The 57,671-nt window shown below is 75.3% G+C and carries 16 protein-coding genes and 4 pseudogenes (1 of these 20 running past the window's edge); 7 read left to right on the forward strand and 13 right to left on the reverse strand.

The window, feature by feature from the left end; all coding sequences use genetic code 11:
* From AF335_RS16100 to AF335_RS16150, 8 genes and pseudogenes are all read right to left on the reverse strand, one after another.
* Positions 1–5,132, reverse strand: a pseudogene (locus tag AF335_RS16100) (type I polyketide synthase) (its annotated part extends 409 nt beyond the left edge of the window); the annotation flags it as partial.
* 93 nt (positions 5,133–5,225) lie between these two features.
* Entirely contained in the window at positions 5,226–8,153 is a 2,928-nt protein-coding gene (locus AF335_RS35105; protein WP_102919074.1) for a type I polyketide synthase, read from the reverse strand.
* Between the two features lie 147 nt (positions 8,154–8,300).
* Positions 8,301–8,417 (reverse strand): annotated as a pseudogene (locus AF335_RS36800) (CurL C-terminal domain-containing protein); the annotation flags it as partial.
* A 44-nt stretch (positions 8,418–8,461) separates the two neighbouring features.
* Positions 8,462–9,874, reverse strand: a pseudogene (locus AF335_RS35625) (type I polyketide synthase); the annotation flags it as partial.
* Positions 9,875–9,950: 76 nt separating this feature from the next.
* Positions 9,951–22,106, reverse strand: coding sequence for a type I polyketide synthase (locus tag AF335_RS35630; RefSeq protein ID WP_244927042.1), 12,156 nt, complete (start codon positions 22,104–22,106; stop codon positions 9,951–9,953).
* A 106-nt stretch (positions 22,107–22,212) separates the two neighbouring features.
* A complete protein-coding gene (locus tag AF335_RS35635; RefSeq protein WP_411158103.1) occupies positions 22,213–28,095 on the reverse strand; it encodes a type I polyketide synthase in 5,883 nt (1,960 codons plus the stop codon).
* A gap of 82 nt (positions 28,096–28,177) precedes the next feature.
* A complete protein-coding gene (locus AF335_RS16145; protein WP_244927043.1) occupies positions 28,178–41,305 on the reverse strand; it encodes a type I polyketide synthase in 13,128 nt (4,375 codons plus the stop codon).
* Between the two features lie 164 nt (positions 41,306–41,469).
* Complete coding sequence (locus AF335_RS16150) at positions 41,470–42,528, reverse strand: NAD-dependent epimerase/dehydratase family protein (RefSeq protein WP_102919078.1); 1,059 nt, start codon at positions 42,526–42,528, stop codon at positions 41,470–41,472.
* A gap of 421 nt (positions 42,529–42,949) precedes the next feature.
* Between AF335_RS16150 and AF335_RS16155 the strand changes: the two genes are divergently transcribed.
* The 6 genes from AF335_RS16155 (at position 42,950) to AF335_RS16180 (ending at position 49,256) form a co-directional block, all read left to right on the forward strand.
* Positions 42,950–44,158 carry a cytochrome P450 gene (locus AF335_RS16155; protein ID WP_102919079.1) on the forward strand — a complete coding sequence of 403 codons (1,209 nt, stop codon included), beginning with the start codon at positions 42,950–42,952 and terminating at the stop codon, positions 44,156–44,158.
* Complete coding sequence (locus AF335_RS16160) at positions 44,149–44,706, forward strand: sugar 3,4-ketoisomerase (protein WP_244927044.1); 558 nt, start codon at positions 44,149–44,151, stop codon at positions 44,704–44,706. Before AF335_RS16155 ends, AF335_RS16160 begins: the two co-directional genes overlap by 10 nt.
* A complete protein-coding gene (locus tag AF335_RS16165) occupies positions 44,703–45,857 on the forward strand; it encodes a DegT/DnrJ/EryC1/StrS family aminotransferase (protein ID WP_102919080.1) in 1,155 nt (384 codons plus the stop codon). The genes AF335_RS16160 and AF335_RS16165 overlap by 4 nt, the downstream gene beginning before the upstream one ends.
* A gap of 26 nt (positions 45,858–45,883) precedes the next feature.
* Complete coding sequence (gene rfbA, locus AF335_RS16170; protein WP_102919081.1) at positions 45,884–46,762, forward strand: glucose-1-phosphate thymidylyltransferase RfbA; 879 nt, start codon at positions 45,884–45,886, stop codon at positions 46,760–46,762.
* On the forward strand, positions 46,746–47,750 hold the full coding sequence (gene rfbB / locus AF335_RS16175; protein WP_102919082.1) for a dTDP-glucose 4,6-dehydratase: 1,005 nt from the start codon (positions 46,746–46,748) through the stop codon (positions 47,748–47,750). The genes rfbA and rfbB overlap by 17 nt, the downstream gene beginning before the upstream one ends.
* A gap of 75 nt (positions 47,751–47,825) precedes the next feature.
* On the forward strand, positions 47,826–49,256 hold the full coding sequence (locus AF335_RS16180; protein ID WP_102919083.1) for an NDP-hexose 2,3-dehydratase family protein: 1,431 nt from the start codon (positions 47,826–47,828) through the stop codon (positions 49,254–49,256).
* 250 nt (positions 49,257–49,506) lie between these two features.
* On the opposite strand, the gene AF335_RS16185 is transcribed toward AF335_RS16180, so the two are convergent.
* Complete coding sequence (locus tag AF335_RS16185; RefSeq protein ID WP_170127711.1) at positions 49,507–50,637, reverse strand: acyltransferase family protein; 1,131 nt, start codon at positions 50,635–50,637, stop codon at positions 49,507–49,509.
* 411 nt (positions 50,638–51,048) lie between these two features.
* Between AF335_RS16185 and AF335_RS16190 the strand changes: the two genes are divergently transcribed.
* Positions 51,049–52,203 (forward strand): IS701 family transposase, encoded by a 1,155-nt coding sequence (locus AF335_RS16190; RefSeq protein ID WP_102919085.1) that lies wholly within the window; start codon positions 51,049–51,051, stop codon positions 52,201–52,203.
* A 44-nt stretch (positions 52,204–52,247) separates the two neighbouring features.
* On the opposite strand, the gene AF335_RS16195 is transcribed toward AF335_RS16190, so the two are convergent.
* The 4 genes and pseudogenes from AF335_RS16195 to AF335_RS16210 form a co-directional block, all read right to left on the reverse strand.
* A complete protein-coding gene (locus tag AF335_RS16195) occupies positions 52,248–54,200 on the reverse strand; it encodes a helix-turn-helix domain-containing protein (RefSeq protein WP_102919086.1) in 1,953 nt (650 codons plus the stop codon).
* A 197-nt stretch (positions 54,201–54,397) separates the two neighbouring features.
* Positions 54,398–55,480, reverse strand: a complete 1,083-nt coding sequence (locus AF335_RS16200) for a transaldolase family protein (RefSeq protein ID WP_107503483.1) — start codon at positions 55,478–55,480, stop codon at positions 54,398–54,400.
* 41 nt (positions 55,481–55,521) lie between these two features.
* Positions 55,522–56,130, reverse strand: a complete 609-nt coding sequence (locus AF335_RS16205; RefSeq protein WP_102919088.1) for a dTDP-4-dehydrorhamnose 3,5-epimerase family protein — start codon at positions 56,128–56,130, stop codon at positions 55,522–55,524.
* Positions 56,131–56,351: 221 nt separating this feature from the next.
* A pseudogene (locus tag AF335_RS16210) lies at positions 56,352–57,488 on the reverse strand (macrolide family glycosyltransferase); the annotation flags it as partial.
* Between the last annotated feature and the right edge of the window lie 183 nt (positions 57,489–57,671).

The raw sequence follows: 57,671 nt of genomic DNA on the forward strand, positions 1-57,671 counted from the left end.
ACGGCCGTCGGGCCGGTGCCCCGGGCCTCCAGGTGGGCGGCCAGGGCATGGGCGACGTTGGCGCCGGCGGAGTGGCCGGCGAGCGCGAACGGCTCGCCCGCGGCGTGTTCGAGGAGCGCGTCGGCCTGCGCGGTGAGCAGCGCGTCGAGCGTGGCGGGCAGGGGCTCGGCCGGGTCGCCGAAGCCGGGCAGCGGCAGGGCGGCGACCGTACGGGCGTCGCCCAGGCCGGCGGCGAAGCGGGCGTACTCGGCGGGGCCGGAGGTCGCCGCGGTGCCCGCGCAGCAGTACAGCACGGGGCGGGCCGGCCCGGTGGCGAGGACCACGGGGGCGAGACCCTCGGGGCGGGGGGCGTCGTGGGTGAAGGCGGGCCGGAAGCCGGCCAGGGACGCCATGAGGTCCACGGCCTCGGCGGACCGGCCCTGGGCGACGGCCGTCCGGAAGGTGGTGAGGAGGGTGCCTTCCGGCGCGGTGTGCGCGGGCCGCGCGGCGGGGCCTTCGGCCGCCAGCGCGGCGAGGTGGTCCGCGAGGGCGGCGGCGTCGGCGTGGTCGAAGACGAGGCCGGCCGGCAGGTCGAGGCCGGTGGCCTCGGCGAGCCGGGTGCGCAGCCGTACGGCGGCCAGGGAGTCGAAGCCGAGGTCGCGGAAGGGCGCCCGCTCGTCGACCCGTTCGGTGCCGGTGTGGCCGAGGACGGCGGCGACGTGGGCGCGCACCAGGTCCAGGGCGAGCCGCGGCCGGTCCTCGGGCCGGGCGTCGGCGAGGCCGGACGCCACGTGGTCGCCGCCGGGGCCGGCGGGCGCGGCCGTACGGGCCCGGGGGAGGTCGGCGAGCAGGGGGCTGGGGCGGAAGGCGGTGAACCCGGGGGCGAACCGCGCCCAGTCGAGACCGGCGACGGTCAGGGTGGTGTCGGCGTCGTCCAGGGCCTGCTGGAGGGCGGTGAGGGCGGTCTCCGGCGGCAGGGGGGCGAGCCCGTGCCGGTCCAGGTATCCGTCGGGGGCGAGCTCGACCATGCCGGTGCCGCCCCAGACGCCCCAGGCGATGGAGGTGGCGGTACGGCCCCGGGCCCGGCGGCGTTCGGCGAGGGCGTCGAGGTGGGCGTTGGCGGCCGCGTAAACGGACTGACCCCCACTGCCCCACACCGCCGCACCGGAGGAGAACAACACAAACGCGTCCAACTCAAGACCCGCCGTCAACTCGTCCAGCAGATCCGCACCCACCGCCTTCGCACCCAGCACATACGCCGCCTCCTCCGGCGTCACCTCACCCAACGGCGTCACCTGCGGCACACCCGCCGCATGAAACACCGAACGCAACGGCACACCCGACCCCTCGATACCCGCCAGCAACCCGGCCACCGAAGACCGCTCCGCCACATCGCACACCGCGAAAGTGACCTTCGCACCCAACCCGTTCAGTTCCCATTCGAGCTCGGCGGCGCCGGGCGCCTCCGCGCCCCGGCGTCCGGCCAGCACGAGGTGTTCGGCGCCGTTGCGGGCCAGCCAGCGGGCCACATGGCCGCCGATCCCGCCCGTACCGCCCGTGACCAGGACGGTGCCGCGCGGCCGCCACGCCGGGCCGCCCGCCGGCGGGCCCGCGGGCAGCATCCGCCGCCCGTACGCGCCGGAGGGGCGGATCGCGACCTGGTCCTCGCCGCTGCCGCCGGAGAGCACCCCGGCGAGCCGCTTCCAGTCCCGGTCGGCGGGGGCGGCGGGCAGGTCGACCAGGCCGCCCCAGCACGCGGACGCCTCCAGCGCCGCGACCCGGCCGAGGCCCCACACCCGGGCGCCGGGGCCATCGGGCACCTCGCCGGGCCGGACCGCGACCGCGCCGCGCGTGACCACCCACATCCGGGCGGGCACGGCGGAGTCCGCCAGCGCCTGGACCATCAGCAGCACCCCCGCCGTTCCGTCGTCGAGTCCCGGTCGCCCGGCCGGCGGGGCTTCCCCGGAGCCGGGGAGCACCAGCACACCGGCCAGGCCCGCCGGTTCGGCCGCGAGGGCCGCCAGCCGGGCCGCCAGGCCCGCCCGGTCCCACTCCCCCACGTCGAGCACCTCCCGCAGGACGTCCGCGCCGGACGCGCGCAGCGTCCGCTCCGCGGCGTCCCCGGAGTCCGTGCGGTGCCCATGTTCGACCATGAGCCAGCGTTCCGAGGGGGTGAACCTGACAACGTCTGCGGGGAGGGAACGCCAAGTGACCCGGTAGCGCAGCCCGTTCGTCCGGGCGGCGGCGCCACGGCGTTCGCGCCAGGCGGCCAGGTGCGGGAGGACGGCGCGGAGCTGCTCCTCGACGTCGGCGCCTCCGGTGCCCAGCCGGGCCGCTGCCGCCTTCGCGTCGCCGGCCCGCACCGCGGCCCACAGTTCCTCGTCGTCCGTGCCCACCGCGCCGTCCTGTGCCTCCCGGTCCGTCCGGCGGGCCGGGGCGGGCGCGGGTTCGAGCCAGTAGCGGGCGTGCTGGAAGGCATAGGTCGGCAGGTCGACGGCCCGGGCCCCGGTGCCGCGGTACAGGGCGCCCCAGTCGACGTCGGCGCCGTGCGCGAAGGCGGTGGCGGCGGCCCGCAGGACGGTCGCGGCCTCGGGCCGCCCCCGGCGCAGCGCGGGGACGGTCACGGTGCCCTCCGCGTCCGTCAGGCACTCCTCGGCCATGCCGGTCAGGGCGGTGCCGGGGCCGAGCTCGACGAAGGTCGTGACGTCGCGGGCGCGCGCGGTGCGCACGGCGTCGGCGAAGCGCACGGGTTCCCGTACGTGGCGGGTCCAGTAGGCGGGGTCGGTGAGTTCGGCGGCCGTGGCGAGGGCGCCGGTGGTGTCGGAGACGACGGGCAGCCGGGGGGCGCGGTAGTCGAGGGTCGCGGCGACGGCGTGGAAGTCGTCAAGCATCGCGTCCATGCGGGGCGAGTGGAAGGCGTGGCTCACCGTGAGCCGCTTGGTCCGGCGGCCCCTGGCGGCCAGTTCCCCGGCCGCGTCCAGGACGGCGGCCTCGTCGCCGGAGAGGACGAGCGACCCGGGTCCGTTGACGGCGGCGACGACGGCCCCGCCGCCGGTGACGGCCGCCAGCCCGGCCGCCTCCCGCTCCGTGGCGCGCACGGCGACCATGGCACCGCCCTCGGGGAGCGCCTGCATCAGCCGGCCGCGGGCCGCGACGAGCGTGGCGGCGTCCGGCAGCGAGAGCACGCCCGCGGCGTGGGCGGCGGCGAGGCCGCCCACGGAGTGCCCGAGGAGGACGTCCGGTACGAGCCCCCAGCTCTCGAAGAGCCGGAACAGGGCGGTCTCCACGGCGAACAGGGCGGGCTGGGTGTAGGCGGTGCGGTCGAGCAGGGCGGCGTCCGGGGTGCCGGGTTCCGCGAACATCACCTGGAGCAGCGGGCGTTCGAGGTGCTTGTCCAGCTCGGCCGCCGCCTCGTCGAGCGCCCGGGCGAAGGCGGGGAACGCCGCGTGGAGCTCCCGGCCCGCTCCCGGGCGCTGGGCGCCCTGGCCGGAGAACAGGAACGCGGTGCCGCCGCCGCGCCGCGCGACGCCCGTGACGAGGGTCTCGGGCGTCCGGCCGGCGGCGAGTCCGGCCAGTTCCTCCCGGGCCGTACGGGGGTCGGTGACCAGGGCGACGGCGCGGTGTCCCAGGATCTCGCGCGTCGTGGCCAGGGAGTGGCCGACGTCGGCGGGGTGCGCCGCGCCGGCCACGGCGGCCAGCCGGCCGGCCTGGCCGCGCAGCGCCGGTCCGGTGCGGGCGGTCAGCACCCAGGGCAGGGGGAACGGGAGGGCGTCCCGCCGGGCCGGGGCGGCCTCCTCGGGGGCCGGCGGCTCCTCGATGACGACGTGGGCGTTGGTGCCGCTGACGCCGAAGGCGGAGACGGCGGCGCGGCGCGGCCGGTCCTCGCGCTCCGCCCAGGGCCGGGCCTCGGTGAGGAGCGCGACCGCCCCGGAGTCCCAGTCGACCCGCGAGGTGGGGGCGTCGACGTGGAGGGTGCGGGGCAGCAGCCCGTGCCGCATCGCGAGGACCATCTTGATGATCCCGCCGACACCGGCCGCCGCCTGCGCGTGCCCGATGTTCGACTTCAGCGAGCCGAGCCACAACGGGTCACCCGCACGCTCCCGCCCGTACGTCGCCAGCAACGCACCCGCCTCGATCGGATCACCCAACGCCGTACCCGTACCGTGCGCCTCCACCGCGTCGACCTCACCCGGCGTCAGACCGGCGTCGGCCAGGGCGTCCTGGATGACCTTCCGCTGCGCCGGACCACTCGGCGCCGTCAGACCGTTGCTGGCACCGTCCTGGTTGACGGCCGTACCCCGGACGACGGCCAGCACCCGGTGACCGTTACGACGGGCGTCCGACAACCGCTCCACCAGCAGCATCCCCGCGCCCTCGGCCCAGGCGGTGCCGTCGGCGGCCTCGGCGAACGCCTTGCAGCGGCCGTCGGGCGCCAGCCCGCGCTGCCGGGAGAACTCCACGAACACCGTCGGGTCGGGCATGACCGCGACCCCGCCGGCCAGAGCGAGGTCGCACTCGCCCCGGCGCAGCGACTGGACGGCCAGGTGCAGGGCCACCAGGGAGGACGAGCAGGCGGTGCCGACGGTCAGGGCGGGGCCCTCCAGGCCCAGGGCGTAGGCGATCCGGCCCGAGAGGACCGCGTCGGCGTTGCCGGTGAGGAGGTAGCCCTCGGTGCCCTCGGGGGCGCGGGAGGTGTCCGTGACGTAGCCGGTGTGGGCGGCGCCCACGAACACCCCGGTGCGGCCGCCGCGCAGCGACCGGGGGACGATCCCGGCCCGCTCCAGGGCCTCCCAGGACGTCTCCAGGAGGAGGCGCTGCTGGGGGTCCGTCACCAGCGCCTCGTTCGGCGAGATGCCGAAGAACGCGGCGTCGAAGTCGCCCGCGCCGGTGAGGAAGCCGCCCTCGCGGCAGTACGTGGTGCCCGGGTGGCCGTCGGGCGAGTAGACGGCGGCCTCGTCCCACCCCCGGTCGGCGGGGAAGCGGGTGATCGCGTCGACGCCCTCGGCGGCCAGCTCCCACAGCTCGTCGGGGGTGGTGACGCCACCGGGGTACCGGCACGCCATGCCGACGATCGCGACCGGCTCGTGGGCGGCGGTGACGAGCTCGCGGTTGCGGCGGCGCAGCCGCTCGGCCTCCTTGACCGAGGTGCGCAGCGCGTCGAGCACTTCGTCCATGGACGGTGACATCTTCGGGTCCTCGTCTGTTCGCTGTGGTGGGGTGTGGTGAGGGCGGCCCTGGTCCGGCGGTCAGTCGCCGGCCGCGCCGGCCTTGGCCAGCCGGATGAGCTCGTCGGCGCCGAGGCCGTCGATGGCCGTGTCGCCGTCGTCGCCGGATCCGGCCGCGGGCTCCGGCCGGGTGGTGGCCGGGGCCTCGGGCGCGGGTTCGCCGTCGAGCCCGTCGAGCCCGTCGAGGAGGGCCGCGCCGAGCCGGTCCACCGTGGGGTGGTCGAAGATGACGGTCGCGGGCAGGGCGAGCCCGGTGGCCTCGGCGAGCCGGGTGCGCAGCCGTACGGCGGCGAGGGAGTCGAGGCCGAGTTCCCTGAACGCGACGTCGTGGCCGATGCGGCCGGTGCCGTCGTGGCCGAGGACCTCGGCGGCCAGGGAACGGACGAGGTCGAAGAGCACCTTGTCGCGCTCGCGCGGGGTGAGGGCCTCCGCGAGGAGGCGCCGCAGGCCGGCGGAGGCGTCGGCGGCCGGGGCGGCGGCCCGCAGGGCGCGTACCTCGGGGACGTCGGAGATCAGCGGGCTGGGGCGGAAGGCGGTGAACCCGGTGACGAAGTGCGCCCAGTCGAGGTCGGCGACGGTGACGCAGGTGTCGTCGAGGTCGAGGGCGCGGCGGAGCGCCTCGATGCCGTGTTCCGGGGGCATGGGCGAGAGCCCGCGCTCGGCGTAGAAGTCGGTGACGCCGTCGTCCGCGCCCATCCCGCCGCCGCCCCAGAGCCCCCAGGCGATGGAGGTGGCGGTACGGCCCCGGGCCCGGCGGCGCTGGGCGAGGGCGTCGAGGTGGGCGTTGGCGGCCGCGTAAACGGACTGACCCCCACTGCCCCACACCGCCGCACCGGAGGAGAACAACACAAAGGCGTCCAGTTCGAGACCGGACGTCAGCTCGTCCAGCAGATCCGCACCCACCGCCTTCGCACCCAGCACATACGCCGCCTCTTCCGGCGTCACCTCACCCAACGGCGTCACCTGCGGCACACCCGCCGCATGGAACACCGAACGCAACGGCACACCCGACCCCTCGATACCCGCCAGCAACCCGGCCACCGAAGACCGCTCCGCCACATCGCACACCGCGAAAGTGACCTTCGCCCCCAACCCGTTCAGGTCGGCCTCCAGGGCGGCCGCTCCCGGGGCGTCGGCGCCCCGGCGGCCCGCCAGGACCAGGTGTTCGGCGCCCTCGCGGGCCAGCCAGCGGGCCACGTGACCGCCGATCCCGCCCGTACCGCCGGTGACGAGGACGGTGCCGCGCGGCCGCCAGGCGCGGCGTGCCGCCACCGTCCCGTCGGGGGCGGGCAGCATGCGGCAGCCGTACGCGCCGGACGCCCGCAGGGCGATCTGGTCCTCGCCCGTCGTCCCGGACAGGACGCCGGCCAGCCGCGCCCAGTCCCGGTCGGCGGGGTCGGCGGGCAGGTCGACCAGGCCGCCCCACCGGGTGGGCTCCTCCAGGGCGGCGACCCGGCCGAGGCCCCACAGGCGGGCGGCCGTCGGGGAGGGGGACTCGCCCGGTCCGGCGGCGACGGCGCCCCGGGTGGCGACCCACACGCGCGCCTCGGGGGCGGCGTCCGTGACGGCCTGGACCAGCAGGAGGGCGGCCGCGGTCCCCTCGTCGAGCGCCCGGTCCCCGGCGGCGTCGGCGGGCAGCAGCAGTACGCCGGTGAGCCCGGCCGCGTCGGCGGACAGGCCGCCGAGGCGGGTGGCGAGCCCGGCCCGGTCCTCGCGGGCCGGGTCCAGCGTCCACCGCAGGACCGTCGCCCCGGCCGAGCCGAGGGCGGTCGCGGCGGCGTCGGCCGCGCCCGGCTCGGTGGCGGGGGTGGCCAGGAGCAGCCAGCGACCGGTGGGCGGGGTGGTGCCGGTGGTGTCGAGCGCGGTCCACGTCACGCGGTGGCGCCAGGCCGCGGCGGGCGTGACCGCCGTGGGCGCGGCGCGGCGGGCGACGGTGGTCGGCAGCCAGAAGCGGTCGCGGCGGAAGGCGTACGTGGGCAGGGGCACCCGGCGGGCGCCGGTACCGGCGAACAGGGCGGTCCAGTCGACGCGGACGCCGTGCGCGAAGGCGGCGCCCACGGAGGCGCGGAACCGGGCGAGGTCGCCGGAGTCCCGGTAGAGGGTGTTCAGGGAGACGGCGCGGACGCCCTCGTCGTCGGCGACCTCGTCGACCGCCGCGCCGAGCAGCGGGTGCGGGCCCATCTCGACGAACGTGCGGTGGCCCTGGCGCAGGAGGGTCCGCAGGGTGGCGGCGAACTCGACGGGTTCGCGCATGTTCCGGTACCAGTAGGCGGCGTCCAGTTCCTCGGGGGCGTGTTCCCGGGCGGTGACCGTCGAGAAGAACGGCAGCCGCGCGGCGGTGGGCCGGACGCCGGCGAGGGTGGCCAGGAGTTCCGTGCGGAACTCCGCCACCTGGGGCGAGTGCCCGGCGAAGTCGACGCCGGCCAGCGGCCAGCGCAGCACCCCGTCGGCCGAGAGCCGCACGCCGAACTCCTCCAGGGCGGCGGCGTCCCCCGCGACGGTGACGGAGGAGGGGCCGTTGACGGCGGCGACGGAGATCCGGTCCGCCCAGGGGCCGATCAGCTCACGGACCTTCGCCGCGGGGGCCATGACCGAGAGCATGCCGCCGTTGCCGGCCAGCCGGCCCCAGAGCCTGCTGCGTTCGGCGATCACCCGGGCGGCGTCGGCCAGGGACAGGGCGCCGGCCGCGTAGGCGGCGGCGACCTCGCCCTGGGAGTGCCCGACGACTGCGGCGGGCCGTACTCCGTGCGCCTCCCAGAGGGCGGCGAGGGACACCATCATGGTGAACAGGACGGGCTGGACGACGTCCGCGCGGTCGATCGGCGGGGCGTCCGGGGCGCCCCTGAGGACGTCGAGGACGTCCCAGTCGAGGTAGGGCGCGAGGGCGGCGGCGCACTCCTCGGCCTTGGCCCGGAAGGCGGGGGCGTCGGCGAGGAGCCGTGCGCCCATGCCGGGCCACTGGGAGCCCTGGCCGGGGAAGACGAAGACGGGCGCGCGGTCGCTGCCGGCCTCGCCGAGGGTGACGTCCTTGTCCGCGCGGCCTTCGGCGACGGCCTCCAGCCGGGCGACGAGCGCCTCCCGGTCGTCGGCGAGGACCGAGGCCCGGTGCGTGAGCGCGGCGCGGGTGGTGGCCGCGGACCAGGCGGCGTCGGCGGGGGCGAGGTCCGGGTCGGCGGCGAGGTGCGCGGCGAGCCGGCGGGCCTGTTCGCGCAGGGGTTCCGTGCCGTCGGCGGAGAGCGGGAGGACGGTCGCGGCGGGCCCGGCGGCCGGGGGCGCGGGGCGTCGGCGGGGGCGGGCGGCGCCTGTTCCAGGATGACGTGGGCGTTGGTGCCGCTGACGCCGAAGGAGGAGACGGCGGCGCGGCGCGGCCGGTCGTCCCGGGCGGGCCACGGGCGGGCCTCGGTGAGGAGCGCGACGGCGCCGGAGTCCCAGTCGATGTGGGGGCTGGGCCGGTCGACGTGGAGGGTGCGGGGCAGCAGTCCGTGCCGCAGGGCCTGCACCATCTTGATGACACCGGCGACACCGGCCGCGGCCTGGGCGTGCCCGATGTTCGACTTCAGCGAGCCGAGCCACAACGGGTCACCCGCACGCTCCCGCCCGTACGTCGCCAGCAACGCGCCCGCCTCGATCGGATCACCCAGCGGCGTACCCGTACCGTGCGCCTCCACCGCGTCGACCTCACCCGGCGTCAGACCGGCGTCCGCCAGAGCCTCCCGGATCACCTTCCGCTGCGCCGGACCACTCGGCGCCGTCAGACCATTGCTCGCACCGTCCTGATTCACCGCGCTGCCCCGCACCACCGCCAGGACGCGGTGTCCGTTGCGGCGGGCGTCGGACAGCCGCTCGACGAGGAGCATGCCGGCGCCCTCGGCGGGTCCGAAGCCGTCGGCGGCCTCGGCGAAGGGCTTGCAGCGGCCGTCGGGCGCCAGCCCGCGCTGCCGGGAGAACTGGACGAAGAGGGCGGGGTCGGCGAGGACCGTCGCACCGCCGGCCAGGGCGAGGTCGCACTCGCCCCGGCGCAGCGACTGGGCGGCCAGGTGCAGGGTGACCAGGGAGGACGAGCAGGCCGTGTCGACGGTCAGGGCGGGGCCCTCCAGACCGAGGGCGTAGGCGACGCGGCCGGCCGTGAAGCTGACGATGCCGGCCAGGAGCTGGGCCTCCAGTTGCGCGTCGAGGTCCGCGTCGGGGTGCCCGGCGGCCTTCTGGTAGCCGCTGTCCCAGGCGCCGGCGAAGACGCCGGTGCGGCTGCCGCGCAGGGAGCGCGGGTCGACGCCGGCGCGTTCCAGGGCCTCCCAGGACGTCTCCAGGAGGAGGCGCTGCTGCGGGTCCATGGCCAGCGCCTCGTTGGGGGAGATCCCGAAGAGGCCGGGGTCGAACTCGTCGGCGCCGCGGACGAATCCGCCCTCGCGGCAGTACGTGGTGCCGGCCCGGTCCGGGTCGGGCGAGTACATCGACTCCAGGTCCCAGCCACGGTCGGCCGGGGCGGGCGCCACGGCGTCGGTCTCCGTGCGCAGCAGCTCCCACAGGTCCTCCGGGCCCCGGACCCCGCCGGGCAGCCGGCAGGCCATGCCGACGATCGCGACGGGCTCGTGGGCCCGGTCCTCGACGGCGCGCAGCTGCTCGGTGGCCTTGTGCAGCTCGGCCGTCACGCGCTTGAGGTAGGCGCGCAGTTTCTCTTCATCCGCCACAGTGGTTCTTCCCTTCGGGGGCGGCGCGTTCCGGGGCGACCCGGTTCCGGCCGGAGGTTCAGGAGGTGCCGTAGCGCTCGTCGATGAACGCGAAGATCTCGTCGTCGTCCGCGCCCTGGAGGGCGTCGGCGATGTCCTCGGCGGGCCCGCCGGCCGCGTCGCCGGGACCGCCGGGGTCCCCGGGGACCGCCGCCGTGTCGTGGAGGCCGCGCCAGCGGTCGGCCAGGGCGTCCAGGCGCCGGGCGACGCCCGCCCAGCCCTGGTCGCCGTCCGGGGCCGGCCCGGTGGTCACGAGGACGCCCGGGGTGAGGGCGGCGAGGGCCGCCTCGATCCGGTCGAGCTCGGCGAGCAGCGGTGCCGTGGCGCCGGGCCGGTCCGCCGCCAGCAGGCCGTCGAGGTGGGCGGCCATGTCGGCCGGGGTGGGGTGGTCGAAGACCAGGGTCGCGGGGAGCCTGAGCCCGGTGGCGGCGCCCAGGCGGTTGCGCATCTCCACGGCGGTCAGCGAGTCGAAGCCGGCGTCCTTGAAGGGCCGGTCGGAGCGGATCCCGTCGGTGGAGTCGTGGCCCAGGACGGCGGCGACGTGCTCGCGGACGAGGTCGAGGAGCCGGTCGTGGCGCTCCTCCGGGGAGAGCGTGGCGAGGCGTGCGGCGAGCTCCTCGCCGGTGCCCGGGCCCTCGTCGGCGCGGCTGCCCGGCCGCCGGTCCGCCGGGGCGGCGCCGACCAGTTCGGACAGCAGGGGCGGGACGGTGCCGGCGGCGCGCAGCGCGGCCGGGTCGAGCCGCATGGGGACCTGGACGGCCTCGTCGACGGCCAGGGCGGCGTCGAGGAGGGCGGTGCCCTGGCCCGCGGTCATGGGCGGGAAGCCGCTGCGGGCGAAGCGGCGGCGCAGGTTCTCCTGGTCGAGGCTGCCGGCCATCCGGCTGGCGTCGGACCACAGGCCCCAGGCGAGGGAGACGGCCGGGAGGCCGGCGGCGCGGCGGCGGGCGGCCAGGGCGTCGAGCGCGGCGTTGGCCGCCGCGTAGTTGCCCTGGGCGGGGCTGCCGAGGAGGCCGGAGCTGGAGGAGAAGAGGACGAAGGCGGACAGGTCGAGGTCGCGGGTGAGCGCGTCCAGGTGCGCGGCGGCGTCGACCTTGGGGGCGAGGACGCGGCGCGTCCGGTCGGGAGTGAGGGCGGGCAGGACGCCGTCGTCGAGGACGCCCGCGCTGTGCACGACCGCGGTCAGCGGGTGCGCGGCGGGGACGCCGTCGAGGAGGCGGCGGAGCGCGCCGGGGTCGGCGACGTCGCACGCGGCGACGGTGACGGCGGCGCCCAGCGCGGTGAGCTCCTCGACGAGTTCGGGGGCGCCGGCGCCGTCCGGGCCGCCCCGGGAGGCGAGCAGGAGGCGGCGTACGCCGTGCCGGGCGACGAGGTGCCGGGCGACGCGGGCGCCGAGGGTGCCGGTGCCGCCGGTGACGAGGACGGTGCCGTACGGGCCGAAGGCGGGCGGCATGGTCAGGACGAGCTTGCCGACGTGCCGGGCCTGGCTGATCGTCCGCAGGGCCTCGGGGGCGCGGCGGACGTCGTGCGGGGTGACCGGGAGGGGGTGCAGGGCGCCCCGGGCGAAGAGGTCCATCAGTTCGGTGAGCATCCGGCCGAGCGCCTCGGGCCCGGCCTCGTTGAGGTCGAACGCCCGGTAGCGGACGCCGGGGTGGTCCTGTGCGACGCGTGCCGGGTCGCGCGGGTCGGTCTTGCCGAGCTCCAGGAACCGGCCGCCGGGGGCGAGCAGTCCGAGGGAGGCGTCGATGAACTCCTTGGTGAGCGAGTTGAGGACGACGTCGGCGCCGGCCGCGCCGTTCGCACCGGCGAAGGCGGTGGCGAAGTCCAGGGTGCGGGAGGAGGCGAGGCGGTCGCCGGGGACGCCCAGGGCGCGCAGCGTGTCCCACTTGCCGGGGCTCGCGGTCGCGAGCACCTCGGCGCCGAGGTGGCGGGCTATCTGGAGGGCGGCCATGCCGACGCCGCCTGCGGCGGCGTGCACCAGGACGGTCTCCCCGGCGCGCAGTCCGGCCAGTTCTACCAGGCCGTAGTAGGCGCTGAGGAACACCGCGGGCACGGACGCGGCCGTGGCGAAGGTCCAGCCGTCCGGTATCGGGGCGAGCAGCCTGTGGTCGGCCACGCACACCGGGCCGAAGCCGCCGTCCCACATGCCGAGGACGCGGTCGCCGGGGGCGAACCCGGTGACGCCGGGGCCGGTCTCGGTGACGACGCCGGCGCCCTCGGTGCCCATCTCGGCCTCGCCGGGGTACATGCCGAGGGCGATGAGGGCGTCGCGGAAGTTCACCCCGGTGGCGCGCACGGCGACGCGCACCTGGCCGGGCTCCAGCGGGGCGTCCGCGTCGGGGGCGGGGACGAGCGCGAGGCCCTCCAGGGTGGCGTCCGCGCCGCGCCGGAGCCGCCAGGCGCCGGGCCCGTCGGGCGGGGTGAGGGATCCGGCCCGGGTCCCGCCGGGTGCGCCAGGTGCGCCGGGGCGGGTCAGGCGGGGGACGTGGACGGTGCCGGCGCGGACGGCGGTCTGGGGTTCGCCGGCCGCGAGGGCGGCGGGCAGGGCCCGTGCCGAGGCCGGGTCGTCGTCCAGGTCGACGAGGAGGAACCGGCCGGGCTCCTCGGCCTGCGCGGAGCGCAGCAGGCCCCACACGGCGGCGGCGGCCGGGTCGGTGACGTCGCCGTCGCCGCGTACGGCCACGGCGCCGCGGGTGGCGACGACGAGCCGGGTGCGCTCGGGCACCGAGGCGGTGCGGAGCCAGCGCTGTACGGCTTCCAGGGCCGTGCGGACGGCGGTGTGCACGCTGTCGGCGAGGGCCTGGGCGTCCCGGCCGGGGTCCCCGGTGGCACCGCCGGTCCCGGCGGGCACGCCGAACACGACGGCGTCCGGGACGGGCCCGTCGGCGAGGGCCTGGGCGTCCCAGGCCGCGACCCCGGAGGACTCCCCGGCCCCGGCGGGCACACCGGACACCACGGCGTCCGAGGCGGACCCGTCGGTGAGCGCCCGCGAGTCCCACGTGGCGACCCCGGCGGACTCCCCCACCCCGGCAGGCACACCGGACACCACAACGTCCGGGACAGGCCCATCGGCGAGGGCCTGGGCGTCCCAGACCGCGACCCCGGCAGACTCCCCCACCCCGGCAGGCACACCGGACACCACAACGTCCAAGGCGGGCCCATCGGCGAGGGCCTGGGCGTCCCCGACCGTGACCCCGGCGGGCTCCCCGACCCCGGCGGGAACACCGGACACCACGACGTCCGGGACAGGCCCGTCGGCGAGGGCCTGGGCGTCACCCATCGCGACCCCGGCAGACTCCCCGGTCCCAGCGGGCACACCGGACACCACAGCATCCGAGGCGGGCCCGTCAGCGAACGCCCGCGCGTCCCATGCCGCGACCCCGGCAGACTCCCCCACCCCGGCGGGCGCCCCGGACACCACGGCATCCGAGGCAGGCCCGTCGGTGGGTTCGGGCGCGGGCTCGCCGGGCGTGGTGAGCAGGCCGGGCAGGTGGGCGTCGGCGGTGTCGGCGAGGCCCAGGGCGTCCGGCCCGGCGAGGATCCAGCGGGCCGGTGGGGTGGCGGCGCCGGGCAGGGCGCGCCAGGCGACGTGGAACAGCGAGTCGGCGCTCACCGGGCGGCCGTCCAGGAGCTGTTCGGCCTCGACGGTCCGCATGAGGATGGAGCCGATCTCGGCGACCATCCGTCCGTCGGCGTCGGCGCACTCGACCCGTACGGCGTCCTCGGCGACGGGCGAGATCCGGACGTGGAACCGGTCCGCACCGGTGCGGTGCAGCCGTACGTCCCGCAGCGCGAACGGCATCCGGACGCGGCCGTCCTCGGGGAAGAACCCGCCGAGGCTCATGGCCTGGAGGGCGGCGTCCAGCAGGGCCGGGTGCAGTCCGAAGCGGGCGGCGTCGGTGCGGGCCCGCTCGGGCAGGGCGACCTCGGCGTGGAGGTCGGTGCCGGCGCGGTGCGCGGAGACGAGGCCGCGGAAGTACGGGCCGTAGCCGTAGCCGAGTTCGGCGAACCGGTCGTAGAAGTCCCCGGTGTCCAGCGGTTCGGCCCCGGGCGGCGGGGCCACCGCGGAACCGTCGGCGCCACCCGTGCCACCCGCGCCGTCCGCACTGTCCGCACCGTCTTCGCCGGTGAGCAGGCCCTCGGCGTGCAGGGTCCAGGCGGTGGCGTCCTCGGCGCGGCCGTGCACGGTGAAGCGGCGGGCGCCGTCCGCGCCGGAGCCGCCGACGGTCAGCCGCAGCCGGCGGCCGCCGGTGCCGGGCACCACCAGGGGCGCGGCGAGGGTGAGTTCCTCCAGCCGGGCGGTGCCCGCCTGCCGGCCGGCCCACAGGGCGAGGTCGGCGAAGGCGGCGCCGGGCAGCAGCACCGTACCCATCAGCGCGTGGTCGGCCAGCCAGGGCGCGGCGTCGACGCCGACGCGGGCGGTGTAGACGTGCTCGCCGGAGCCGGGCAGCTCCACTCCCCCGCCGAGCAGGGGGTGGTCGGCGGCGTCCAGGCCGAGGGAGGCGGGGTCGCCGCCCCGGGCCGCGGGGCTGTACCAGTAGCGCTCCCGCTGGAAGGGGTAGGTGGGCAGGGCGACCCGGCGGGAGCCGGGGCCGAAGACCGCCTCGGCGTCGATCTCCACGCCGTGCGTGTACGCGCGGCAGACGGCGACGCCCAGCCAGCGCGGGCCGCCCTGGCCCCGGCGCAGGGTGCCCAGGACCGGGGCGGAGGCACCGGCGTCGGTGATGGTCTCCTGGAGCGAGACGGCCAGCATGGGGTGCGGGCTCGTCTCCAGGAACGCGTCGTGGCCGTCCTCCAGGAGGGCGCGGGTGGCCTGCTCGAACTCCACCGGTTCGCGCATGTTGCGGTACCAGTAGTCGGCGTCCAGCTTCGCGGTGTCGAGCAGCCCGCCGGTGACGGTCGAGTAGAAGGGGATCCCGGAGGACCGGGGCGCGACCGGGGCCAGGACCTCCAGCAGGTGGTCCTGGAGGGCGTCGACGTGCGGCGAGTGACCGGCGGTGTCGACGCCGGGGATCGGGCGGGCGTGCACGCCCTCGGCGGTCAGCTCGGCGACGAGCTCGGCCAGGGCGTCGGGGTCGCCCGCGACGGCGCACGTCTCGGGGCTGTTGACGGCGGCGACGGCGAGCCGGTCGCCCCACGCCGCGAGCCTGACGCGCAGGGCGGCGGCGCCCAGCGACACGGCGGCCATGCCGCCCTTGCCGGCCAGCCGCAGCCACGCCCGGCTGCGCAGGGCGACGATCCGCGCCGCGTCGTCCAGGGAGAGCCCGCCCGCGACGTACGCGGCGGCGATCTCGCCCTGGGAGTGCCCGACGACGGCGGCCGGTTCGACGCCCAGGGAGCGCCAGGTCGCGGCGAGCGAGACCATCATGGTGAACAGCACGGGCTGGACGACGTCGACGCGTTCGAGCGAGGGGGCGCCGGGCTCCCTGTTCAGGACGTCCAGGACGGACCAGCCGAGGTACGGCCGGAGGGCGGCGTCGCAGGCGCGGACGCTGTCCCGGAACGCCGGGGAGCGGTCGGCCAGTCCGTCGGCCATCTCGGCCCACTGCGAGCCCTGGCCGGGGAAGACGAACACGACCTGGTCGGCGGTGCCACCGGCGCTGCCCTTCATCACGAGCGGGTGCGGGCGCCCCTCCACGAGGTCGTCGAGCGCGGCGATCAGTTCGGTGAAGTTCTCGCCGACCACGGCGGCCCGCTGCTCGAACCGGCTGCGGGTGGTGATGAGGGTGTAGCCGACGTCCGCCGGGTGCAGTTCGGGGTGGGCCAGCAGGTCCGCGCGCAGCCGGCGCGCCTGGTCGCACAGCGCCGCCTCGTTGTGCGCGGACATCATCAGCGGCACGGTCACCCCGTGCCACCACTCCTCGGACCACACGTCGCCGGCGGTGTCCGGGCCGGGCGAGAGCAGTGCGGGCGCGGTGGGCGCGGGCGGTTCCTCGACGACGACGTGGGCGTTGGTGCCGCTGATGCCGAAGGAGGAGACGCCCGCCCGGCGCGGCCGGTCCGCGCTCCCGGGCCACGGCCGGGCCTCCGTCAGCAGCTCGACCGCGCCCGCGGCCCAGTCGACCTTGGACGAGGGGGCGTCGACGTGCAGCGTCTTCGGCAGGAGGCCGTGCCGCATGGCGAGGACCATCTTGATGACGCCGGCGACTCCGGCGGCGGCCTGGGTGTGGCCGATGTTCGACTTCACGGACCCGAGCCACAGCGGGTCGCCGTCGCGGTCCCGGCCGTAGGTGGCGAGGAGCGCGCCGGCCTCGATGGGGTCGCCGAGGGAGGTGCCGGTGCCGTGCGCCTCGACGGCGTCGACCTCGTCCGGGGTCAGCCCGGCGTCGGCCAGTGCCTCCCGGATGACCTTCTGCTGGGCGGGGCCGCTGGGCGCGGTCAGGCCGTTGCTGGCGCCGTCCTGGTTGACGGCGGTGCCCCGGACGACGGCCAGTACGGGGTGGCCCTTCTCCTGGGCCTCGGACAGCCGCTCGACGAGGAGCACGCCGGCGCCCTCGGCCAGGCCGACGCCGTCGGCGGCCTCCGCGAACGCCTTGGACCGGCCGTCCGGCGAGACGGCCCGCTGCCGGGCGAACTCGACGAGCATCTCCGGTGTCGACATCACCGTGGCACCGCTGACCAGCGCCATGTCGCACTCGCCGCGGCGCAGCGACTGCACGGCCAGGTGCAGGGCGGCGAGCGAGGCCGAGCACGCCGTGTCGACGGTGACCGCGGGCCCTTCGAGGCCGAAGACGTACGAGAGGCGGCCGGACATCACGCTGGCCGAGTTGCCGGTGGCGATGTAGCCGTCGAAGCTGTCGTCGCCGTTCTGGAGCAGCGGCACGTAGTGCTGCCCGTTGGTGCCGACGAACACGCCGGTGCGGCTGCCCCGCAGCTCCACCGGGTCGATGCCGGCCCGTTCGAAGGACTCCCAGGCCGTCTCCAGGACCAGCCGCTGCTGGGGGTCCATGGCCAGGGCCTCGCGCGGGCTGATCCCGAAGAAGCCGGGGTCGAACTCGGCTGCGTCGTGCAGGAATCCGCCGCCGCGCACGTAGGTGTGGTGGCCCGGGGAGCCGGGGTCGGGGTCGTAGAGGGTGTCGTTGTCCCAGCCCCGGTCGGTGGGGAAGGGCGTGATGGCGTCGGTCTCGCCGGTCAGCAGGTCCCAGAGGTCCTCCGGGGACCGGACGCCGCCGGGCAGCCGGCAGGCCATGCCGATGATGGCGACGGGCTCGTCGGCACGGGCCGGGACGGCGGGCCCGGTGGCGGCGGTGTCGCCGCGGCCCAGGAGCTCCTCGCCGAGGTGGCGGGCGAGCGCGGCCGGGTTGGAGTGGTCGAAGACCAGGGAGGCGGGCAGGGTCAGCCCGGTCGCGGCGGCGAGCCGGTCCCGGAGCTCGACGGCCGTCAGCGAGTCGAAGCCGAGGTCGCGGAAGGCCCGCGCGCTGTTCACGGCCTCGCCGGAGGTCTGGCCGAGGACGGCGGCGGCGTGGGTGCGGACCAGTCGCAGCAGGGTGACGTGCCGCTTGCGGCCCGACTGCGCGGCCAGTTCGCGGACGAGCCCGGAGGTCGACGGGTCGGCGCCGGCCGCGGCGCGCTCGGCGGCCCGCAGCCGCCGTACGTCGGGGATGTCGTCGAAGAGGACGGCCGGGCGCACGGAGGTGTAGGAGGCGGCGAAGCGGTCCCAGTCGACGTCGGCGACGGCGCCGGTGGCGCTGCCGCGCTCCAGCGCGCGGCGCAGCGCCCGCACGGCGGCACCGGGGTCGAGGGGGGCCAGGCCGCGCCGGCTCATGAACTCGGGGTCGGCGCCCGGGGCGGGCACCGCACCCGCCCAGGGGCTCCAGGCCACCGAGAGGGCGGGCAGCCCCTGGGCGCGGGCGCGTTCGGCCAGCGCGTCGAGGTGCGCGGTGGCGGCGGCGTAGCAGCCCTGCGAGGCGCCGCCCCAGACACCGGAGACGGAGGAGAAGAGGACGAGGGCCTGGAGGGGGGTGCCGGGGTGACCGTCGGGGATGGGGTCTTCGGGGGCGGTGGTGGCGCCGGTGGCCGCAACCAGGCCGGATGCACCGGAAGTCACGGAGGCATCCGCGGCCACACCGACACCGCCCACACCGGGAAACTCGGCGGCACCCTCAACCGCGGCGGAGCCGGAGACACCGGCGGAGGTGACGCCGGAAGTCGCAACCAGGCCGGACGCACCGGGAGTCACAGAGACACCCGTGGCCGTACCGACACCACTCGCACCGGAGGTCTCGGCGGCACCGGCAGCTCCGGCGGCCCCCGCCACCCCGGCCGCCTCACCGAGCAGGTCGATCAGATGGCCCGCCGTGGTCGTCTTGGCCGATACCGCGGCGGCGATGTCCGCCGGTGTCGTGGCGGTGAGGGGCGCCAGGGGTACGAGGGGCGGGGCGTGCATCACGACGGTGGGCGCGTACGTGTCGAGGAGTCCGGCGAGGGCGGCCCGGTCGGTGACGTCGCACCGGACGGGGACGACGGCGTCCGTACCGGAGAGCCCGGCCGCCGCGAGGGCGTCCGCGCCGGTCTCCGGTCCGGCGAGCACCACGCGTTCGGCGCCGTCCTCCAGCAGGGAGCGTACGAGCGGTCCGGGCACGGTCGTGAGGTCGCCCGCGACGAGGACGGTGCCCCGGGCGCGCCAGGCGGGCCGGGCCGGTCCGGCCGGGGTGCGGAGGACGCGGCGGCCGAAGACGCCGGAGGTCCTGATGGCGATCTGGTCCTCGGTGCCGGGTTCGGCGAGGACCCCGGCGAGCCGGTCGTAGACCCGGGCGTCGGGGCGCTCCGGCAGGTCGACGAGGCCGCCCCAGCGCTCGGGCAGTTCCAGGGCGGCCACCCGGCCGAGGCCCCAGAGCTGGGCGCCCGCGGTGGACGGCACCTCGTCGGGCGCGGTGGCGACCGCGCCCCGGGTGACGGTCCACAGCGGTGCGGTGCCGCCGAGCGCGGCCAGCGCCTGGACCAGGGCGAGGGTCGCGGCGACGCCGGTGGACACGGCGGGGTGGCCGGGGTGGGCGTCCGCGCACAGGCCGAGCAGGGACACGGCGCCGGTCACGGCGGTGTCGCCGTTGACGGCGGGTTCGAGCAGGGCGCGCAGGTCGTCGTGGGTGACGCGGGCGGCGTCGACGGTGACGCGGCGGACGGTGCCGCCGAAGGAGGCGACGGCCTCCTCCACGGCGTCGGCGACCGCCGTGTGGGCGTCTCCGGCCGGTACGACGAGGAGGCGGAGCCCCGGGCGCCAGCCTCCGGTGGCGGGGCGCAGCCCCTGCCAGGAGACGTGGTAGCCGAGGCGGTCGCCGGTGGGGGCGGTCTCCTCGGGGGTCCCGGCCGTGGTCGTCCCCGGGTCCGCGAGGGGACCGGCGGCGGACTCCGGGGCGGGTGCCGGGCCGGTGCCCGAGGCCGGTCCGACCCAGTAGCGTTCGCGCTGGAAGGCGTACGTCGGCAGGTCCACCGGGCGTCCGCCGGGGTGGAGCGCGGACCAGTCCACGGGCACGCCCGCGACCTGGGCCTCCGCCGCCGAGGTGAGGAAGCGCCGCAGCCCGCCCTCGCCGCGGCGCAGGGAGCCGACGGCCGGTACGGCGGGAACGCTCCCGCCGTCGGTCCCGTCCTCGGTCGCCGGGCTCTCCACGGTCTGGCGGATCCCGACGGTGAGCACGGGGTGCGGCGAGCACTCCACGAAGGCGTCGATCCCGTCGGCGAGCATGGCGCGCACCGCGGGCTCGAACCGTACGGTGCGCCGCAGGTTGCGGTACCAGTACGCGGCGTCGAGCGTGGTCGTGTCGACGGGTGCCGCGTCGACGGTGGAGTAGAACGGGATCCGGGCGTCGCGCGGTCGGACGGGGGCGAGTTCGGCGAGGACCTCGTCGTGGATCCGCTCGACGTAGTGGGAGTGCGAGGCGTAGTCGACGTCGATGCGGCGGACCCGGGCCCCTTCGGCCTCCAGGGCGCGCAGGAGCGTGTCCAGGGCCTCGGGCTCCCCGCAGACGACGGTCGACTGCGGGCCGTTGACGGCGGCGATCTCGACGCCGTCGAGCCCGGCGGTGCCTGCGGCCAGCCGCGCCTCGACCTCGGCGGCGGGGAGCGCGACGGAGGCCATGCCGCCCCGGCCCGCCAGCTCCCGGGCGATGATCCGGGAGCGCAGGGCCACCACGCGGGCGGCGTCGTCCAGGGAGAGCGCCCCGGCGACGCAGGCCGCGGCGATCTCCCCCTGGGAGTGGCCGACGACGGCGGCCGGTTCGACGCCGAGGGAGCGCCAGAGCGAGGTGAGGGCCACCATGACGGCGAAGGTCGCGGGCTGTACGACGTCGACGCGGTCGAGGCCGGGCGCGCCGGGGGCGCCCCGCAGGACGTCGGTGAGCGACCAGTCCACGTACGGGGCGAGCGCGTCCGCGCAGCGCTCCAGCTCCGCCGCGAACGCGGGGACGGTGTCGAGGAGTTCGGCGCCCATGCCGGCCCACTGCGAGCCCTGGCCGGGGTAGACGAAGGCGACCCGGCGGACGTCCGCCGCGGTGCCGGTGACGGCGTCCGGGGTGATCTCCCCGGCGGCCAGGGCGGCGAGGGCGTCCACGGGCGCTCCGTGGGCCCGGTCGCCGAGCAGCACGGCCCGGTGGGCGAGCGCGGCGCGGCCGGCGGCCAGGGAGTGGCCGATGTCGGCGGGTCGGGCGTCCGGCGTGCGCCGGAGGTGGGCGCGGAGGCGGGCGGCCTGTGCCCGGAGGGCGAGGGCGGTGGCGGCGGACAGGGGCCACGCCACGACGGAAGGCGCCCCGGAGAAGGGTACGTCGGCGGCGGGCGCCGCCGGGGCCTCCTCGGCGGGCGGCTCCTCCAGGACGACGTGGGCGTTCGTCCCGCTGACGCCGAAGGCCGAGACCGCGGCCCGGCGCGGCCGGTCCGCCCGCTCCGCCCACGTCCGGTCCTCGGTCAGCAGGCGTACGGCGCCGGAGTCCCAGTCGACCTTGGCGGACGGGGCGTCGACGTGCAGGGTGCGGGGCAGCAGGCCGTGCCGCATGGCCTGCACCATCTTGATGACGCCCGCGGCGCCGGCGGCGGCCTGGGTGTGGCCGATGTTCGACTTCAGCGAGCCGAGCCACAGCGGGTCGGCGTCACGGTCCCGGCCGTACGTGGCCAGCAGCGCGCCCGCCTCGATCGGATCGCCCAGCGGCGTACCGGTGCCGTGCGCCTCGACCGCGTCGACCTCACCCGGCGTCAGACCGGCATCGGCCAAGGCGTCCTGGATGACCTTGCGCTGGGCGGGGCCGCTGGGCGCGGTCAGACCGTTGCTGGCACCGTCCTGGTTGACGGCCGTACCCCGGACGACCGCGAGGACCCGGTGGCCGTTGCGGCGCGCGTCCGAGAGCCGCTCCACCAGCAGCACCCCGGCGCCCTCGGACCACGCGGTGCCGTCGGCGCCCTCGGCGAACGCCTTGCACCGCCCGTCGGCGGCCAGTCCGCGCTGGCGGGAGAACTCCACGAAGACCGTGGGCGACGCCAGGACCGTGACGCCGCCCGCGAGGGCGAGGTCGCACTCGCCCCGGCGCAGCGACTGGACGGCGAGGTGCAGGGTGACCAGGGAGGACGAGCAGGCCGTGTCGACGGTGATCGCGGGGCCCTGGAGGCCGAGGGTGTAGGCGACCCGGCCGGAGGCGACGCTGCCCGCGGTGCCGAGGCCGAGCCGGCCGCTGGGGTCGGCGGCGCTGCCCACCTGGTGGCTGCCGTAGTCGTGGTACATCACGCCGGTGAAGACTCCGGTGCGGGTGCCGCGCAGCGACTCCGGCACGATCCCGGCGCGCTCCAGCGCCTCCCAGGACGTCTCCAGGAGCAGCCGCTGCTGCGGGTCCGTCGCGGCGGCCTCGCGCGGGCTGATCCCGAAGAAGCCCGGGTCGAACTCGGCCGCCTCGTGCAGGAATCCGCCCTGGCGCACATAGCTCTTGCCCGGGACGCCCGGGTCCGGGTCGTACAGCCCGTCGGCGTCCCAGCCCCGGTCCGTAGGGAACGGCGAGATCGCGTCGGTACCCCCCGCGACCAGGTCCCACAGATCCTCGGGCGAGGCCACCCCGCCGGGGTAACGGCACGCCATGCCCACGATCGCGATCGGCTCCCGGTCGCCCGACTCCGCCTCGCGCAGCCGCTCACGGGTGCTGTGCAGGTCGGCCATCGCGCGCCGGAGGTACTCCCGCAGCTTCTCCTCGTTGGTTGCGGACACGGTTCTCCTCTGCGTCGTTCTCATGGTGATCAGGGCTGGGCGGGGCCGGCCGGGGCCGGGTGGTGCGAAGTGGTGCGGCGACGGTCCGGTGGCGGCGCGGCGCGCCTCATCGGAAGTCGCTGTCGAACAAGTCGAAGAGCTCGTCGTCGGAGGCGGACTCGAGCCGGTCGGCGACGAGTTCGCCGCCGGGCGCGGCAGCCCGGCCGGCGGCGGCCGGTCCGGACGGGGATCCGGCGGTGAGTCCGGCGAGCAGGCCGCGCAGCCGTTCGGCGGCCCGGGCCCGGCCGGGGCCATCGGCGGTGGCGGCCATGAGGCTGCGTTCCAGCCGGTCGAGGGCGGTGCTCAGATCGTCGGCCGCCGGGCCGGCGGCCGCGGCGGCCTCGTCCAGTTCGGCGAGCAGGAGTTCGGCGAGGGCCAGCGGGGTCGGGTGGTCGAAGACGAGGGTCGCGGGCAGCCGGAGGCCGGTGCGCGCGGTGAGCCGGTTGCGGAGGTCCACCGCGGTGAGGGAGTCGAACCCGGCCTCCTTGAGGGACCGCCCGGCTCCCACGGCGCCCCGGTCGCCGTGCCCCAGCACGGCGGCCACCTCGGTACGCACCAGGTCGAGCAGCAGGGCCGTCCGCTCGGGGGCCGAGCGGCGCGCGAGGCGCTCCACGAGGGCTTCGGCGGCGGTCGGGCCGGGGGAGGCGGGCGAGCGGTCCCTGTCGTCGGCGCCCGGGCCCCCGGCGGGGGCGGCCGGCTCCCCCGCCAGGTCGCGCAGGACCTCCGGCGGTGCCATGCCGTCACGCGCGGCGGAGCGCAGCGCGGGCAGGTCCAGCCGTACGGGCAGCAGGGCGGGCTCCGGCCGGGCGAGCGCCCGGTCGAGGAGGCCGAGGGCGGTCCGGGTGTCGACCGGGGCGATGCCGGAGCGCCGGATGCGGGCGGCGTCCGCGCCGCCGAGCCCGTCGGCCATGCCGGCGCCGGTCCACCAGCCCCAGCCGAGCGAGAGGGCGTGGTGGCCGTCGGCGCGGCGGCGGACGGCCAGCGCGTCGAGGAACGCGTTCGCCGCCGCGTATCCGGCCTGGCCCGCGCTGCCGAGGACGCCGGAGACGGAGGAGAACAGCACCAGCGACACGGGGGTCCCCGCCTCGCGCGTCAGGGCGTCCAGGTGGACGGCGGCGTCGGCCTTGGGCCGCAGCACCGCGTCGATCCGCTCGGGCGTCTGCGCGGGGAGCACGCCGTCGTCCAGGACCCCGGCGGTGTGCACCACGCAGGTCAGCGGGTGTTCGGCGGGTATCCCGGCGAGCAGCCGGCGGACGGCGTCGCGGTCGGCGACGTCGCAGGCCCGGACCTCGGTCCCGGCGCCGAGACCGGTGAGTTCGGCGGCCAGGGCCGTGGCGCCCGGAGCGTCCGCGCCGCGCCTGCTGACGAGCAGCAGGCGCCGTACGCCGTGCCGGGTCACCAGGTGCCGGGCGGTCTCGGCGGCCAGGGCGCCGGTTCCGCCGGTGATCAGGACGGTGCCGTCCGGGGCGGGCGGCCACGCCGTTCCCCCGTCCGCGAGGCCCGAGGGGCCGTCGGGGCGCGCGGGTTCACCGGTCACCGGTACGAGGCGGGGCACGGTGGCGCGGCCGTCGAGCTGGGCGGCGCCGGTTCCATCGGTGATCAGGACGGTGCCGTCGGGGACGGGCGGCCATGCCGGCTCCTCACCCACGAGACCCAAGGGGCCTTCGGGGCGCGCGGGTTCACCGGTCACCGGTACGAGGCGGGGCACCGTGGCGCGGCCGGCGCGTACGGCGAGCTGGGTGGCGCCGGTCGCGAGGAGGCCGGGCAGGGCGCGGAGCGACTCCTGCCGGTCGTCGACGTCGACCAGGACGAAGCGGCCGGGCTGTTCGGTCTGCGCGGTGCGGACCAGTCCCCAGGCGGCGGCCCCCGCCGGGTCGGCCGCCGGACCGGCGGGCCCGGCGGCGCCCCGGGTGAGGACCACGAGCCGTGGCGGCGTGCCGCCCGGACCGGCCGGCGGCGGGGACTGCACCGCGCGCAGCACCCGGCGCACGACCGTACGGACGCGGTCGACGAGGTCCGGGGACGGGGCCCCGCTCGCGGCGGCGGTCAGGTCGAGCACGACGGCCTCGGCGGGCGGCCCGGCGGGCTCGTCCGTCCCTCCGGGCCCGGGGAGGACGCGTACGTCCACACCGGCCGCCCGCAGTCCGGTGAGGGTGGCCGCGTCCACGGGCCCGGTGACGGCCCAGCTGCCCGCCGTGGCGGCGGGTGCGGCGCCCTGGAGGGGCGCCCAGTCGACGCGGTGGAGCGGGACGGCGGGAGCGGCCGGAAGGCGGTCGGCGGCGACACGGCGCAGCGCCAGCGCGCGGACGCCGAGGACGGGGACGCCCTCGCGGTCGGCGGCCGCGATCGACACGGCGCCGTCACCGCCCGCGCCGCCCGGCGCGACGCGTACGCGCAGGGCGTGTCCGGCACCGGCGGTCCGGGGGTGGCACACCACGTCGGTCCAGGAGAAGGGCAGCGGGCCGTGCCCGCCGCCGGCGGGCGTGTCGAGGAGCGCGATGGGGTGGAGCACCGCGTCGAGCAGCGCCGGGTGGACTCCGTAGCGGGCGGCGTCGGCGGCGTACTCGTCGGGCAGCCGCACCTCGGCGAACACCTCGTCGCCGCGCCGCCATGCCGCGCGCAGCCCTCGGAAGGCGCCTTCGTAACCGATTCCGGCGGCGGCGAAGAGGGCGTACTGGCCGGAGACGTCGAGAGGGCGGGCACCTGCGGGAGGCCAGACTCCGGCGAGGCCGGCGAAAACGGCGGCGTCGGGGCCGGACCCGTCGACGGGCGGGGCGAGCAGACCGGAGGCGTGCCGGGTCCACGGGGCGCCGTCGTCCCGGGCGTCTTCGGGCTGGGGGCGGGAGTGGAGGGTGATCTCACGGGCTCCCCCGGCCCCGGGTGCGCCCACGACGGCGCGGAGTTGCGCGGGGACGTCGGGGCTCCAGGTCAGCGGGGTCTCCAGGACCAGCTCGGCGACCCGGGGCAGGCCGACGCGCGTACCGATCCGGAGCACGGCCTCCAGCAGGGCCGCGCCCGGAACAACGCCCCGGTCCCACACCAGATGACCGGCGAGCCAGGGGAGTTCCGGGGAGGACAGCCTGCCGGTCCAGACGGTGGTGTCGGCCTCGGGGAGTTCCACGGCCGCGGCGAACAGGGGGTGCTCGAAGGCGGTGAGGCCGGCGGCCGGCAGGTCGCCCCCGGTCACGGGCTTCGGCGGGACGGCCAGCCAGTAGCGGTCCCGCTGGAAGGGGTAGGTCGGCAGGTCGGGCCGGGCGCCGTACGGGGCGTCGGGCGCGGGAGGCAGGAGGGCGATGCGGTGGCCACGGGTGTGGAGGGTGGCCAGGGCGGTGGCGAGGGCCTCGGGCTCGGGGTGGTCACGGCGCAGGGTCGGTACGAGGAGGGGGGCCGCCCCGGGCTCGTCGTCGAAGCAGTGGCCCGCCATGCCGGACAGGACGGCCTGCGGGCCTATCTCCAGGAAGACGTCGGCGCCGGTGGCGCGGGCCGCGCGTAACCCGTCGGCGAAACGGACGGCCTCACGAGCGTGGCGCACCCAGTAGTCGGCGGTGCCGAGCTCGCCGGAGGACGCGATCTCGCCGGTCAGGTTGGAGACCACGGTCAGACGCGGCTCGTGGAACTCCACGGTCGCGGCGACCTGACGGAACTCCTCCAGCATCGGATCCATCAGCGAGGAGTGGAAGGCGTGGGAGACCGACAGCCAGGACGTCCGTACCCCCTGCTCGGCAAGGTGAGCGGCAACCGGCTCCAGGGCTTCCTTCTCACCGGAGAGGACCACCGAGGCAGGGCCGTTGACGGCGGCGACGGAGACGCCGGAGGGCAGCTCCGGGAGGCCGGATTCCGGGGCGCGTACCGACAGCATGGCCCCGCCGGACGGCAGCACACCCATCAAACGACCACGCGCCACCACCAACCGGGCAGCGTCCGACAACGAGAACACACCCGCCACACAGGCGGCCGCGATCTCACCCACCGAATGACCCAGCACCACATCGGCACGGAGCCCACGAGCCTCCATCGCCCTGAACAACGCCACTTCCAGCGCGAACAAAGCAGGCTGGGTGAACTCGGTGCGGTCCAACAGCCCGGGGTCGTCGCCGAACATCACGTCCCGTAGCGAGTGCCCGTCCACCGGGCCCAGCTCGGCACACACCTCGTCCAAAGCCGCCGCGAACACCCCGTCCGAGGCACACAACTCACTCCCCATACCCGCACGCTGAGCCCCTTGCCCCGCGAAGAGAACCGCGACACGGCTCCCCCGCACCGCCGTCCCCCGCACCACACCAGCAGCCTCACCACCAGCAGCCAGCACATCCAGACCCGCCAGCAACTCCCCACCATCACGCCCCAGCACCACCGCCCGCTCACCGAACGACGCACGCGTGGTGACGAGGGCGTGCCCGACGTCGAGGGGCGAGAAGGCGGCCGGGAGCCCTTCGAGGTGGCCGCGCAGCCGGACCGCCTGGGCACGCAGGGCGGGTTCCGTACGCGCCGACACCGGCCACGCGAACACGGCGGGCGGTTCGGTGACGGGCGCTTCGGCGGGAGCCTCGGTCGTGGCCGGTTCCTCGACGATGACATGGGCGTTCGTACCGCTGACGCCGAACGCCGAGACGCCCGCACGGCGCGGCCGGTCCGCCCGACCCTCCCACGGCCGGGCCTCGCGCAGCAGTTCCACCGCGCCGGAGGTCCAGTCCACCCGGGAGGTGGGGGAATCGGCGTGCAGGGTACGGGGCAACAGGCCGTGCCGCATCGCCTGCACCATCTTGATCACACCGCCTACGCCCGCCGCGGCCTGCGCGTGCCCGATGTTCGACTTCAGCGAGCCGAGCCACAACGGACCGGCGTCACGGTCCCGGCCGTACGTCGCCAGCAGCGCGCCCGCCTCGATCGGATCACCCAGCGCCGTACCCGTACCGTGCGCCTCCACTGCGTCGACCTCACCCGGCGTCAGACCGGCATCGGCCAGGGCGTCCTGGATGACTTTCTGCTGGGCGGGGCCGCTGGGCGCGGTCAGACCGTTGCTGGCACCGTCCTGGTTGACGGCCGTACCCCGGACGACGGCCAGCACCCGGTGACCATTGCGACGGGCATCGGACAACCGCTCCACCAGCAGCACCCCGGCACCCTCCGACCACGCCGTCCCATCGGCACCCTCGGCGAACGCCTTGCACCGCCCGTCGGCGGCCAGCCCGCGCTGCCGCGAGAACTCAACAAACACCGTCGGCGACGCCAGCACCGTCACCCCACCCGCCAACGCCAGATCACATTCACCACGCCGCAACGACTGCACCGCCAAATGCAACGCCACCAACGACGACGAACACGCCGTGTCCACCGTCAACGCCGGCCCCTGAAGGCCGAGGGTGTAGGCGACCCGGCCGGAGGCGATGCTCCCCGCGCTTCCGTTCACCAGATAGCCCTCGAACTCGGCGGGCGCCGGGTCGAACCTGGACCCGTACTCGTCGTACATCACGCCCGTGAAGACTCCGGTGCGGGTGCCGCGCAGCGACTCCGGCACGATCCCGGCACGCTCCAGCGCCTCCCAGGACGTCTCCAGCAACAGGCGCTGCTGCGGGTCGACCGCGGTCGCCTCGCGCGGGGACATGCCGAAGAACTCCGGGTCGAAGTCGCCCGCGTCGTGCAGGAAGCCGCCCTCGCGGACGTACGACTTGCCCGGCGCGTCCGGGTCCGGGTCGTACAGCCCGTCGGCGTCCCAGCCCCGGTCCGTAGGGAACGGCGAGATCGCGTCGGTACCCCCGGCGACCAGGTCCCACAGATCCTCGGGCGAGGCCACCCCGCCGGGGTAACGGCACGCCATGCCCACGATCGCGATCGGTTCGCGGCCCGCCGCCTCCAGTTCGGCCAGCCGGGTCTTGGTCCGGTGGAGTTCGGTGGTGGCACGCTTCAGGTAGCTGCGGATCTTGTCGTTCTCGGTGTTCATCGCTGCCACTCACTCCTCGGCGTGCGGTCGTCGGTCCACGGGGCGGTCGGGCCGGTCAGGGCGGTCAGGGCCGTCGGGTCGGTCAGGTCGGTCATAGTTGCTCGTCCAGGAAGGCGAAGATCTCGTCGTCGGTCGCCTCGTCGATCCGGTCCGCGACGGTCACGGGGGTCCCGGCGGCCCCGGAGGCACCGGGTGCCGCCGGCCGCGGGGTGTCGAACGCGGCCAGCAGCCCGGCGAGCCGCTCGCGCACATCGGTGCGCAGGCCGTCGTCCGCCTCCATCAATGCCACGGTCCGCGCCAGGTCCTCGATACCGGCCAGGATGGATTCGACGGCGGGCGGGGCGGCGGACGCCTCGGCGGCCCGGGGCAGTTCGCCGTCGATCCACTCGGCCATCTCCTTCGGCGTGGGGCGGTCGAAGGCGAGCGTGGTGGGCAGCCTGAGGTCGACGAGGCGGCCGAGGCGGTTGCGGAGTTCCACCGCCGCCAGGGAGTCGAACCCGATCTCCCGGAAGGAGCGTTCCGGGTCGACCTCGGCGGCGGACGCGTGTCCGAGGACGTCGGCGACCTGTCCGGTGACCAGCTCCAGCAGTGCGGCCGCCCGTTCCCCGGCGGGCAGCGCCGCGAGCCGCGCCGCCTCCCCGGCCCCGCCGTCACCTGCTCCGGATCCGGCCCCGGTCCCGGCCGTCGGTGCGGTGCCCGTCCGGCGCGGGCCCGCCGGGACGAGGGCGCGCAGCAGGGGCGGGACCGCGCCCGGTCCCCGCTCCACGGCGAGGCGGCGCAGCGCGGACCTGTCCAGCAGCAGCGGTACGAGGACGGCGGGGCCGTCGCCGTCCCGGTGCGCGGCCAGGGCCCGGTCGAGCAGGGCGAGGCCCTGTGCGGGCGGCATGGGGGCGATGCCCTCGCGGCGCAGCCGGTGGCGGGCCGTGTCGTCCAGCCCGCCGGCCATGCCGTCCTGTTCGTCCCACAGCCCCCAGGCCAGGGACACCGCCGGGAGGCCGGCCGCCCGCCGGGTGCGGGCGAAGGCGTCGAGGACGCCGTTGGCCGCCGCGTAGGACGCCTGCCCCGGGCGGCCGAGCAGCCCGGCCGCGGCGGAGAACAGGACGAACGCGCGCAGTGGCAGGCCCGCGGTGGCCTCGTGCAGATTGCGGACGGCATCGGCCTTGGACCGCAGGACCGTGTCGATCCGCTCCGGGGTCAGGCCGGCGAGCGCGCCGTCGTCGAGGACGCCCGCGGTGTGCACGACGGCGGTGAGGGGGTGCTCGGGCGGGACGGCGGCGAGCGCCTTCCCGACGTCGGCCGGGTCGGCCAGGTCGCACGCGGCGAAGGTGACGGAGACGCCCAGCCCGGTGAGTTCCCGTTCCAGGAGGGCGGCTTCGGGGGCGTCCGGGCCGCGCCTGCTGACGAGCAGCATGCGGCGGACCCCGTGGCGCCGGGCGAGGTGCGGGGCGACGCGCCGGCCGAGGGCTCCGGTGCAGCCGGTGATCAGGACGGTGCCGTCGGGGTCGAAGGCCGCGCCGGGGCCGGTGGCGTCGCCGTCCGCCGCCCGCGGGAGCGCCGGCAGCGGGGCGAGCGCGGGTGCGAGCAGGGCGCCCGTACGCAGCGCGAGCTGGGGCTCGTCAGAGGCCAGGGCCATGGGGAGGGCGGCCCGGGTCGCCGGGGATCCGTCGAGGTCGAGGAGGGTGAAGCGGTCCGGGTACTCGGCCTGGGCGGAGCGCAGCAGGCCCCAGAGGGCGGCGCCCGCGAGACCGGGCACGTCGGCGTCCCCCGCCTCGACGGCGTTCCGGGTGAGGACGACCAGCCGCGCGCCCGCCAGGCGCTCGTCCCCGGCCCACTCCTGGACGAGGGACAGGCCACGGCGCAGGTGCGCGCGTACGGGGTCGGGCTCGGAGCCGGTGTCGAAGGGGGTGAGGACGACCACGTCGGGTACGGGCGCTCCCCCGTCCAGCGCCTCGCGGAGGGCCGCGAGGTGGGCGTAGGACGCGGGCCCGGCGCCCGCGGGCGAGCGCAGGGCCGCCGCGATGCCGTCGGTGGCGGACCCCACGACGGCCCGGGTGCGGGGCTCCGCGGCGGCGTCGGCGCCTTGGGGCGACGGCGGCACGTGCCGCCAGTCGACGCGGTACACCGGGACGGGTCCGGCGGCCTCGGGGCCCACGGTGACCGGACGCAGCGTGAGCGCGTCCAGGGCGAGGACGGGCGCACCCGTCCCGTCGACCGCGTGCACCGAGAAGGCGCCGCCGTCCCGGGCCGGGGCCAGCCGTACGCGCAGGGCGTCGGCACCGGTCGCGTACAGGGAGACGCCCTGCCACGAGAACGGTACGAGGGTGTCGCCGTCACCCGCCCCGGGCAGCAGCCCGCCCGCGCGCCAGGGGTGCAGGGCGGCGTCGAACAGGGCGGGGTGGACGCCGAATCCGCCCGCGCCGCCGGCCGCGCCGGGCAGCCGTACCTCGGCGAAGAGCTCCGCGCCCCGGCGCCACACCCCGGTCAGCCCGGTGAAGGCCGGTCCATAGCCGTAGCCCCGCGCCGCGAACTCCTCGTACAGCCCGGCCACCTCCACCTTCTCGGCGCGCGGCGGCGGCCAGGCCCCCGCCGCCCACGCGGCGGGCGGCGCGGCGGGCGTCCCGGGCGTCTCGGGCGCGAGCACACCGCCGGCGTGCTCGGTCCACTCCGGCTCCTCGCCGTACGGGCCGGGCCCCTCCGGGCGCGCGGCGACGGTGACGGCGCGCAGCCCGCGCTTGTCGGGCGCCTCGGCCAGCACCTGGATCTGTGTGACGCCACGCTCGGGGAGGACCAGGGGGACACGGAGGTCGAACTCCTCGACCGCGCCCGCGCCCAGTTCGTCGGCGACGCGCAGCAGGAGGTCGGCGAAGGCCGTCCCGGGGAGCAGCACCGAGCCGGACACGACGTGGTCGGCCAGCCACGGGTGGGCGGCGAGCGACAGTCTGCCGGTGAAGAGGGTCGCGCCGGAGCCCGCGATCGGGGTCGCGCCGGTGAGGAACGGGTGGTCCTTCCAGGTCAGCCCGAAGTGGGCCGCGGCGGCGGTACCGGCGCCGGGGGCCGAGCCGGACGCCCAGTAGGTACGCCGCTGGAACGCGTACGTGGGCAGCGGCACCCGGCGGGCGCCGGTTTCCTCGTACACGGAGGCGGCGTCGAGCTCGGCGACATGGGTGTGGAGGGTGGCCAGGGCGGTGGCGAGGGCCTCGGGCTCGGGGTGGTCACGGCGCAGGGTCGGTACGAGGAGGGGGGCCGCCCCGGGCTCGTCGTCGAAGCAGTGCCCGGCCATGCCGGACAGGACGGCCTGCGGGCCTATCTCCAGGAAGACATCGGCGCCGGTGGCGCGGGCCGCACGGACGCCGTCGGCGAAACGGACCGCCTCACGGGCATGACGCACCCAGTACTCGGCCGTACCGAGCTCACCGGAAGCCGCGATCTCACCGGTCACGTTCGAGACCACCGTCAGACGCGGCTCGTGGAACTCCACGGTCGCGGCGACCCGGCGGAACTCCTCCAGCATCGGATCCATCAACGCCGAATGGAACGCGTGAGAGACCGACAGCCACGTGCACTTCACCTCACGGGCCGCGAGCTCCGACGCCAAGCCCTCCAACGGGGCCTTCTCGCCCGACAGGACCACCGAGGCAGGACCGTTCACGGCCGCGATCGATACACCCACCGGCAGATCCGGCAGATCCGCCTCCGGGGCGCGTACCGACAGCATGGCCCCACCCGACGGCAGCGCACCCATCAGACGACCACGCGCCACCACCAACCGGGCAGCGTCCGACAACGAGAACACACCCGCCACACAGGCAGCCGCAATCTCACCCACGGAATGCCCCAGCACCACATCGGCACGGAGCCCACGCGCCTCCATCGCCCTGAACAAGGCCACTTCCAGCGCGAACAAGGCAGGCTGAGTGAACTCGGTGCGGTCCAACAGCCCCGCGTCGTCGCCGAACATCACATCCCGCAGCGACCGCCCACCCACCGAACCCAGCTCGGCACACACCTCGTCCAAAGCCGCCCCGAACACCCCGTCCGAGGCACACAACTCACGCCCCATACCCGCACGCTGCGCACCCTGACCCGTGAAGAGAACCGCGACACGACTCCCCCGCACCGCCGTCCCCCGCACCACACCAGCCGCCTCACCACCAGCAGCCAGCACATCCAGACCCGCCAACAGCTCCCCACCATCACGCCCCAGCACCACCGCCCGCTCACCGAACGACGCACGCGTAACAGCCAGCGAATGCCCCACATCGAGAGGTGAGAAAGCAGCCGGAAGCCCTTCGAGGTGACCGCGCAGCCGGACCGCCTGAGCACGCAACGCCGGTTCCGTACGCGCCGACACCGGCCAGGCCACGACCGAAGGGGCCATCGGCCCTGTCAAGGTCTTCTCCGTCTCCACCGGCGGCTCTTCGACGATGACATGGGCGTTCGTACCGCTGACGCCGAAGGCCGAGACGCCCGCACGGCGCGGCCGGTCCGCCCGCCCCTCCCACGGCCGGGCCTCGGTCAGCAGCCGCAGCGAGCCCGTGGACCAGTCCACGCGGGACGACGGAGCGTCCACATGCAGCGTGCGGGGCAGCAGGCCGTGACGCATCGCCTGCACCATCTTGATCACGCCGGCGACTCCCGCCGCCGCCTGGGCGTGCCCGATGTTCGACTTCAGCGACCCCAGCCACAACGGACCGGCGTCACGGCCCCGGCCGTACGTCGCCAGCAGCGCGCCCGCCTCGATCGGATCACCCAGCGCCGTACCCGTACCGTGCGCCTCCACCGCGTCGACCTCACCGGCGGCCACTCCCGCGTCGGACAGCGCCTCACGGATCACCCGTTGCTGCGCCGGTCCGCTCGGGGCGGTCAGCCCGTTGCTGGCGCCGTCCTGGTTCACCGCCGTGCCGCGTACGACCGCGAGGACCCGGTGACCGTTGCGGCGCGCGTCGGAGAGCCGCTCGACGAGCAGCACCCCGGCACCCTCCGACCACGCCGTCCCATCGGCACCCTCGGCGAACGCCTTGCACCGCCCGTCGGCGGCCAGCCCACGCTGCCGCGAGAACTCAACAAACACCGTCGGCGACGCCAGCACCGTCACCCCACCCGCCAACGCCAGATCACACTCACCCCGCCGCAACGACTGCACCGCCAGATGCAACGCCACCAACGACGACGAACACGCCGTGTCCACCGTCAACGCCGGACCTTCCAGGCCCAGCGTGTACGCGACGCGGCCCGAGATCACGCTCGCCAGGGTTCCGGTGAGCATGTGGCCGCCGTACTTGTCGGCCGAGTCGTGCATCCGCCCGGCGTAGTCCTGCTGGGAGATGCCGGCGAAGACTCCGGTGCGGGTGCCGCGCAGCGACTCCGGCACGATCCCGGCGTCCTCCAGGACCTCCCAGGACGTCTCCAGGAGCAGCCGCTGCTGGGGGTCCATCGCGGTGGCCTCGCGCGGGCCGATCCCGAAGAACTCCGGGTCGAAGTCGCCCGCGTCGTGCAGGAAGCCGCCCTCGCGGACGTACGACTTGCCCGGCGCGTCCGGGTCCGGGTCGTACAGCCCGTCGAGGTCCCAGCCGCGCCCGGCCGGGAAGGCGGAGATCGCGTCGGTTCCGGCGGCCACCAGGTCCCAGAGGGCGTCCGGCGAGGCGGCGCCGCCGGGGTAGCGGCACGCCATGCCCACGATCGCGACCGGCTCGTCCGCGCCGGCCGTGGGGCGGGCCGCCGCGCCGTTCGCCTCCGGCGCCGTCTCCGTGCCCGCGCCGAAGAGTTCGTCATGCAGGTGCCGGGCGAGGGCCGTGGGGTTGGGGTGGTCGAACAGGAGGCTGCTGGGCAGGGCGAGGCCGGTGGCGGCGGTGAGCCGGTTGCGCAGTTCGAGGACGGTGAGCGAGTCGAACCCGCTGGCCTTGAAGGCGATCCGCGGGTCGACGGCCGCCGCCGACTCGCGCCGGAGCACCAGGGCGGCCTCCGTACGCACCAGGTCGAGCAGTTCACGCCGGCGTTCCGCCTCCGGCAGCTTCTCCGACAGCCGGGCGCGTTCCCCGGCCGGGCCGGTGGCGGGGACCGGGCGTGGGGCAGCCGCGCGGGCGGCGCGGACCGCCGGAACCCCGTCGAACAGCGCCCAGGAGCCCCGGGGCGCCGACGGTCCGGCGAAGACCGCCCAGTCCACACCGGCGACGATCACCGACGTCTCGTCGGCGCCGACCGCACGCTCCAGCTCGTCGAGCGCGCGCTCCGGGTCCAGCGCCGCGATGCCGTCCCGGGCGAAGGCCGCCCCGGCCCCCGCGCCGGCCGCCATTCCGGCGCCCGCCCAGGGCCCCCAGGCGATCGAGGTGGCGCGCTGCCCGCGTTCCCTGCGCCGGTGGGCGAGTGCGTCGAGTGCGGCGTTGGCGGCCGCGTACGAGGTCTGGCCGCCGTTGCCCCACACTCCGACGATCGAGGAGAAGAGCACGAAGGCGTCGAGGGGGAGCCCGGAGGTGAGGTCGTCCAGGTGGGTGGCGGCGGTGACCTTGGCCCGTAGTACGGCATCGATCCGCCGGGGCGTCAGCGCGTCGAGGACGCCGTCGTCGAGGACACCGGCCGCGTGCAGCACGGCGGTCAGCGGCCGGTCACCGGGGATGCCCGCGAGGAGGGCGGCGAGCTCGTCCCGGTCGGCGACGTCGCAGGCGGCCACGGTGACACCGGCACCGAGCGCGGTCAGCTCCTCGGCCAGCTCGGCGGCGCCCGGGGCGGCCGGTCCCCGGCGGCCGGTGAGGAGGAGGTGCGGGGTGCCGGCGCGGGCGAGCCTACGGGCCACCCGGGCGCCGAGCGCGCCGGTGCCGCCGGTGATCAGGACGGTTCCGGAGGGCTTCCAGTCGTGCCGGACGGCCGGGGCGGGGGCGGGCACCACCCGCCGGACGTGGACGCCGGAGTCGCGCACCGCGATCTGGTCCTCCGGGGTACGGGCGTCCGCCGTGTCCGCGAGGGCCGCCGCGCCGAGCGCGCGGAGGGCCGCGGGCGTGGGCTCGGCGGGCAGGTCCACGAGACCGCCCCAGCGGGGGCCGAGTTCGACCGCCGCGACCTGTCCCAGCCCCCAGAGCCGTGCCCCGGCGGGGGACGGCGACTCGCCCGGCCGGACGGCCGCCGCGCCCCGGGTGGCGATCCACAGCGGGGCGGCGTCCGGCCCGGCCTCGCCAAGGGCCTGGAGGAGCGCCACCGCGTCGGCGAGGTCGGGCTCGGCGGGTGCCTGCCACAGGACGCGCCCGCACCGCGCGGCCGCGTCACCGGCCTCGCGCAGCAGCCGGGCGACGGTGTCCCGGTCGGCTCCGGCGGGGAGGCCGAGGGCGTGGACGCCGGCACCTCGCGCGGCGAGCTCGCGCGCGACGGCGGCGGTGAGTGGGGCGTCCGCGGGGTCGTCCGGGGCGAGCAGCAGCCACGGCTCCGGCGGTCCGGAGGGCGCGGTGGGACCGGAGGCGGCCGCGGGGTGCCAGACGGCGCGGTACCGGAGGTCGTCCGTACCCGGGTCCGTGTCGGCGACCGCACGCGCGCCGACGGGGGCGTCCAGCCAGTAGCGGGTGCGCTGGAAGGCGTACGTCGGCAGGTCGATGCGCCGCGCGCCGCTTCCCTCGTAGAGCGCCGCCCAGTCGACGTCGACGCCCTGGACCGCGAGGGCGGCGAGCGCCTCCGGCAGGGTGTCGGTCTCCGGCCGGTCACGGCGCAGGGCAGGTACGAGGAGCGGAGCTTCGGGGTCGCCGTCGAAGCAGTGCCCGGCCATGCCGGTCAGCACGGCCTGCGGGCCTATCTCCAGGAAGACGCTCGCACCGGCGGCACGGGCCGCACGGACGCCGTCGGCAAAACGGACCGCCTCACGGGCATGACGCACCCAGTACTCGGCCGTACCGAGCTCACCGGAAGCCGCGATCTCACCGGTCACGTTCGAGACCACCGTCAGACGCGGCTCCCGGAACTCCACCGTGGCCGCGACCCGGCGGAACTCCTCCAGCATCGGATCCATCAACACCGAATGGAACGCATGGGAGACCGACAGCCAGGACGTCCGCACCTCACGGGCCGCCAACTCCGACGCGACGGCCTCCAACGGGGCCTTCTCACCCGACAGGACCACCGACACCGGGCCGTTTACCGCCGCGATCGACACCCCGGCAGGCAGATCCGGCAGATCCGCCTCCGCAGCACGAACCGACAACATCGCCCCACCCGACGGCAACGCACCCATCAAACGACCACGCGCCACCACCAACCGGGCAGCGTCCGACAACGAGAACACACCCGCCACACACGCAGCCGCAATCTCACCCACCGAATGACCCAACACCACATCAGCACGGACACCCCGCGCCTCCACAGCCCTGAACAACGCCACTTCCAACGCGAACAACGCAGGCTGAGTGAACTCCGTACGCTCCAACAGCCCCGCATCCCCGCCGAACATCACATCCCGCACCGAGTGCCCGTCCAGCGGGCCCAGTTCCGCGCAGATCTCGTCCAGCGCCGCCGCGAAGACGGCGTCGGAGACGTAGAGCTCCCGTCCCATGCCGACGCGCTGTGCGCCCTGGCCCGTGAACAGCGCGGCCACGACGGTCTCCGGGTCGGCCGTGCCCCTGACCACCTGGGGCGTCCGGCTCCCGGCGGCGAGCGCGTCGAGGCCCGCGAGCAGTTCCCCGCGGTCGCGGCCCAGGACGACCGCCCGCTCGCCGAAGGACGAGCGTGTGGCGGCGAGCGAGTGGGCGGCGTCCAGCGGGTCGGCTCCGGTGCGCTCCAGGTGGTCGCGCAACCGTGCCGCCTGGGCGCGCAGCGCCTGCTCGGAGCGGGCCGAGACCGGCCAGGCCATGACCGCGGGCGGCTCGAAGTGCTCGTCGTCGGGCGCTTCGGCCGGTGCGGTGGGCGGCTCCTCCAGGATCACGTGGGCGTTGGTGCCGCTGATGCCGAAGGAGGAGACTCCCGCCCGGCGCGGGCGGCCGTCGCGTACGGGCCAGGGGCGCTCCTCGGCCAGCAGCTCGACGGCGCCCGACGCCCAGTCGACGTGCGGGCTGGGGCTGCCGGCGTGGAGCGTGCGCGGCAGTACGCCGTGGCGCATCGCCTGGAGCATCTTGATGACGCCGCCGGCTCCGGCCGCCGCCTGGACGTGCCCGATGTTCGACTTCAGCGACCCCAGCCACAGCGGGTCGCCGGCGCGCTCCCGGCCGTACGTGGCCAGCAGCGCGTCCGCCTCGATCGGGTCGCCGAGGGCGGTGCCGGTGCCGTGCGCCTCGACGGCGTCCACGTCGCCCGGGGTCAGGCCCGCGTCGGCCAGGGCCCGTCTGATCACGTCCTCCTGCGCCGGGCCGCTCGGCGCCGTCAGGCCGTTGCTGGCGCCGTCCTGGTTCACGGCCGTGCCGCGCACGACCGCCAGCACGCGATGGCCGTTGCGCCGCGCGTCCGAGAGGCGTTCGAGGGCGAGCACGGCGACGCCTTCGGACCACGCCGTGCCGTCGGCGTCGGCGGAGAAGGGCTTGCACCGGCCGTCGGGGGCCAGGCCCAGCTGGCGGGAGAACTCCACGAACATGCCGGGGCCGGACATCACGGCGGCACCGCCGGCCAGCGCCAAGCCGCACTCGCCACGGCGCAGCGCCTGCACCGCGAGGTGCATCGCGACCAGCGACGACGAGCAGGCGGTGTCCACGGTCACGGCCGGGCCGCGCGTCCCGAGGACGTAGGCGATCCGTCCCGAGGCCACGCTCGGCGTGGTGCCGGTGAGCAGGTAGCCCGCGTACTCGTCGGCCCCTTCGTGCAGCCTCGGGCCGTATTCGGGCGCGACGGCGCCGATGAAGACGCCGGTGTCACCGCCGCGCAGCGACGCCGGGACGACCCCCGCGTCCTCCAGGGCCTCCCAGGAGGTCTCCAGGAGCAGCCGCTGCTGGGGGTCCATCGCGGTGGCCTCGCGCGGGCTGATCCCGAAGAAGTCCGGGTCGAACCCGGCGGCCCCGTGGAGGAATCCGCCCTGGCGCACATAGGTCCTGCCCGGCGCGCCGGGTTCGGCGTCGTAGAGCGCGTCGAGATCCCAGCCCCGGTCGGCGGGGAAAGCTGAGATCGCGTCGGTGCCCGTGGACACCAGCTCCCACAGGCCGGCGGGCGAGTCGACGCCTCCGGGGAGGCGGCAGCCCGCGCCGATGATGACGACCGGGTCGTCGTCCTCCTCTGTGCCGCGCGGCACGGCCCGTGCGACGGCGGTGGCGCCGGGCGTGGCGGCCGGGACGCCGAGCTGGGCGCCGGCCAGGTGGTCGGCCACGGCGCGTGGGGTGGGCAGGTTGTAGACGAGTCCGGGGGCGAGGGGCACGCCGGTGGCGGCGCTCAGCAGGTCGCGGAGTTCGACCGCCGTCACCGAGTCCATCCCCTGCGCGGTGAAGGGGCGGTCGAGGGCGATCCCGGCGGGATCGTCGTGGCCCAGGACGGTCGCGGCGGTCTCCCGGACGAGCCGGAGCAGCCTGCCGCGCGACATCGGCTCCGCCGTCCGGCGCGGGCCGGGGGCCATGGCCTCCCGGACGGCTTCCGCGCGGTCGGGGGCCTGCGCCACGGCGGGGGCGGGCTGCCGGGGGTCGAGCCCGCGCGCCCAGTGGGTACGGCGCTGGAAGGCGTACGTGGGCAGGGGCACCCGGCGGGCGCCGGACCCCTCGTACGCCGCCGCGACGGCGAGGCGGGGGGCCCGGGTATGGACTGCGGCCAGCGCCGACGAGAACGCTTCGGCTTCGGGCCTGTCACGCCGGAGGGCCGGTACGAGGAGGGGTACGGGGTCGTCGCCGAGGCAGTGCCCGGCCATGCCGGACAGGACGGCCTGCGGGCCTATCTCCAGGAAGACGTCCGCGCCGGCGGTACGGGCCGCACGGACGCCATCGGCGAAACGGACCGCCTCACGGGCATGACGCACCCAGTACTCGGCCGTACCGAGCTCACCGGAAGCCGCGATCTCACCGGTCACGTTCGAGACCACCGTCAGACGCGGCTCGTGGAACTCCACAGTCGCGGCGACCTGACGGAACTCCTCCAGCATCGGATCCATCAACGCCGAATGGAACGCGTGAGAGACCGACAGCCACGTGCACTTCACCTCACGGGCCGCCAGCTCCGACGCCAAGCCCTCCAACGGGGCCTTCTCACCGGAGAGGACCACCGAGGCAGGACCGTTCACGGCCGCGATCGACACACCCACCGGCAGATCCGGCAGATCCGCCTCCGCAGCACGAACCGACAACATCGCCCCGCCGGACGGCAGCACACCCATCAAACGACCACGCGCCACCACCAACCGCGCCGCATCCGACAACGAGAACACACCCGCCACACAGGCAGCCGCAATCTCACCCACCGAATGACCCAACACCACATCAGCACGGACACCCCGCGCCTCCACAGCCCTGAACAACGCCACTTCCAACGCGAACAACGCAGGCTGAGTGAACTCCGTACGCTCCAACAGCCCCGCATCCCCGCCGAACATCACATCCCGCAGCGCACGCCCACCCACCGGACCCAGCTCGGCACACACCTCGTCCAAAGCCGCCGCGAACACCCCGTCCGAGGCGTACAACTCCCGACCCATACCCGCGCGCTGCGCCCCCTGACCCGTGAACAGCATCGCCACCCGGGCGCCCGGGTGGGCTTCCCCGGTCCGTACGCCCGTCGGCGTGCCGCCGTGGGCGAGGTGGTCGAGCAGGGTGGTCAGTTCCTCGCGGTCGTCGCAGTACAGGGCGGCGCGGTGGTCGAAGAGGGTGCGCGTGGTGGCGAGGGAGTAGGCGACGTCGAGGGGTTCGGCTCCGGTGCGCTCCAGGTGGTCGCGCAACCGTGCCGCCTGGGCCCGTAGCGCGGGCTCGGTGCGGCCCGACAGCACCAGCGGCACCGTCACGGGCGCCGGCTCCCGCCCCTCCCCCTCGGCTCCGGACCCCGTGTCCGGCGCCGCCTCCAGCACCACATGGCAGTTGGTGCCGCCCATGCCGAACGAGCTGACGCCCGCCAGCAGGGGTGCGCCGGCCGTCCGGGGGCGGAGTTCCGCGCGGGTCGTCTGGACCTTGAGCCGGAGCCGGTCCAGCGGGATGGCCGGGTTGGGGGTGGTGAAGTTCAGGGAGGGCGGGAGGATTCCTTCCCGCAGGCACAGTGCCGCCTTCACCAGGCCCGCGATGCCCGCCGCGCCCTCCAGGTGGCCGATGTTGGTCTTCACCGAGCCGACCGGCAGCGGGTCGTCGGCGGGCCGCTCCCGGCCGTACACCGCGCCGAGGGCGTGCGCCTCGACGGGGTCGCCCACCGGGGTGCCCGTGCCGTGCAGTTCGACGAACCGTACGTCGGCGGGGCTGATCCCGGCCTGGGCGCAGGCCGCCCTGATGACCGCCTCCTGGCCCGCGCGGTCGGGGGCGGTGAGGCCGGGGCCGCCGCCGTCGTTGCCGAGGGCGGCGCCGCGGACGACGCAGTGCACGCGGTCGCCGTCGGCCAGGGCGTCGGCGAGGGGCTTGAGGACGACCGCGGCACCGCCCTCGCCGCGTACGTAGCCGTTGGCGCGGGCGTCGAAGGTGTGGCAGCGGCCGTCGGGCGAGAGGGCGCCGAGGCGTTCCATGGCGGCGGAGCCGTCGTCGGCGAGGATCAGGCTGACGCCGCCGACGACGGCCAGGCGCGAGGTGCCGTTGCGCAGGCTCTCCACGGCGAGGGCCACCGCGGCCAGGGAGGAAGACTGCGCGGTGTCGACGACGAGGCTGGGCCCGCGGGTGCCGAGGAAGTAGGACAGGCGGTTGGCGAGCATGGCGCGCTGGAGGCCGGTGGCCGTGTGCGCGCCGACGGGGGCGCCGGTGCGGTGCAGCAGGGTGGCGTAGTCGTCGCTCATGGCGCCGACGAACACGCCCACCGGTTCGCCGCGCAGGGATCCGGGGACGATCCCGGCGTCCTCCAGTGCCTCCCAGCCGAGTTCGAGCATCAGGCGCTGCTGGGGGTCGGTGTCCGCGGCCTCGCGCGGTGACATGCCGAAGAAGGCGGCGTCGAACTCCGCGGCCCCGTCGACCGTGCCGCGCCGGCGGCCGTCGGCGGCCCTGCCGACGGCCTCCGTGCCGGTGCTCAGCAGCTCCCAGAAGGCTTCGGGGCCGGGGGCGCCGGGGAGGCGGCAGGACATGCCGACGACGGCGACGGCTCCCGCCGGGGCGGGCACAAAGGAATCGGCTCGGCCGTCGTTCCGGTCGCCGCTTTTCGAAATCGCGAGATCTTCAGACACCAGCATTCCCCATGTGCTCGCCGTGCCATGTCATGTGAATTCCTGATTCCCCAAGATCGTACAGCGGGGCAGCACTCGGCCGACGGAACGGTCAACAACCGAGAAGTAATTGTGTCAGGTCAGGAATACGTGAATTGTTTTCCGGAATTCGCCGGGGAATTGTGTCAGGTCCGGCTTGCCGGTGCGGCCGGCCGCTGCCGGGCGTCCCAGGCGGTGAGGAGTTCGCGTTCCCGGTCGGCGGCGAGGCCGCTCCGGTGGCCGTGGGTGTTGACCAGGGGCAGTTCGGGGAGGGGGCGGTCGCGCAGTACGGCCCAGGTGTCGCGCACCGTCTCGGCGGCCGGGCGGCAGACGAGGCCGGCGGCCTCGGCGCGGGTGGCCGGGGTGGCCCACATGCACACGTGTTCCGGCGCGTCGGGGATCCACATCGGCAGGTCGGTCCAGGGCGTCACGCCGTGGCCGAGGAGGAAGGCGTCGTCGACCCAGGCCAGTTCGGGTTCGGTCCCGGTGGCCGCGGCGCACGCGGCGAGCCATTCGCCGTAGGTGGTGTGGCCCTCGGGGGAGGCGACCACGAAGGGGCCTGTGCGGTGCTCGTCGAGGCAGCGCAGGCCGAACGCGGCGATGTCCCGGGCGTCGATGACGCGCATGGCGAGGTCCGGGTTGCCGGGGGCGAGGACGCGGCGCCGCGCGCCCTCGGCGGTCCGCAGCCGCCACAGCCAGGCGTCCAGCTGGCCGACGTTGTCGTACGGGCCGGTGATCACCCCGGCCCGGAAGAGCAGGGTGCGGCCGTCGAAGTGGCGGGTGACGGCCCGCTCGCAGCCGGCCTTGAGGACGCCGTAGTCGCCGTCGTCGGGGCCGGCGTCCGGGGCGCAGTCGTGGGCGGGGGACGCGTCGTCGACCGACGGGTCGACACCCCAGCCGCGGAGGGCCGCGAGGCTGGACACGTAGAGGTAGGCGTCGGCGTGGCCGGACAGGAGGCGGGCTCCCTCGCCGACGACGCGGGGCACGTAGCCGCAGGTGTCCACCACCGCGTCCCAGTGCCGGCCGGCGACGAGCCGCTCCAGGTCGGCCGGCACCTCGCGGTCGCCGCGGACCGCCTCGACGCCGGGGAGGTCGGCGGCGCTGATCCCCCTGTTGAAGGTGGTGACCGCATGGCCGCGGGCCAGGGCCTCGGTGACGAAGGCACGCCCCACGAACTGTGAGCCGCCGATGACAAGGATCTTCACGGGTGTACGTCCTCCTGCTGGTCCGGAGAGGCCATGGCCGGGTGGGGCCCGGCACGGGAAGGGGCGGACGGCTTCGCCGGCCGGCACCCCTCGCGCGCTGCGCGCGGTGCCCTCGGTCTCCCCCGGTTCTCGCCGGGAAGTGCCGGGCCGGACCGGGGATCCGGCCCGCCCGGGAAATGAGGACCGGGGTCCGGAGCGCCCGTGCGGGGCTCGGCGCACGCGTCGCCACCACGGCCCGAACAGCGAATTGAACAGGACCGGGAATCCCTGGACAACAATTCACCCGGCATTGTGTCAAGTTCTCGCGGATCGGGGATTTCGCGCCGCGGGCAATGGTGTGTCAGGTCCACCTTGTCGGCGATCTTGGCGATTCGTAGGGTCGGCCGGCGTCGTACCACTACTTTCCCAAGGAGAATGGCCGATGACCGAGGCCGTGACAGAGCCGTTGGAGCTCAGCAAGGAGGCCGATGCCGGGGAGCTGCTGGCCTGGTTCGCCTTCAACCGGGCCCACCACCCGGTCTTCTGGGACGAGGGCCGGCAGGCGTGGCAGGTCTTCCGCTACGACGACTACCTGACCGTCTCGACCCATCCGGAGTTCTTCTCCTCGGACTTCAACCAGGTCATGCCGACCCCGCCCGAGCTGGAGATGATCATCGGGCCGGGCACCATCGGCGCCCTCGACCCGCCGGCCCACGGGCCCATGCGCAAGCTGGTCAGCCAGGCGTTCACGCCCAAGCGGATGGCCGCGCTGGAGCCGCGGATCCGGGAGATCAACCAGGAGCTGCTGGACCAGGTGCGGGGCCAGGAGACGATCGACGTCGTCGGCGACCTCTCGTACGCCCTGCCGGTCATCGTCATCGCCGAGCTGCTGGGCATCCCGACGTCCGACCGCGACGTGTTCCGGGAGTGGGTCGACACGCTGCTGACCAACGAGGGCCTGGAGTACCCGAACCTGCCCGACAACTTCAGCGAGACGATCGGGCCGGCCCTCCAGGAGATGACCGACTACCTCCTGGAGCAGATCCGCGGCAAGCGCGAGAACCCGGCCGACGACCTGATCACCGGTCTGGTCCAGGCCGAGCAGGACGGCGTCCGGCTCACCGATGTGGAGATCGTCAACATCGTCGCGCTGCTGCTGACCGCCGGGCACGTGTCGTCCAGCACCCTGCTCAGCAACCTCTTCCTGGTGCTGGAGGAGAACCCGGGCGCCCTCGCCGACCTGCGCGCCGACCGGGAGCTGGCGGCGGGCGCGATCGAGGAGACGCTGCGCTACCGCAGCCCGTTCAACAACATCTTCCGTTTCCTCAAGGAGGACACGGACATCCTCGGCCCGGTCATGAAGAAGGGCGAGATGGTCATCGCGTGGAGCCAGTCGGCCAACCGCGACCCCGCGCAGTTCCCCGACCCGGACACCTTCGACATCCGTCGTACGGGCACCCGGCACATGGCCTTCGGGCACGGCATCCACCACTGCCTGGGCGCCTTCCTGGCCCGGCTGGAGGGCAAGGTGCTGCTGGAGCTGCTGCTGGACCAGATCAGCTCGTTCCGGATCGACCACGACAAGACCCTCTACTACGAGGCCGACCAGCTCACGGCCAAGTACCTGCCCGTCCACATCGAGTGGAGCTGACCGGACCGCCGGCCCCGGGTGCCGCGGTCCGCGCCGGCCGCGGAGCCGCGCCCCGTCCCGAGAGGAGCGCCGCCATCGCCGAGAACACCGCCGGACAGCCGGCCGAGGCCCCGGCCGGGGACGGCCCGGTCGGCCGGGTCAAGCCGTGCCGGCTGATCAGGCTCGAACAGCACATCGACCCCCGCGGCAGCCTCTCCGTGGTCGAGTCGGGCATGACCGTGGACTTCGCCATCGAGCGGGTCTACTACATGCACGGCCAGGCCGCGTCCTCGCCACCGCGCGGGCTGCACGGGCACCGCACCCTGGAACAGCTCGTCATCGCCGTCCACGGCGGCTTCTCGATCACCCTGGACGACGGGTTCCGGCGGGCCACGTACCGGCTGGACGAGCCGGGGGCCGGGCTCTACATCGGGCCGATGGTGTGGCGGGTGCTGAAGGACTTCGCACCCGACTCCGTCGCCCTGGTGCTCGCCTCCCGGCACTACGAGGAGTCCGACTACTACCGGGACTACGACACATTCCTGCGCGACGCACGGAGCCTGACGTGAAGGTGCCCTTCCTCGACCTGACGGCCCCCTACCGGGAGCTGCGGTCCGACATCGACGCGGCGCTCGGCCGGGTCGCCGCCTCGGGCCGCTATCTCCTGGGGCCCGAACTGGACGCCTTCGAAGCCGAGTTCGCTGCCTACTGCGGCAACGACCACTGCGTCGCCGTCGGCAGCGGCTGTGACGCGCTGGAGCTGGCGCTGCGCGCCCTGGGCATCGGCCCCGGCGACGAGGTCGTGGTGCCCGCGCACACCTTCATCGCCACCTGGTTCGCGGTGTCCGCGACGGGGGCCCGGCCGGTGCCCGTCGACCCGTCCCCCGACGGGCTGTCCCTGGACCTGGAGCTGGTCGAGGCGGCCCTGACGCCGCGGACCCGGGCGGTGATGCCGGTCCATCTGTACGGCCACCCGGCCGACATGGACCCGCTGCTGGCGCTCGCCGCCCGGCACGGCCTCGCGGTCGTGGAGGACGCGGCGCAGGCGCACGGCGCCCGCTACCGGGGCCGCCGGATCGGCTCCGGGCACGTGGTCGCCTTCAGCTTCTACCCGGGCAAGAACCTGGGCGCGATGGGCGACGGCGGCGCGGTCGTCACCGGCGACGCCGCCGTGGCCGAACGGGTCCGGCTGCTGCGCAACTTCGGCTCCCGGGAGAAGTACCGGCACGAGGTGCGCTCCGGAAACTCCCGGCTCGACGAGTTCCAGGCCGCGGTGCTGCGCGCCAAGCTGCCGCACCTCGACGCCTGGAACGCCCGCCGGGCCGCGCTCGCCGACCGCTACGGGCGGGCGCTGGCCGCCGTGCCGGGCATCGGCCTGCCGCGGGCCGCCCCCTGGGCCGACCCGGTGTGGCACTTGTACGTGATCCGCAGCGCGGAGCGCGACGCGCTGCGCCGGGAGCTCGACCGGGCGGGGGTGGCCACACTGATCCACTACCCCGTACCGCCGCACCGCTCCCCGGCCTACGCGGACGACCCGGCCGGGGCGCCGGAGGGCACCCACCCGCGCAGCGAGCGGCTGGCGGCCGAGGCGCTCAGCCTGCCGTTCGGGCCCCATCTCGGCGACGACGAGGCCGACGCCGTGGCGGCGGCGGTGGCGGCCGCCGGCGCGGCGGGAGCGCGGGCGGGCCGCCCTCTTCCCCAACCGACGGAGACACGATGACCCAGACGACACCGGGGCGTCCCCCAATGAAGGGGATCATCCTCGCCGGCGGCGGAGGCACCCGGCTGCGGCCGCTGACCGGGACGCTCTCCAAGCAGCTCCTCCCGGTCTACAACAAGCCGATGATCTACTACCCGCTGGCGATGCTCATGCTGGGCGGCATCCGCGAGATCCAGGTGATCTCCTCGACCGAGCACGTCGAGATGTTCCAGCGGCTGCTGGGCGACGGGTCCCGGCTGGGCCTGGAGATCAGCTACGCGGAGCAGCCCGAGCCGCAGGGCATCGCCCAGGCGCTCACCATCGGCGCCGGTCACATCGGGGACTCCCCGGTGGCGCTGATCCTGGGCGACAACATCTTCCACGGGCCCGGGTTCTCGTCCGTGCTCCAGGGCAGCATCCGGCACCTGGACGGCTGTGTGCTGTTCGGCTATCCGGTGAGCGACCCGCAGCGCTACGGCGTCGGCGAGATCGACGAGGACGGGCTGCTGCTCTCGCTGGAGGAGAAGCCCGCGCGGCCGCGCTCGAACCTGGCCGTCACCGGGCTCTATCTGTACGACAACGACGTCGTCGACATCGCCAAGAACATCCGGCCTTCCACACGCGGCGAGCTGGAGATCACCGACGTCAACAAGGTGTACCTGGAGCAGCGCCGGGCCCGGCTGATCGAGCTGGGTCACGGGTTCGCCTGGCTGGACATGGGGACGCACGACTCCCTGTTGCAGGCCGGCCAGTACGTGCAGTTGCTGGAGCAGCGGCAGGGCGTGCGGATCGCCTGCGTCGAGGAGATCGCCCTGCGCATGGGGTTCATCGACGCGGAGGCCGTGTACCGGATGGGCCGCGAGCTCGGCTCGTCGGCGTACGGCGCCTATCTGATGGAGGTGGCGTCCCATGCGGGAGCTGCCTGACGCGGCCTTCCGGCGGGTCCTGGTGACGGGCGGCGCCGGCTTCATCGGTTCGCGCTTCGTGACCGGGCTGCTGGACGGCTCGCTGCCGGGGTTCGGCGAGCCCGAGGTGGTGGTCCTGGACGCGCTGACCTACGCGGGCAACCTCGCCAACCTGGCCCCGGTCGCCGGGTCGCCGAGGCTGCGGGTCGTCACGGGCGACATCTGCGACCGCGAGGCGGTCGCCGGGGCCATGGCGGGCGCCGACCTGGTGGTGCACTTCGCGGCCGAGTCGCATGTGGACCGGTCCATCGAGGACGCCGACGCGTTCGTCCGCACCAATGTGCTGGGCACGCACACCCTGCTGCGGGAGGCGCTGGAAGCGGGTCCCGGGCGGTTTGTGCACGTGTCGACGGACGAGGTGTACGGGTCGATCGAGGAGGGTTCCTGGCGGGAGGACCGGCCGCTCGGCCCCAACTCGCCCTACGCCGCGTCCAAGGCGTCGTCGGACCTGCTGGCGCTGGCCTTCCATCGTACGCACGGGCTGCCGGTGTGTGTGACGCGCTGCTCCAACAACTACGGCCCGTACCAGTACCCGGAGAAGGTCATCCCGCTGTTCACGGGCCGGCTCCTGGACGGCGGGACTGTCCCGCTGTACGGCGACGGGGGCAACCGGCGCGACTGGCTGCACGTCGACGACCACTGCCGGGGCGTCGCGCTGGTGGCCCGGGGCGGGCGGCCGGGCGAGGTCTACAACATCGGCGGCGGCACCGAGCTGACCAACACCGAGCTGACGGACCGCCTGCTGGAGCTGTGCGGGGCGGACCGGTCGGCGGTGCGGCGGGTGCCCGACCGCAAGGGCCACGACCGGCGCTACTCGGTCGACTTCGCCAAGATCTCCGCCGAGCTGGGCTACGCGCCGGAGATCGGCATCGACGAGGGCCTGGCGGCGACCGTGCGCTGGTATCGCGAGAACCGCGCGTGGTGGGAGCCCCTCATGAAAGGACGATGACCTTCGTGTCCGCAACTGCAAGGCCGCTCGGCCGGGGCCCGCGGCCCCGCCGCTCCTACGGCACCAGGGGGAGCCATGCGTCCTGAACCGGGGTCCGTGGCGGAGGCCGACTACGCCGACCGCCGGACCACGGCCGAGCGGGTGCGGCTCTCGGCCGACACCCCCGACAGCCGGGTCACGCCCACGGCGGAGGTGTCCGGCTGGCTGGCCGCGTACGGGCGGGCGCACCACTTCCGCGCCGAGCCGATCCCGTTCGCCGGCCTCCGGCGGTGGTACTTCGAGCCGGGCACCGGCGACCTGCGGCACGAGACGGGCCGGTTCTTCTCCATCGAGGGGCTGCGGACCAGCTCGGACGCCGACCCCGTCGAGCGGGTGCAGCCGATCATCGTGCAGCCCGAGGTGGGGCTGCTGGGGATCCTCGCGCGGGAGTTCGACGGGGTGCTGCACTTCCTGATGCAGGCCAAACCGGAGCCGGGCAACGTCAACGGGCTCCAGCTCTCCCCCACCGTGCAGGCCACCCGGAGCAATTTCGACGAGGTGCACCACGGCCGCGCGACACCGTTCCTCGGCCACTTCATCCAGCACCCGGGCCGGCGCGTCCTGGTGGACGCGATCCAGTCCGAGCAGGCCGACTGGTTCCTGCACAAACGGAACCGGAACATGGTCGTGGAGATCGACGCGGACGTACCGGCGGACGACTCCTTCCGCTGGCTGACCCTGGGTCAGATCCGGGGGCTGCTGAGGCTCGACGACCTGGTGAACATGGACACCCGCTCCGTGCTGGCCTGCCTGCCGACCGCGCACGCCGCGCCGGCCTGCCCCGGCGACGGCTTCGGGGCCGCGCTCCGGCGGTCCTTCTACGGGGATCCCGCGCCGCGGCACGACCTGCACGCGGTCACCAGCTGCCTCACCGACGTCCAGGCGCTGCGGGTGCTGCGCCAGCAGAGCGTGCCGCTGGAGCGCGCCTACGAGGACGGGTGGCGGCGGGACGAGCACGCGATACGGCACCGCGGCGGCCAGGGCTTCGAGATCATGGCGGTGGAGGTCACCGCGGAGCGGCGCGAGGTGGCGGCGTGGACGCAGCCGCTGCTGCGGCCCTGCTCGCAAGGGCTCGCGGCGCTGGCCGTGCGGCGGATCGGCGGGGTGCTGCACGCCCTGGTGGCGGCGCGGTCGGACGTCGGGACGCTGAACGTGGCGGAGTTCGGCCCGACCGTCCAGCACCGGTCGGCCGGGAGCGGCGCCACGGCCGTCCCGTACCTGGACTACGTACGGGCCTGCGGCCCGGACCGGATCCGCTACGACGCGGTCCAGTCGGAGGAGGGCGGCCGCTTCTACCACGCGCGGACCCGCTATCTGGTGATCGAGGCGGGCCCGGAACTTCCGGTGGACTGCCCGCCGGGCTTCCGCTGGGCGACCTTCGGCCAGCTCACGGAGCTGCTCGCGCACGGCCATTACCTCAATGTGGAACTCCGCACCCTGATCGCGTGCGCGCACGCCGCGTACTGACGCCCCGGCCGCTGCCGGTTCCGCCACACCCCACCCCCTTGACCTCGATCTTGATCGAGGTTGTCGAATGGGTGTGCCGGAACCGGGCGCCCTGGGCCACCTCAGCCAGGGCCGGGAGGCCATCACCGAGGCCGCGCGGCGCGTACTGCCGGTGATGGCCGAGCAGGAAAAGGCCCGTGGGGGGTGCGCCGGACGGCGCGCCCCCCACGGGCCTTCTGTGTGTTCCCCCTCGGTCCGGGTGCCCCGGCCGCTATTTCGCGGCGGCGGCCGGCGGGCCGGACCGCGGGCCGGGTCCGGGCGGGCGGGCCGGGCGGCGCGGCCGGCCGATGGTCCGCATGACGGGCTTCTCCACGAAGAAGTGGAGGAAGGCGGCGAGGGCGAGGCTCAGCGCGAAGGCGAGCACCACGAGGCCCGCCGCGGCCGGGGTGTCCCACTGGCGGTAGTAGCTCAGCTCACCGCCGAGGAAACGGTGCCCGTACTGGATGACCAGGTAGTGGACGAGGTAGAAGGCGAAGGTGAGTTCGCCGAGCAGGACCATCGTCTTCGAGGCCAGCGGCGAGCGGGCGCCGCGCACGTCGCCCGCGGCGAGCGAGCCCAGCAGCAGGGCGACCGCCGGGACCGCCAGGCTGCGGCCCAGCCAGTCCGGCACCGCGAACGAGATCCCGTACAGCGCGCCGAACGCCAGGGCGCAGACGAGGGGCTTGGGGCCCGCCCAGCGGCCGTTCTTCACGATCAGCGCCATGACGATGCCGAGGGTGAACTCCATGAGCCGGATCGGCGGGAACACATAGATGAACCAGTACTCCATCTCCGGCATCCCGGCGTCCCACGGCAGCGCCGGGTCGGACGGCATCAGCAGGGCGACGGACGGCACCGCCACGACGGCGACGGCCAGGCCGGCGGCCCACTTCCACAGCCGCTCGACGCGCACCTTGGACAGTGCGGCGAACAGGAACGGGAACGACGCGTAGAAGAGCATCTCGGCGGAGAGCGACCACGCCACCGGATTCATGCTGGCGTATTCGTGGAAGTCCGGGAACCACGCCTGGACCAGGAAGAGATTCGTCAGGAACCCGTCCCACACGGACCGGCCCATGGATGGTTCCTGGAGCCACAGCACGATCGCGAGCGTCACCAGGAGCATGGGCAGGTGCAGCGAGAAAGCACGGGTCACCCGGCGCCGCCAGAAGGCGGGCAGGGATTTGTCGGGCAGGCCGGCCCAGGTGAGGACGAACCCGCTGAGCATGAAGAAGAACGACACCGCGTACGGCCCCAGCACATTCAGCGGGACCTGTGCCGTGGAATTGATCTCGGAGTTCCGGAAGATGGGTTGCGCGGCGATATGCGCGGTGAACACCGTCAGGGCCGCGATGAAACGCATCCCACCGAGTGACGGCAAGTGTTTCGGCAAGGGCATGGGGATCCTCGGGACGGGCGAAGCGTGGCTGATCGGGGATTTCTAGGCCATGCGCACCGGGACCGACAAGGCATAGCTGACACAGTGGCGGCGATATCCGGCGGACCGCTCCCGCGCACCGCCGGATATCACCGAACGTAGCGTCTGCGTGGCACGGTGCAGCGCGATGTGTCGGATCGCCACCACCCAACGGGCGCAACCGGTGGTATCAGCACCGCATTCCGCGCCGCCGGGCGGCCTCCGGGCCGAACGGTCGGTCCTGGCCGGAAGGGGCGGGGAAGAGTGTGATCCGCTTATCTGGGAGCGCGTCGAGAATTCCGCAAGGCTGTTCCGCAGGTCATTACCGGGAAATTCAAAGCGCTGTGGGGGATCTCGATGATCACTGCTCCGTTCGGCCCGAAACCCTTGGTTTCCCCGGCGGGTCCCGTCGTGGACGAGGACTTCGATTCGCTGGTGACCGGCACCTGCGCGGAGCTGCTGGGTTCGCTGCGCCGGGCCGACCAGCGCAGGAGGGGTGAGCAGTACGTCCGCGGGCTGCTCACCGCCAGGGGCCGCAAGACGGCCCGCAACCTGGCCAGTTTCGTGGGCGAGGGGGCCGCGGCGCAGAGCCTGCACCACTTCGTGGCCGCCTCGACCTGGGACTGGCGGCCGGTGCGTGCCGCGCTGGCCCGTTACGCGGACGACGTGCTGTGCCCGGACGCCTGGGTGGTCCGGCCGATGGTGGTGTCCAAGACCGGGGCGAACTCGGTGGGCGTGCGGCGGCGGTTCGTCCCGGATCTGGGCCGGGTGATGACCTGTCAGCGCAGCCACGGGCTGTGGCTGGCCTCGGACTCGCTGTCGGCCCCGGTGAGCTGGCACCTGACGCTGGGCGGGGAACCGGACGGCGATCACGGCCGGCCGCTCGGCACCCGGGGCGAGGAGGAGGAACTCGTCCGCCTGGTGGCGGAGATCGCACAGGAGACCCGTACGGTGGCCCGGCCGGTGGTGATGGACGCACGGGCGGCCGCGCCGGCCGCGCTGGTGCGCACCCTGACCTCGGCGGGCCTGCCGTTCATGCTGCGGGTGGGGGCCGAGCTGCCACTGGCGCCCGCCGCGGGCCGGGTGCAGGTGGACAGGCGGCCCCCGACGTCCCCCGCGCAGGCCCTGATGGAGCAGGTGAAGCGGCTGAGCCACCCGGTGGAGTGCCATGGCTCGGTCAGCTTCGTCACCCCGCTGCCCGTGGTGCTGCCCGGACTGCTGCCGCAGCGGACCCTGTTGCTGATGGGGGTGTGGCGGGCCAACCGCCGCCGCCCCGCGGACCTGTGGCTGACCGACCTCACCTCCTGGGGGCGCGGTCCGCTGCTGCGGCTGGCCATGCTGACCGACCGGGTGGACGCCGACTTCGGGGCGGTGAGCGTGGGGGTGGGGATGCGCGATTTCGAGGGGCGTTCGTTCCAGGGCTGGCACCGGCACGTGACGCTCGCGTCGATCGCGCACGCGCTGCGGCTGTCGCAGGGCGCGGGGTGCCTTCCGGCGCCGGTCGCCGTCTGACGCCCGGCGGGGCGCCCGGTGCCGGGCGCCCCGGGCCGTGCCGGTCAGTCGGGCAGCGGCCGGAAGGCGCGGCGCGCGGACAGCGCGGAGCGGACCTGGTAGAGCCGCAGGGCGAGCTGGATATCGAGCACCCGCTCGGGGTTCTGCCACTCCTCGCCCAGGAGCTGGGTGATGCGCTCCAGCCGGCGCGACACGGTGTTGGGGTGGACGCGCAGGGTCTCCGCGGCGCGGGTGGGGCTCCGGCCGGCTTCCAGGTACACCCGCAGGGTGGGGATGAGGTCGGTGAAGCGGTGCGTGTCGTAGTCGACGACCGGGCCGATGGTCTGGTCGATGTAGCCGGGGATGTCGTTCTCCTCGGCCAGCAGCATGCCGAGGAAGCCCAGGTCGGAGGCGCAGGCGGTGCCGCCGTCACCACCCAGGGCGCGGAGCGTCTCCAGGCACTGCGCGGCCTCGCGGTGGGCGTCGGCGATGGCGTCGACGGTCCCGGCCGGGCCGGCGGCGCCGACGGTCACCGGGTGCCCCAGCAGGGTGGAGAGCTCCTGGGTGGCGGCCTGTCCCACGGTGACGGGGTCGTCGCCGGGGACCAGCAGGGTGACGGAGCCGTCGCGCACGCTGCACAGCCCGTCGCGCTCCTGGGCGTAGGCCGAGGCGTGGGCCTCGAACAGGGCGCCGAGCCGCTTGGGCCCGGAGGCGACCAGGACGACGTGCGGGCGGCGGAAGCGCAGGGAGAACATCAGGGCGCGCTCGCGCAGCAGCTCGGCGGAGGGCGGGGCGCCGACCAGGTCGTCGAAGAACTCCTGACAGCCGAGGTCCTTGCCCGCTCCGCCGCGCTGCGTCCGCAGGTGCAGAGCGCAGGCGCGGGAGACGGCCAGCAGCATGGGGACGGCGCCGTGGCCGGCCTCGCGGCCGAGGTCGGCGAGCAGGAACCCGGCGTCCCGGGAGCCCGGTTGAAGGGGGACCACCCAGAAGCCGGACTGCACGGGGACCGGCCGGCCGGAGTCGGCGGCCGTGCGGCAGGCGGAACGCAGGTCGGTACGGGCGACGTGGCGCAGCTGCCCGTGCTCGGCGAGGGGCTCGCCGAGGGGTCCGCAGAGGCCCGCGCCGCCGCCGAGGGCCTCGGCGGCCGTCGACAACAGGGCGTCGAGGCCCCGGCCGTTGAGGACGAGGGCGAGCAGGTGGGACTGGAGCTCGGTCGCCCTGCGGGTGTCCGCGAGGGCGGAGCGGGCCTCCCACGCCTCCTCGCGGAGGCGGCCGTTGTCCTCGCGGAGCCGGTCGATCTGGCGGATGCGCTCCAGGGAGGCGGCCGCGAGGTCGGCGAGCGAGCACAGGAGGGTGACCTCGTTGGGCGTGAGGTGGCGGACCTGGCGGTCCGCGGCGTAGAGCACGCCCATATGTTCCTCGCCCACCCGCAACGGGGCGCCCAGGATGGCCCGTAAGCCCTCGGCGCGGACGAGGTCGTCGATCGCGTCGTCGTGCGGGATGCTGGGGTCGGCCAGATAGTCGGAGGTCCAGAAGGGGGCGCGGCGGGCGCGCACCATGCTGCCCAGGCCGCCGCCGCAGGGCACCCGGAAGCCGACGGTGAGGGCGTCGGCGGCACCGTCGGCGCTCTGCACGACCGTGTCGTCCTCGCCGTCCTTGTGCAGGCTGATGTAGGCGACGTCCAGCTTGAGGAGCAGCCGGGCGCGGCGGGTGACGGAATCGAGGAGCTCGCGGTCGTTACGGGCGCCGACGAATTCATGGGCGGCGTCGACGAGCGAGGCGAGCTCGGCCTCGCGGTCGCGGCGATACTCGATCATCGACTGGGCGGTGAGGGCGAGCCGGCTGAACCGCTCCAGCCGGCGCATACGCGCCTCACCGGCGCCCTCGCGCTCGGCCCGTGCCATGAGTTGGTCGTATTCCGCTCGCGGGGCGGTGCGGGCGACGAATTCGAGGAAGGCGAGAGCGTCCTCCGCCTGTTTCTCTCCGTCCGCCTCGTCACGAGAATCCAGGCCGCTCATACCTCAGAGTGCCCCCGTTCCGAGACTTTACGAATTCAAGAACAGGTTATTACACGCCCAGCAGTTGCGTCCAGCATGATTTGCGCCCCGTATGCGGGCCGCCGATAACCGTGCCACGGACCGGTTTTCACCCCGTGCCGTATTCCTTTCATCCCGTTCGCCCGTCTTCGCTCGGTGCGGCACGCCGGAAAAATCCGTCAGACGTACTTCAGCGCGGCCTCGACCGTCCTGTGCAGTTCTGTCCATTCCGCGCGGGCGGCCGCGAGCTGGGTCTCCTGCAACTCCGCGCCCAGGGCCCGGATGTCGACCCCCGCGCGGCCGAGCGCGGCCAGCACGTCCCGGGAGGCCGCCTCCATGCCGCTGACCGTGTCGCCGCGCAGCGCGGCCCGGCTGCCCAGCGCGCGCAGCACGTCGAGCCCGGCCGAGGAGACGCTGTTCCAGGCCACCAGCTCCTCGATGTACCGGACGCCCTCCGGCACCGGCGCGCCGTAGGAGGACCACACGAAGTGCAGGGGCCGGGCCCCGGCCCGGGTCAGGGCGCGCCAGCGGGCGCCGGCCATCAGCTCCTCACGGCGGTGGTGCGCCAGCCGGGCCACCGCCACCGCCCAGTCCCGCCGCCCGGCCGCGGCGCCGATCCGGGCCGCGACCGTCTCGTCCAGCACGCGCAGCGGGAAGGAGACGGCGCAGTGGATCCCCGAGAGATCGTGCCCGTCGTCCCGGGCGCGCTCCAGGCCGGTGAGGTACATCGCGAAGACCGCGTCGAACTGCTCCGGCGAGAACACCGACCGCACGTCCACGCCGATGCCCCGGGCGAGCAGGTCGCCGATCAGCCCCGCCCCGCCGGCCGCGAGGTGGGTGCCGAGCACCAGGTTGGGACGGTCCACCGCCCACCGGGTCGCCGCGGCCTCCGCCACCGCGCGCCGGCCGCCCGCGTACGGGTCCAGGGGGACGAACACCCAGCCGTTGCGGCCGCCGCTCTCCCGGTGGAGCGCCAGCAGGGAGTCGCAGGCGGCCCGCGCGTCCCGGTTCAGCAGGCCGCGCACGGCCTCGCCGACGGGCACCCGGCGCACCGCCAGGTCGGCCAGGTGCTCCCGGTACGCCTTGCCGTCGCGGACGCCCTCGGTGACGGCCGCGAGCCGGGAGGACGCGCCGCACAGTCCGGTCTCGGCCATCAGCTCCGCCAGCCGTCCGGGACATTCCGGTTCCCGGGTCAGCCCCTCCGCGCACAGGGAGACCCCCTCGGCCTCCAGCATGGCGGCGGGCCGGGTTCGGTGTCTCATGCCTTGGCCTCCGGTCGGTCCGTTCGAGCCTTCGGTCGGGTTCAGCCGCGCGGCGCGGGTGCCTTCGGGTACGCGCGCAGGCACTCCTCGTAGGTGGGCAGCAGCCCGGCCGCCGCGGCGGCGGCGAGGGAGGGGGCGGCCGCGTCCCTGGCGGACCGCACCGGGGGTTCCGTGAGGCCCCAGGGCAGCGCCAGCTCGGGGTCGAGGGCGTCGACGTCGACGATGGTGCCGTGCACGTACTCCTCCGTGCACAGGTAGTTCATGCAGGTGTCGTCGGTGAGCGCGACATAGCCGAGGCCGAGGCCGTCGGGCAGGTACACGGCGGTGCCGGACCCGGCGTCCTGCCGGAGGGAGTCGTGGTGCCCGAAGGTGGGCGAGCCCACCCTGAGGTCCACGAGCACGGTGAGCGCCGCGCCCCGCACACAGGTGACGATCTTCCCCTGGCCGGGCGGCACCGTGGTGCCGTGGATGCCGCGCAGCACATTGCGGCCGGAGACGGTGAAGTTGACCTGCCGGACCCGGAAGTCATGGCCGGTGGCCGCCAGCAGCGCGCTGTGGCGGAGTCCCTCGCGGAAGGTGCCCCGGTGGTCGGGGATCGGTTCCGGTTCGATGCGGTACGCGTCGCGGACGGCCGTTTCGGTGATGCGCATGATGCGTGTGTCGTCCCGGTGATCGGAGGGGTGGGAGCCACGCGGCTCCCGGTGGCCGGAAATGGCGGTCGGGAACGCGCGGGGGCGCGGTGACCGGAAAGGGCGGGCGGGACCGCGCGGGGGAAGGGAACCGGCCGAGGGGGCGGGCGCGGCGGCCGCCGGGCCGGGTGGGCCCGGCGGGGCGGCGGTCCTCGGATCGCCCGTCGCGCCCCGCCCGTCCCTCAGCTCCCGGCCGGCAGCAGCGCTTCGACCGCCGTGGCCGCCGCGGCCGGGCCGCCGGCCTCCCGGATCCGCTCGCCCATCGCCCGCAGCCGGTCGTGGACGCCGGGGTCGGCCAGCACGCGGCGCGCGGTGTCCCGCAGGGTCCGGGCCGTCACCTCGGAGGTGAGCAGCTGGGCGCCGAGCCCGAGTTCGGTGATCCGGCGCGCCGTGGCCCGCGGTTCGGGCATCACCGGCACCGCCAGCACCGGGACGCCGTGCGAGAAGGCGTCCATGGCCGTGCTCATCCCGCCGTGGTTGACCACGAGGGCCGCGTGCGGGAGCACATCGCCGTGCGGCACGAAGTCGTGCACCCGCACGTTGTCCGGCACCGGGCCGAGCTGCTCCGGGGTGAGGCCGCCGCCGAGCACCAGGACGATGTTCCAGGGCTCGTCGCGGAACGCCTCGACACAGGTGCGGAAGAACTCCGGCCGCTCGTTGTAGAGGGTGCCGAGGCTCACCATGACCAGCGGCTTGCCGTCGCGCGGCGGCTCCCACGTGCCGTGGAAGGCGACCTTGGGCGAGCACGGTCCGACGAAGTGGTGGCTGTCGTCGAAGGTGTCGCCCGCGTACTGGAAGAAGCGGGGCATGTAGAGCAGGGCGGGCCCGCCGTGCAGCACCTCGGTGAAGGCGGCGAGGTCGCCCTTGGCGCCCTCGTCCGCGAGCAGCCGGCCGATCCGCGCGAGCAGTTCGTGCAGCTCGGGGTCGTCCGGCGGCTCGGCCGAGTCGACGGGCGGATGCAGCGACCAGTGTTCGTTGGCCGCGTAGGTCGGGGTGCTGCGGATGACGGGGGTGTCCCAGCGGTCGGCGAGCAGCCGGCCCGTCCACAGCGTGGACGGGTCGTTGACGATCACGTCGGGGCGGTCCGCCGCGAAGTGCGGCTCCAGCAGCGGCAGCGTCTCGCGGGTCATGTCCAGGAGCCACTCCAGGATGCTGAGGAACTCGCCCTCGTCCGTGTAGGCGTCGGCGTCCTGCCGGGGGACCATCTGCGCGAGGAACCGCTCCTTGTCCAGGGGGTACGTGACGACGTCGGCGCCCACGCGCACGGCGCGGTCCGCGATCCCCTCGGGCAGGGCGTAGGTCACCCGGTGCCCGCGGGCCACCAGCTCCTCGGCCACGCCCAGCGTCGGATTCACGTGCCCGGCGACAGGGAGGATGAAGAATGCGATATGAGCCATGCGAAACCCTTCATAGGGTGTGGTCACGTGAATGACGCCCAGGCGGGGTCGGAGGGGCGCACGTTAAGAGCGGCTCCGGTAATGGGGCAAGCGTGAGATGACATA

The organism is Streptomyces eurocidicus (assembly GCF_002891295.1).
GTDB classification, from domain to species: domain Bacteria; phylum Actinomycetota; class Actinomycetes; order Streptomycetales; family Streptomycetaceae; genus Streptomyces; species Streptomyces eurocidicus.

Bases quoted from the DNA above. Each gene is read 5' to 3' on its own strand.
- AF335_RS16205 (WP_102919088.1), bottom strand. From the start codon at position 56,130: ATGCGCATCACCGAAACGGCCGTCCGCGACGCGTACCGCATCGAACCG.
- AF335_RS16180 (WP_102919083.1), top strand. From the start codon at position 47,826: ATGCGTCCTGAACCGGGGTCCGTGGCGGAGGCCGACTACGCCGACCGC.
- AF335_RS16185 (WP_170127711.1), bottom strand. From the start codon at position 50,637: ATGCGTTTCATCGCGGCCCTGACGGTGTTCACCGCGCATATCGCCGCG.
- AF335_RS16195 (WP_102919086.1), bottom strand. From the start codon at position 54,200: ATGAGCGGCCTGGATTCTCGTGACGAGGCGGACGGAGAGAAACAGGCG.
- AF335_RS16155 (WP_102919079.1), top strand. From the start codon at position 42,950: ATGACCGAGGCCGTGACAGAGCCGTTGGAGCTCAGCAAGGAGGCCGAT.
- AF335_RS16190 (WP_102919085.1), top strand. From the start codon at position 51,049: ATGATCACTGCTCCGTTCGGCCCGAAACCCTTGGTTTCCCCGGCGGGT.
- rfbB (WP_102919082.1), top strand. From the start codon at position 46,746: ATGCGGGAGCTGCCTGACGCGGCCTTCCGGCGGGTCCTGGTGACGGGC.
- rfbA (WP_102919081.1), top strand. From the start codon at position 45,884: ATGAAGGGGATCATCCTCGCCGGCGGCGGAGGCACCCGGCTGCGGCCG.
- AF335_RS16200 (WP_107503483.1), bottom strand. From the start codon at position 55,480: ATGAGACACCGAACCCGGCCCGCCGCCATGCTGGAGGCCGAGGGGGTC.
- AF335_RS35105 (WP_102919074.1), bottom strand. From the start codon at position 8,153: ATGGGCGCACGGCTCCTCGCCGACGCCCCCGCCTTCCGGGCCAAGGCC.